The 56123-nt window shown below is 72.8% G+C and carries 47 protein-coding genes and 1 other RNA gene (1 of these 48 only partly in view); 24 read left to right on the top strand and 24 right to left on the bottom strand.

What is annotated here, in order from left to right; genetic code table 11:
- From ACSBPG_RS07005 to ACSBPG_RS06960, 10 genes are all read right to left on the bottom strand, one after another.
- Positions 1–1204, bottom strand: the 5' portion of a protein-coding gene (locus ACSBPG_RS07005; protein ID WP_435536413.1) for a UDP-N-acetylmuramoyl-L-alanyl-D-glutamate--2,6-diaminopimelate ligase. Its footprint begins 248 nt before the window's first position; 1204 of the gene's 1452 nt are visible here — the first part of the coding sequence; it begins with the start codon at positions 1202–1204; the stop codon falls past the left edge of the window.
- Positions 1170–2963 carry a peptidoglycan D,D-transpeptidase FtsI family protein gene (locus ACSBPG_RS07000; RefSeq protein WP_435536412.1) on the bottom strand — a complete coding sequence of 598 codons (1794 nt, stop codon included), beginning with the start codon at positions 2961–2963 and terminating at the stop codon, positions 1170–1172. The genes ACSBPG_RS07005 and ACSBPG_RS07000 overlap by 35 nt, the downstream gene beginning before the upstream one ends.
- Positions 2960–3610 carry a cell division protein FtsL gene (ftsL, locus tag ACSBPG_RS06995; RefSeq protein WP_435536411.1) on the bottom strand — a complete coding sequence of 217 codons (651 nt, stop codon included), beginning with the start codon at positions 3608–3610 and terminating at the stop codon, positions 2960–2962. Before ftsL ends, ACSBPG_RS07000 begins: the two co-directional genes overlap by 4 nt.
- Positions 3607–4581, bottom strand: a complete 975-nt coding sequence (gene rsmH / locus ACSBPG_RS06990; RefSeq protein ID WP_435536410.1) for a 16S rRNA (cytosine(1402)-N(4))-methyltransferase RsmH — start codon at positions 4579–4581, stop codon at positions 3607–3609. Before rsmH ends, ftsL begins: the two co-directional genes overlap by 4 nt.
- Positions 4578–5075 carry a division/cell wall cluster transcriptional repressor MraZ gene (locus ACSBPG_RS06985; RefSeq protein ID WP_435536409.1) on the bottom strand — a complete coding sequence of 166 codons (498 nt, stop codon included), beginning with the start codon at positions 5073–5075 and terminating at the stop codon, positions 4578–4580. The genes rsmH and ACSBPG_RS06985 overlap by 4 nt, the downstream gene beginning before the upstream one ends.
- Before the next feature lie 466 nt (positions 5076–5541).
- Positions 5542–5959, bottom strand: an RNA gene (rnpB, locus tag ACSBPG_RS06980) — RNase P RNA component class A.
- Positions 5960–6086: 127 nt separating this feature from the next.
- The gene (locus ACSBPG_RS06975; protein WP_435536408.1) at positions 6087–6779 is read right to left on the bottom strand and encodes an N-acetylmuramoyl-L-alanine amidase; all 693 of its coding nucleotides are present in this window, start codon (positions 6777–6779) and stop codon (positions 6087–6089) included.
- Entirely contained in the window at positions 6776–7654 is an 879-nt protein-coding gene (locus ACSBPG_RS06970) for a DMT family transporter (RefSeq protein ID WP_435536407.1), read from the bottom strand. Before ACSBPG_RS06970 ends, ACSBPG_RS06975 begins: the two co-directional genes overlap by 4 nt.
- A complete protein-coding gene (locus tag ACSBPG_RS06965) occupies positions 7651–9486 on the bottom strand; it encodes an ATP-binding cassette domain-containing protein (protein ID WP_435536406.1) in 1836 nt (611 codons plus the stop codon). Before ACSBPG_RS06965 ends, ACSBPG_RS06970 begins: the two co-directional genes overlap by 4 nt.
- 96 nt (positions 9487–9582) lie before the next feature.
- Positions 9583–10311, bottom strand: a complete 729-nt coding sequence (locus tag ACSBPG_RS06960; protein WP_435536405.1) for a TerB family tellurite resistance protein — start codon at positions 10309–10311, stop codon at positions 9583–9585.
- Between the two features lie 225 nt (positions 10312–10536).
- Between ACSBPG_RS06960 and ACSBPG_RS06955 the strand changes: the two genes are divergently transcribed.
- From ACSBPG_RS06955 to ACSBPG_RS06940, 4 genes are all read left to right on the top strand, one after another.
- On the top strand, positions 10537–11094 hold the full coding sequence (locus tag ACSBPG_RS06955; protein ID WP_435536404.1) for a GNAT family N-acetyltransferase: 558 nt from the start codon (positions 10537–10539) through the stop codon (positions 11092–11094).
- A 191-nt stretch (positions 11095–11285) separates the two neighbouring features.
- On the top strand, positions 11286–14939 hold the full coding sequence (locus ACSBPG_RS06950) for a hydantoinase B/oxoprolinase family protein (protein WP_435536403.1): 3654 nt from the start codon (positions 11286–11288) through the stop codon (positions 14937–14939).
- A gap of 61 nt (positions 14940–15000) precedes the next feature.
- A complete protein-coding gene (locus ACSBPG_RS06945; RefSeq protein ID WP_435536402.1) occupies positions 15001–15231 on the top strand; it encodes a hypothetical protein in 231 nt (76 codons plus the stop codon).
- A 139-nt stretch (positions 15232–15370) separates the two neighbouring features.
- A complete protein-coding gene (locus tag ACSBPG_RS06940) occupies positions 15371–16768 on the top strand; it encodes an FAD-binding oxidoreductase (protein ID WP_435536401.1) in 1398 nt (465 codons plus the stop codon).
- On the opposite strand, the gene ACSBPG_RS06935 is transcribed toward ACSBPG_RS06940, so the two are convergent.
- The gene (locus tag ACSBPG_RS06935; protein WP_435536400.1) at positions 16740–17552 is read right to left on the bottom strand and encodes a helix-turn-helix transcriptional regulator; all 813 of its coding nucleotides are present in this window, start codon (positions 17550–17552) and stop codon (positions 16740–16742) included. The genes ACSBPG_RS06940 and ACSBPG_RS06935 overlap by 29 nt on opposite strands.
- A gap of 119 nt (positions 17553–17671) precedes the next feature.
- On the opposite strand from ACSBPG_RS06935, the gene ACSBPG_RS06930 reads away from it, so the two are divergent.
- Positions 17672–18454 carry a class I SAM-dependent methyltransferase gene (locus ACSBPG_RS06930; RefSeq protein ID WP_435536399.1) on the top strand — a complete coding sequence of 261 codons (783 nt, stop codon included), beginning with the start codon at positions 17672–17674 and terminating at the stop codon, positions 18452–18454.
- 143 nt (positions 18455–18597) lie between these two features.
- Positions 18598–21657: an ATP-binding protein gene (locus ACSBPG_RS06925; RefSeq protein ID WP_435536398.1), complete on the top strand. Its 3060-nt coding sequence runs from the start codon at positions 18598–18600 to the stop codon at positions 21655–21657.
- Positions 21658–21685: 28 nt separating this feature from the next.
- On the opposite strand, the gene ACSBPG_RS06920 is transcribed toward ACSBPG_RS06925, so the two are convergent.
- Positions 21686–22564, bottom strand: coding sequence for an NAD(P)-dependent oxidoreductase (locus ACSBPG_RS06920; RefSeq protein WP_435536397.1), 879 nt, complete (start codon positions 22562–22564; stop codon positions 21686–21688).
- 244 nt (positions 22565–22808) lie between these two features.
- Between ACSBPG_RS06920 and ACSBPG_RS06915 the strand changes: the two genes are divergently transcribed.
- The 4 genes from ACSBPG_RS06915 (at position 22809) to ACSBPG_RS06900 (ending at position 27306) form a co-directional block, all read left to right on the top strand.
- Positions 22809–23039: an SMc00767 family acetate metabolism repressor gene (locus ACSBPG_RS06915; RefSeq protein WP_435536396.1), complete on the top strand. Its 231-nt coding sequence runs from the start codon at positions 22809–22811 to the stop codon at positions 23037–23039.
- A 223-nt stretch (positions 23040–23262) separates the two neighbouring features.
- Positions 23263–23805, top strand: a complete 543-nt coding sequence (locus ACSBPG_RS06910) for a cytochrome c3 family protein (RefSeq protein ID WP_435536395.1) — start codon at positions 23263–23265, stop codon at positions 23803–23805.
- A 1-nt stretch (position 23806) separates the two neighbouring features.
- The gene (locus tag ACSBPG_RS06905) at positions 23807–26662 is read left to right on the top strand and encodes a 4Fe-4S dicluster domain-containing protein (RefSeq protein ID WP_435536394.1); all 2856 of its coding nucleotides are present in this window, start codon (positions 23807–23809) and stop codon (positions 26660–26662) included.
- Positions 26662–27306, top strand: a complete 645-nt coding sequence (locus ACSBPG_RS06900; RefSeq protein ID WP_435536393.1) for a c-type cytochrome — start codon at positions 26662–26664, stop codon at positions 27304–27306. Before ACSBPG_RS06905 ends, ACSBPG_RS06900 begins: the two co-directional genes overlap by 1 nt.
- Here ACSBPG_RS06900 and ACSBPG_RS06895 read toward each other — a convergent pair.
- Positions 27275–27655, bottom strand: coding sequence for a cereblon family protein (locus ACSBPG_RS06895; protein ID WP_435536392.1), 381 nt, complete (start codon positions 27653–27655; stop codon positions 27275–27277). The genes ACSBPG_RS06900 and ACSBPG_RS06895 overlap by 32 nt on opposite strands.
- A gap of 68 nt (positions 27656–27723) precedes the next feature.
- On the opposite strand from ACSBPG_RS06895, the gene ACSBPG_RS06890 reads away from it, so the two are divergent.
- The gene (locus ACSBPG_RS06890; protein WP_435536391.1) at positions 27724–28158 is read left to right on the top strand and encodes a DUF29 domain-containing protein; all 435 of its coding nucleotides are present in this window, start codon (positions 27724–27726) and stop codon (positions 28156–28158) included.
- A gap of 22 nt (positions 28159–28180) precedes the next feature.
- On the opposite strand, the gene ACSBPG_RS06885 is transcribed toward ACSBPG_RS06890, so the two are convergent.
- Genes ACSBPG_RS06885 through ACSBPG_RS06870 form a run of 4 tightly spaced genes read right to left on the bottom strand, consistent with a single transcriptional unit; the run spans position 28181 to position 32650 of the window.
- Positions 28181–29812: an NAD(P)-binding protein gene (locus ACSBPG_RS06885; protein ID WP_435536390.1), complete on the bottom strand. Its 1632-nt coding sequence runs from the start codon at positions 29810–29812 to the stop codon at positions 28181–28183.
- Positions 29812–30816: a thiamine pyrophosphate-dependent enzyme gene (locus ACSBPG_RS06880; RefSeq protein ID WP_435536389.1), complete on the bottom strand. Its 1005-nt coding sequence runs from the start codon at positions 30814–30816 to the stop codon at positions 29812–29814. Before ACSBPG_RS06880 ends, ACSBPG_RS06885 begins: the two co-directional genes overlap by 1 nt.
- 15 nt (positions 30817–30831) lie before the next feature.
- A complete protein-coding gene (locus tag ACSBPG_RS06875) occupies positions 30832–32079 on the bottom strand; it encodes a hypothetical protein (protein ID WP_435536388.1) in 1248 nt (415 codons plus the stop codon).
- 13 nt (positions 32080–32092) lie between these two features.
- Complete coding sequence (locus ACSBPG_RS06870; RefSeq protein WP_435536387.1) at positions 32093–32650, bottom strand: 2-oxoacid:acceptor oxidoreductase family protein; 558 nt, start codon at positions 32648–32650, stop codon at positions 32093–32095.
- A gap of 209 nt (positions 32651–32859) precedes the next feature.
- On the opposite strand from ACSBPG_RS06870, the gene ACSBPG_RS06865 reads away from it, so the two are divergent.
- Entirely contained in the window at positions 32860–33189 is a 330-nt protein-coding gene (locus ACSBPG_RS06865; RefSeq protein ID WP_435536386.1) for a hypothetical protein, read from the top strand.
- Positions 33190–33222: 33 nt separating this feature from the next.
- On the opposite strand, the gene ACSBPG_RS06860 is transcribed toward ACSBPG_RS06865, so the two are convergent.
- From ACSBPG_RS06860 to glgC, 3 genes are all read right to left on the bottom strand, one after another.
- Positions 33223–33600: a response regulator gene (locus ACSBPG_RS06860; protein ID WP_435536385.1), complete on the bottom strand. Its 378-nt coding sequence runs from the start codon at positions 33598–33600 to the stop codon at positions 33223–33225.
- Positions 33597–37688, bottom strand: a complete 4092-nt coding sequence (locus tag ACSBPG_RS06855; RefSeq protein ID WP_435536384.1) for a PAS domain S-box protein — start codon at positions 37686–37688, stop codon at positions 33597–33599. The genes ACSBPG_RS06860 and ACSBPG_RS06855 overlap by 4 nt, the downstream gene beginning before the upstream one ends.
- A gap of 189 nt (positions 37689–37877) precedes the next feature.
- Positions 37878–39131, bottom strand: coding sequence for a glucose-1-phosphate adenylyltransferase (gene glgC, locus ACSBPG_RS06850; RefSeq protein WP_435536383.1), 1254 nt, complete (start codon positions 39129–39131; stop codon positions 37878–37880).
- A gap of 192 nt (positions 39132–39323) precedes the next feature.
- On the opposite strand from glgC, the gene ACSBPG_RS06845 reads away from it, so the two are divergent.
- The gene (locus ACSBPG_RS06845) at positions 39324–40538 is read left to right on the top strand and encodes an ABC transporter substrate-binding protein (protein WP_435536382.1); all 1215 of its coding nucleotides are present in this window, start codon (positions 39324–39326) and stop codon (positions 40536–40538) included.
- 18 nt (positions 40539–40556) lie between these two features.
- Here ACSBPG_RS06845 and ACSBPG_RS06840 read toward each other — a convergent pair whose 3' ends face one another.
- Positions 40557–40988, bottom strand: coding sequence for an SH3 domain-containing protein (locus ACSBPG_RS06840; RefSeq protein WP_435536381.1), 432 nt, complete (start codon positions 40986–40988; stop codon positions 40557–40559).
- Between the two features lie 191 nt (positions 40989–41179).
- Between ACSBPG_RS06840 and tpiA the strand changes: the two genes are divergently transcribed.
- The 3 genes from tpiA (at position 41180) to ACSBPG_RS06825 (ending at position 44176) form a co-directional block, all read left to right on the top strand.
- Positions 41180–41935 (top strand): triose-phosphate isomerase, encoded by a 756-nt coding sequence (gene tpiA / locus ACSBPG_RS06835; RefSeq protein ID WP_435536380.1) that lies wholly within the window; start codon positions 41180–41182, stop codon positions 41933–41935.
- Positions 41936–42063: 128 nt separating this feature from the next.
- Positions 42064–42399 carry a preprotein translocase subunit SecG gene (secG, locus tag ACSBPG_RS06830; protein ID WP_435536379.1) on the top strand — a complete coding sequence of 112 codons (336 nt, stop codon included), beginning with the start codon at positions 42064–42066 and terminating at the stop codon, positions 42397–42399.
- A 148-nt stretch (positions 42400–42547) separates the two neighbouring features.
- Positions 42548–44176, top strand: a complete 1629-nt coding sequence (locus ACSBPG_RS06825) for a CTP synthase (protein WP_435536378.1) — start codon at positions 42548–42550, stop codon at positions 44174–44176.
- A 49-nt stretch (positions 44177–44225) separates the two neighbouring features.
- On the opposite strand, the gene ACSBPG_RS06820 is transcribed toward ACSBPG_RS06825, so the two are convergent.
- On the bottom strand, positions 44226–44963 hold the full coding sequence (locus ACSBPG_RS06820; protein WP_435536377.1) for an outer membrane protein: 738 nt from the start codon (positions 44961–44963) through the stop codon (positions 44226–44228).
- A gap of 83 nt (positions 44964–45046) precedes the next feature.
- Positions 45047–45850 (bottom strand): helix-turn-helix domain-containing protein, encoded by an 804-nt coding sequence (locus ACSBPG_RS06815; RefSeq protein ID WP_435536376.1) that lies wholly within the window; start codon positions 45848–45850, stop codon positions 45047–45049.
- Positions 45851–45914: 64 nt separating this feature from the next.
- On the opposite strand from ACSBPG_RS06815, the gene ACSBPG_RS06810 reads away from it, so the two are divergent.
- From ACSBPG_RS06810 to ACSBPG_RS06780, 7 genes are all read left to right on the top strand, one after another.
- On the top strand, positions 45915–47174 hold the full coding sequence (locus ACSBPG_RS06810; RefSeq protein ID WP_435536375.1) for an MFS transporter: 1260 nt from the start codon (positions 45915–45917) through the stop codon (positions 47172–47174).
- The gene (gene kdsA / locus ACSBPG_RS06805; RefSeq protein WP_435536374.1) at positions 47171–47998 is read left to right on the top strand and encodes a 3-deoxy-8-phosphooctulonate synthase; all 828 of its coding nucleotides are present in this window, start codon (positions 47171–47173) and stop codon (positions 47996–47998) included. The genes ACSBPG_RS06810 and kdsA overlap by 4 nt, the downstream gene beginning before the upstream one ends.
- A gap of 163 nt (positions 47999–48161) precedes the next feature.
- On the top strand, positions 48162–49529 hold the full coding sequence (locus tag ACSBPG_RS06800; RefSeq protein WP_435536373.1) for a cytochrome ubiquinol oxidase subunit I: 1368 nt from the start codon (positions 48162–48164) through the stop codon (positions 49527–49529).
- A 12-nt stretch (positions 49530–49541) separates the two neighbouring features.
- Entirely contained in the window at positions 49542–50561 is a 1020-nt protein-coding gene (cydB, locus tag ACSBPG_RS06795) for a cytochrome d ubiquinol oxidase subunit II (protein WP_435536372.1), read from the top strand.
- Between the two features lie 108 nt (positions 50562–50669).
- A complete protein-coding gene (locus ACSBPG_RS06790; RefSeq protein ID WP_435536371.1) occupies positions 50670–50963 on the top strand; it encodes a hypothetical protein in 294 nt (97 codons plus the stop codon).
- A 28-nt stretch (positions 50964–50991) separates the two neighbouring features.
- Positions 50992–51822 carry an MBL fold metallo-hydrolase gene (locus tag ACSBPG_RS06785; RefSeq protein WP_435536370.1) on the top strand — a complete coding sequence of 277 codons (831 nt, stop codon included), beginning with the start codon at positions 50992–50994 and terminating at the stop codon, positions 51820–51822.
- A 144-nt stretch (positions 51823–51966) separates the two neighbouring features.
- Entirely contained in the window at positions 51967–53307 is a 1341-nt protein-coding gene (locus tag ACSBPG_RS06780) for a PRC-barrel domain-containing protein (protein ID WP_435536369.1), read from the top strand.
- Between the two features lie 99 nt (positions 53308–53406).
- Here the strand turns inward: ACSBPG_RS06780 and ACSBPG_RS06775 are convergent, their stop codons facing one another.
- Positions 53407–55494, bottom strand: a complete 2088-nt coding sequence (locus ACSBPG_RS06775; RefSeq protein ID WP_435536368.1) for an ATP-binding protein — start codon at positions 55492–55494, stop codon at positions 53407–53409.
- A gap of 200 nt (positions 55495–55694) precedes the next feature.
- On the opposite strand from ACSBPG_RS06775, the gene ACSBPG_RS06770 reads away from it, so the two are divergent.
- Positions 55695–56123 carry a response regulator gene (locus ACSBPG_RS06770; RefSeq protein WP_435536367.1) on the top strand — a complete coding sequence of 143 codons (429 nt, stop codon included), beginning with the start codon at positions 55695–55697 and terminating at the stop codon, positions 56121–56123.

The raw sequence follows: 56123 nt of genomic DNA, 5'->3' as shown, positions 1-56123 counted from the left end.
TGACGATGGCGCGGTCGGCCAGGCGGCCGGCCAGCTCCCCCATCACCGGGCGCTTGCCGCGGTCGCGGTCGCCGCCGCAGCCGAACACCACGACCAGCTTGGCCGCGGCGTGCGGACGCAGGGCGGTCAGCACGGTTTCCAGGGCGTCCGGGGTGTGCGCGTAGTCGACGAACACCGGGGCCCCGCAAGGGTGCGTGGCGACGTGCTGCAGACGGCCCGGCACGCCTTGCAGCGACGCCAGCGCCGGCACCGCACGGTCCGCGCTGCCGCCCGTGCCGAGCACGAGGCCGAGCGCGCACAACGCGTTCCACGCCTGGAAGCGGCCGACGAGCGGGAGGTCGACGGTGACCTCCCTCCCGAGAACCGTGAGGTCGAGCCGCTGCCCGTGCGGCAGGGGTTCCACCGCCCGGACCGTCAGCTCGCGGCCGGCGAACCCATAGCCCAGAACGCGGTGGCCGCGCCTGGAACAAATTGCGTCGAGGCCATCGAATTCCGGAATGTCCGCGTTCAGCACGGCGGTGCCGCCCGGCGCCAGGACGCGCTCGAACAGGGCCGCCTTGGCGGCGAGGTACGCCGCCATGGTGCCGTGGTAGTCGAGATGGTCGCGGGTCAGGTTGGTGAAGCCGGCCGCCGCCAGCCGCACCCCGTCGAGGCGGAACTGGTCGAGCCCGTGGCTCGACGCCTCCATGGCCAGCCGGTCGACGCCGGCGTCCGCCAGCTCGGCCAGCACCCTGTGGAGGGTCACGGGGTCGGGGGTGGTCATGGCGCCGTAGCGCTCCACGCCGGGGGCGACCACGCCGAGCGTGCCGAGGCTGCCCGCGTTGTGGCCGAGCGCCGCCCAGATCTGGCGGGCGAAGGTCACGGTCGAGGTCTTGCCGTTGGTCCCCGTCACCGCCGCCACCGCGTCGGGTTGGCGGCCGTGGAAGGCGGCCGCGGCCCGGGCGAAGGCGCGCCGCGGCTCGGCGTCGGTCACCAGCACCGCGTCGCTGCCCGCCGGCAGCACCGTCCCCTCCGGCGCCAGCACCGCCGCGGCGCCCCGGGCGAGGGCGTCGGCGACGAAGGCGCGGCCGTCGGCCCTGCTGCCGGGCAGGGCGGCGAACAGGCAGCCCGGAGCGACCGCGCGGCTGTCGGCGGTCAGTCCGGTCACCTCGATGTCGCGGCCCCGGCCGTCAGCGGCGGGCGGGAGTATCTGGGACAGACGCAACGGTGTTGTCCTTGGGCAGGGGGAGCGTGGTGGTGCCGTTGAGGTTGATGTGCACGGCCTGGGCGATCTGCGGCGCCGTCTCGTCGACGGGCTGGACGCCCAGCAGGGGACCGATCTGCCGGATGATGCGGCCGCCCGTCGGCGCGGCGACCCAGCCGCCGGTGGCGTAGCCGAAGGTGCGCGCCGTGGGCTTGGGCTCGTCGACCATGACGTACACGACGTAGCGCGGGTCGTTCATCGGGAAGGCGCCGAGGAACGAGGAGATGCGGGCGTTGCTGGCGTAGCTGCGGCCCTTCTGCTTGTCCGCGGTGCCGGTCTTGCCGCCGACCACGTAGCCGGGGACGTTGGCCGACTTGCCGGTGCCCTGGGTCACCACCAGACGCATCAGCCGGCGCAGGGCTTCGGAGGTCGCCGGCGACACCACGCGCTCGCCACCGCCATCGGCGCCGGGGGCGCGCTTGAGCAGCGTCGGCGGATGCATGACGCCGCCGTTGATGATGCCGGCGACGGCGGCCACGGTGTGCATCGGGCTGACGGACAGGCCATGGCCGAAGCTGATGGTCATGGCGTTGACCTCGCGCCACGGATTCGGGATCAGCGGCCAGCCCAGCTCCGGCAGCTCCAGCGGCACCGGGCGGAAGAACCCGACCTTCTGCATGAAGGCCTGCTGGGTCGGCACGCCCGCCGTCAGGGCCATGCGCACCGAGCCGATGTTGGAGGAGTGCTGCATGATCTCCGGCACCGTCAGCCAGCGGTGCTCGGCGTGGTAGTCGCTGATGGTGAAGCGGCCGACCTGGATGCCGCGCGTCGCGTCGAAGCTGTCGGTCAGGCGCACCTTGCCGCTGTCGAGCGCCATGGCCGAGTTGATGATCTTGAAGGTGGAGCCCATCTCGTAGACGCCGAGCGTGCTCCGGTTGAACAACGTGTCGGCGTCCAACCCGTCCGGGTTGTGGGGGTCGAAGTCCGGCAGGGACACCATCGCCAGCACTTCGCCGTTGCGCACGTCGTAGATCAGACCGGCGGCGCCGATGGCGCGGAACTCCTCCACCGCCGCCGCGACCTCCTTCTTCAGGATGTGCTGCAGGCGCAGGTCGAGCGAGAGCTGCAGCGGCTGCGAGTCGTTGCGCAGGCGCTTGTCGAAATGCCGCTCGATCCCGGCCAGGCCGGTGTTGTCGACGCCGGTGAAGCCGACGACGTGCGAGGTGAGGCTGCCGGCGGGATAGAAGCGGCGTTCCTCGCGCTCGAAATAGACGCCGGGGACGCCCTGGCGGTGCACCAGATACTGCTGGCGCGGCGGCAGGTTGCGGCGGATCCAGACGAAGCGCTTGTCGCTCGACAGCTTCTGCACGAGGTCCGCGTAGTCGAGGTCGGGCAGGACGGCGATCAGCTTCTTGGCCGCCTCGCGCGGGTCGATCACCAGCTTGGGATCGGCGTAGAGCGAGGCGGTGGCGAGCGAGGTCGCCAGCAGGTTGCCGTTGCGGTCGACGATGTCGGCGCGGCCGACCGGCAGGGTTCCCGCCTCGGCCGCCTTGGTCTGGCGGGGCTCCGCCCCTTCGCGCAGCAGGGTGGCGTCGACCAGGCGCAGGCTGATGGTGGTGAAGGCCAGGGCGATCACCGCCGCCGTCACCATCATCCGGTTGCGCGCCTGCTCCAGGGCCACCGAAAGCGCCGTACGCGGGCGGCTGGCCGGCGGCCCCTGGTAGGTCCGGGCCAGCGGCTCGTAGCCGTGCAGCGGGCTGTCGAAGGGGGCGTCGGTCATTGGGTGCCCCCGAGGCGGGCGATCATCACGCCGATCGAATCGTGGGCGGCGGGCGCCGCCGGACGGGGGGCCGGCTTGGCGACGGCGGCCGTCGGCTTGGCCGGCGGGCGGCGCACCGGGGCCGGCTTGACGACGGCCGGCTCGGCCCGCACCGGCGGCTCCGCGGCCGGCGCCGGCGCCGCGGCCACCATCGGCCCGCTCGGACGGGCGGCCGCCGGGACGACGGTCGCCGCGGCGGGCATCACCATGACGGCCGGAGCCGCGGCCTGCACCGTCGGCCGGTAGCCCGGAGGAACGTAGTTGGCCGGCATCACGTTCAGCCCGGCCATCGGCGGGAGGGCCGGCGCCGTGTCGGGGGCGGCGGGCTGGCTGCGGAACGGCAGCGCCTCGATCGAGGCGACGAACTGCCGGGCGTCGGTGGGGCCCAGGTTGAGATGGGCGCGGGCCAGCGACTCCAGGCGCGAAGGATCGTTGAGGAAGCTCCACTCCGCCTTCAGCACCTGGATCGCCTCCTGCTCCTGGACGATCTTGCGGTTCAAGGAGGCCAGCTGCTCTTCCAGCTCCTGCACGTCGTAGCTGGTCTCGAACAGGACCCCGCCCGCGACGGCGGCAAGCCCGAGCCAGAACAGCGCGGTCTTGTACTTCATGCGGCCTCCTTGCCGGTCGCCGGGAACGCCGGCGCCGAGGTGCGTTCGGCCGCGCGCAGCCGGGCGGAGCGCGCGCGGGGGTTGGACGAGAGTTCCGCGGCAGCCGGAGAGACGGGCTTCCGGTGCAACAGACGGAACGACGGCTGGTAACGGGTCGCCTGCGCGGCGGGGGCGTGGCGGGACGGCGCCGGCGGCGGCGAGGAGCGCTCCTTGAGGAAGGTCTTCACCGCGCGGTCCTCCAGCGAATGGAACGAGACGACGGCGAGTCGGCCGCCCGGCCTCAGCATCCGTTCCGCGGCGGCGAGGCCGCGGCGGATCTCGCCGAGCTCGTCGTTCACGTGGATGCGCAGGCCCTGGAAGGTCCGGGTCGCCGGATCGATGCCGTCGCGCCCCTTGGGCACGACCGCGCGGACGATGTCGGCGAGCTGGCCGGTGCGCTGGATGGGCGCAACGGCGCGGGCGGCGACGATGGCGCGGGCGACGCGGCGCGCCAGCCGCTCCTCGCCGTAGCGGTGGACGATGTCGGCCAGCTCCTGCTCCGACGCGGTGTTGACCACGTCGGCGGCGGTCGGCCCATGGCGTCCCATGCGCATGTCGAGGGGGCCGTCGAGGCGGAAGGAGAATCCGCGCTCGGCCTCGTCGAGCTGCGGCGAGGAGACGCCGAGGTCGAGGGCCACGCCGTCCACCGCCGCGACCCCGTGGGCCGACAGCAGCGCGTCCATGTCCCCGAAGCAGCCCTCGACGACGGTGAGGCGGCCGGCCAGCGACGGTTCCAGCGCACGGGCGCGGGCGATGGCCGCGGGGTCGCGGTCGATCCCCCAGACGCGGCAGTCGGCGGTGGCGAGAAGGGCCCGGCTGTAGCCGCCGGCGCCGAAGGTGCCGTCGACGTAGACGCCGCCGGCCCGCGGCGCCAGCGCGGCGACCACCTCGGCCAGCAGGACCGGGACGTGCGGCGCGGCGGAGGTGCTCATGCCCCTCCCTCCTTGCGCGCCGCCGAGCCGCGCTGGGCCTTGGCGACGATCTGGCTGAGCGAGATGTCCTTGCGCACGACCTGGTCGCGCAGCGCGTCCTCGTGCGCCTTCAGCGCGCCCGGCTCCCAGATCTGGAACGTCTTGCGGCGGCCGATGAAGGACGCCTCCTCGGTGATGCCGGCGAACTCCGCCAGCTCCTTGGGAAGGACGATGCGCCCCTCGTTGTCGATCTGCAGCGGCATCAGCTTCCCGAAGATGAAGGTCTCGATCATCTCCCGCTCGTCGGCGTCGAGGTCGGGCGATTCGAGGCTCTCGCTGAGGACGTCGAGATAATCCTGGTCGGCTCCCTCCAGTGCCCGATGGTTCAGCGAGGGCCAGAGATAGATCGTGCCGGGGGCCGACGTCTTGGCAAGCGACGCCCGGAACTGCGCCGGAACCGAGCAGCGGCCTTTCCTGTCAACTTTGTTGACGTATGTGGACAGGAAAACGGCCATTCGGCTCTTACGACCCTCCGTCTATCACCTAAGGCTGCATCGTGCTGCCGCCTTCTCTCCCCGACGAAACCGGGCCCGGATGGGGTGCGGCTGGGTCAGCCACCCTCAATTTGGGCTGAGATGGGATAGCATGGGACAGGGTGGGCGTCAACGGGGCCCGCAGTATTCGCAATTTGCTGTCAAGACTTTTCGAAAGCACTGTTGCGCAACTGCAAGCAGGGGCAACGAATCTGGCAATTTCCACAAGTTTTGCCCATTACTAACAGGGTGTGGATAAGTTTTAGGCAGAAAGTTCGTTGAACGTTCCGATTCGATGCCGCTCTGAAACAGTCAAGCAAAATTGTTGGGCGACGAATCAGCACTCGCGAACGGGTCAGTCCGCAGGGGTTGGATTCATGGGAGAATCATGGGCTGGCATGGGATTGCGCGCCACAGATATCCACAGCGGTGGATGAAACTGGGGAAAAGCGCCAGACGGCCTGTAAGCCGGGTTCTGTCCCCGCGGCCTAGGCCTTCGGGTGATGGTCATTCATCTGGGACGCCCGTTGCCGGACGCCTCTCGCGACCAACCCGGGCGGCGGCGCGGAAACGCGCTTGGTCCCATACCGTCCCATGGGCAGGCCATGGGATGGCGGACCGTGCCGCCCCTATTCGGTCTTGCTCCCGGTGGGGTTTACCGTGCCGCTCCCGTCACCGGGAGCGCGGTGCGCTCTTACCGCACCCTTTCACCCTTGCCGCGGCCCGGATGGACGGCGGCGGTTTGCTTTCTGTGGCACTTTCCCTGGGGTCGCCCCCGCCGGCCGTTAACCGGCACCGTGTCTCCGTGGAGCCCGGACTTTCCTCCCCCGACGCGCTGCGTCGGAGGCGACCATCCGGCCGTCTGGCAGGCGCCTATGTAAGGGGTCGGCGCGGCGAGCGCAACGCTCCATTCACCGGCGGGCCGTGGCGGACGCCCCGGGGGGCGCGGCCAAGCGCAAGCGGTGCCATATATATAAGGTGTGGACCGTCGGCCTAACGCCCCATCGCCCGGGCCAGCGCCCTCAGGAGGGCGACGGTGTCGCGGTCCGGCGTGCCGGTCAGCGCCTGCGGCCGGTAGCGGCGCTGGAAGGCGAGCAGGGCCTGGGCGCAGGTGGGATCGTAGCCGATGCGGGCCAGCAGGTCGGCGACCTCGGCGGCGCCGAAGGGGGCCCGGTCGGCCTGGGACGGCATGGGCCAGAGGCCGATTCCCGCCCGCGCCAAGCGCGGCCAGTCGAACAGCTCGCCGGGATCCCGCTTGCGGTCGGGGGCGATGTCGCTGTGGGCGACGACGTCGGCGGGTGCGATCCCATGGCGGCCCATGACCGCCGCGCACAACGCCTCGACCGCGTCCATCTGTGCGGCGGGAAAGGGACGGTAGCCGAACTCGTGGCCGGGATTGACGATCTCGATGCCGATCGACCGGCTGTTGACGTCGCCGATGCCCCGCCAGGCGCTCACCCCGGCGTGCCAGGCGCGCCGGTCCTCCGGGACGTGGACGTGGACGGTGCCGTCCTCGTCCACCGTGTAGTGGGCGCTGACCTGCGAGGCGGGATCGCACAGCCGGCCGAGGGCGGCCGCGGCGGTCGGCATGCCGGTGTAGTGGAGGACCAGCAGCTCGACCCGGGCGCCCTCGGGGCGCGGCCCATGGTTGGGAGAGGGGCAGGGGACGGCGGCGGGGAGGCTCATGTGGTGCTGGCCGTCTTCTCGTTCACCGTGCGCGGCCGCCGGACGATGATGACGGCCACGCCGAGGATCACCAGCAGGCCGCCCCCCAGCAGGTAGGGCGTCACCGGCTCGCCCAGGACGACGACGCCGGACAGGACGCCGAACACCGGCACCAGCATGAGGAACGGCGTCGTCTGGTTGACCGGATAGATGCGGGCCAGCCGGTACCACAGCCCGTAGGCGGCCAGGGTCGAGCCGAGAATGATGAAGGCCAGCGACGCCCAGGCCAGCGGCGGCGCCTCCATCACCGAACGGGCCTGGCCGGTCTCCAGCAGCAGCGACAGCACCAGCAGCTGGGGTGTGGCGAACAGCGCCATCCAGCCGTTGAGGGTGAAGCCGTCCAGGGTGCCGATGCGCTTGACCTGCACGTTGGACAGGGCGAAGGCGAAGCTGGCCGCGACGATCAGCAGGATCTCCAGCAGGTTTCCCTGCAGCCGCGGCGCTCCGGCGATGACGGCGATGCCGCCGAACGCCACCACCATGCCGAGGAAGCGGCGCCAGCCGAGCACGTCCTTGTAGATCACCGCCGCCAGCAGCGACGAGAAAGGCACCTGCAACTGCACGACCAGGGCCGCCGTGGCGGCGTCGACGCCCCGCACGCCGGTGAACATCAGCGGGAAATGCAGGCCGCCCAGCAGGACCGACAGGATGGCGATGTCCAGGAGCTTGCCGCGCGGGACCGCCACGAAGGGCACGACGAGGGCGGCCACCACGGCGAAGCGCAGGAGCAACAGGAAGAACGGATCGAAGTGCAGCAGCGCCGACTTGGCGGCGACGAAGTTGAACCCCCAGCACGCCATGACCAGCAGCGCCAGCAGCGAATCGCGCAGGGTCATCCGCGGCCGCCTTCCAGATCCTCGCGCAGGCTCTCCAGCTCCAGCCAGCGCTCCTCGGCGGCCGCCAGCTCGGCCTGGCGGACGTGCAGGTCGTCGCCGGCCTTGCGGAACGCCCCGGGATCGCGGCCGAACAGGTCGGGATCGGCCAGCATCCCTTCCAGCCGCTTCACCTCGGCCGTCAGCCGGTCGAGCCGGGCCGGCAGTTCGTCCAGCTCGCGCTGGTCCTTGTAGGAGAGCTTGCCCCGCGGCTTGGCCGGGCCGGCGGCCGGCGCGGGTGCCGCGGCGGGCTTGGCCTTGGCGGGCGCGGCGGCGGCCTCGCGCGGCGGCCGCTGCACCAGATAGTCGGAGTAGCCGCCGGCGTACTCGGTGGCGCCGCCGTCGCCTTCCAGGGCGATGGTCGAGGTGACGAGCCGGTCGAGGAAGTCGCGGTCGTGGCTGACCAGCAGCAGCGTGCCCTGGTAGTCGCCGAGCACCTCCTCCAGGAGGTCCAGCGTGTCCATGTCGAGGTCGTTGGTCGGCTCGTCCAGGATCATCAGGTTCGAGGGCCGGGCGAACAGGCGGGCCAGCAGCAGCCGGTTGCGCTCGCCGCCCGACAGCGCCTTGACCGGGCTGTCGAGCTGGCGGGTGTCGAACAGGAAGTCCTTGAGATAGCCGGCGACGTGGCGCGATTCGCCGTTCACCACCACCCGGTCGCCGCCGTAGGGGCAAAGCACGTGGCGCACCGTCTCCTCCGGGTCGAGGCCGGCGCGGCGCTGGTCGAAATAGGCGATCTCCAGGCTGGTGCCGAGGCGCACGCCGCCGCGGTCGGGCTCCAGCTGGCCGGTCAGCATCTTCAGCAGGGTCGACTTGCCGGCGCCGTTGGGGCCGATGATGCCGACGCGGTCGCCGCGCAGGATGCGCGTGGAGAAATCCTTGACGATGGGGCGCGGCCCGTCGGGCGTGTCGAAGCTCTTGGCGATGTGCTCCGCCTCGACCACCAGCCGGCCGCCGCGCTCGGCCTCGGAGATGGCCAGCTTGGCCTGCTGGCCGCCCTTGATGCGTTCGGCGCGGTCGCGGCGCAGCTGCTGCAGCGCCCGCACCCGGCCCATGTTGCGGGTGCGCCGCGCCGAGATGCCCTCGCGCAGCCACTTCATCTCGCCTTCGATCTTGCGCTCGAGCTTGTGGGCGGCCGCCTCGTCGGCGGCGAACACCTCGGCCTGCCACGCCTCGAACTCGGCGAAGGGCTTGTCGCTGTTGCGCAGCGAGCCGCGGTCCAGCCACAGGGTGCGCCGGGCCAGCGTGTTGAGGAAGGCGCGGTCGTGGCTGATCAGCAGCAGGCCGCCGCGGAAGGCCTGCAGCTCCTGCTCCAGCCACTCGATGGTCGGCAGGTCGAGGTGGTTGGTCGGCTCGTCGAGCAGCAGCACGTCCGGGGCGCCGACCAGGGTGCGGGCGAGCGCCGCCCGCCGGGCCTCGCCGCCCGACAGGGTGGAGGGCGCCAGCCCGCCGTCGATCTTGACATGGTCGAGCACCGCGTCGACGCGGTGCGCCTCGTCGCGCTCCGTCTCCGGCAGGCCGGCGGCGACGTAGTCGTGGACGGTGGCGAAGCCGCCGAAGTCCGGCTCCTGGGGCAGGTAGGCGATGCGGCTGCCGGGCTGCACGAAGCGCTCGCCGCCGTCGGCGGCGATGATGCCGGCCAGCACCTTCATCAGGGTCGACTTGCCCGAGCCGTTGCGCCCGACCAGGCAGGCCTTGTCGCCCCGCCCGACGGCGAGGTCGATGCCCTCGAACAGCGGCCGGCCGCCGAAGGTGACGGCCGCCCCTTGCAGGGCGACGATGGGAGCGGGAGGAGCCATGGGGAACGGCGCGGTTGCGGTGCGGGAAGGCGACGTTATAGCGCGCCACGGCCCCGCACCGCGACCCCCAAGAAACGCGGGCCCAGGAATGCCCTGTCAGCGTGCCTTGCGGATGCGGTCGTACGCCTCGTTGATCGCCGCCATGCGTTCGGTCGCCTGGGCGACGAACTCCTCGGGCAGGCCGCGGGCGATCAGGCGGTCGGGATGGTGCTCCTGGACCAGGCGGCGGTAGGTGGCGCGCACGGTGCCCTCGTCGGCGCCGGCCGGCAGTCCGAGCACCGCGTACGGATCGACCTCGCGCCGGCCGCAGGTCATGCAGTGCTCCGAGAGGATGCGCTCGAAGTCGGCGGGGGTGAACCCGAAGATCTGCGCCACCGTACGCAGGTAGTCCAGCTCGGCGTCGTGCACGTCGTCGTCTGCCTCGGCAATGCGCAGCAGGCTTTCCAGCAGTTCCTCCAGCACCGCATGACCGTCCTCGAACAGGCCGGCGATCTGGCGGGCGTACACCTCGAAGCCGGCGGCGTCGCGGCGCGCCAGGTCGAAGACGCGGCCGACGTTCTTCATCTCGTCGGGCGGCACCTGGAACAGGCGCTTGAAGGTCTCCACCTCCACCCGCCTCACCATGCCGTCGGCCTTGGCCATCTTGGCCGACAGGACGATGACGCCGATGGTGAAGGCGATCGACTGGGTGGCGTCGCCGCCCGTGTCCTCCTGCTCGCGCAGGCGGTCCACCGCGTGACCGGCCGCCGTGCCGAGCAGCGCGCCCAGGGGCCCGCCGATGGCGAAGCCCGCCGCCGTGCCGAGGATCTTTCCCCAGATGCTCATGGTGTCCGGCCTGCCGTCTCCTGTTGCAAGAATGCCACGTCCGGCTTTCTTCGCCGGCGCTGCGGGATGGACATAGCGCGGATCCTGTTTATGTTGCAACGCAACATCGCGGGGCGTGGCGACATGTCCGCGCGACGGCGGCGAAGACGGCCGGTTCAACGGCGGCGCTGCGGGGTGGACGCGTCCGGAGGGATATCGTTCCGGAGAGGACACGGGTTCAGGATCATGCCGACGTTTCGCAAGCTTCACCCCGCGGAATGGGACCGCTACGAGCGGCACCTGCTGCGGCTCGACGGCGCCAGCCGCTTCATGCGCTTCGCCGGGACCGTGTCCGACGAGGCGATCGCGCGGCGCTGCCGGGCGCTCGACCACGGCCGCACGCAACTCGTCGGCTGCTTCGAGCAGGGGCACCTGCGCGGTGCCGCCGAGATCGCCACCGACCGCGCGCTGTGGCCGCACGAGGCGGAACTGGCGATCAGCCTGGAAGGCGGATTCCAGGACCGCGGATACGGCACCGCCCTGCTCGGGCGTGCCCTCACCATCGTCCGCAACCGCCGCATCCGCCGGGCCCACATGCTGTGCCTGCGCGAGAACCTGCGCATGCGCCGGCTCGCCACCCGCTTCGGCGGCAGGGTGAGCTTCGACGGCGGCGAGACGACCGTCCTGTTCGAGCTGCCGCCGCCCACCCAGATGTCGCTCGCCGTGGAGGCGATGGAGGACGGGGCCGGGGCGGTCGGCACCTGGCTCGACCCTTTCCTGGCGCCGCTGCCCCGGGCCGCCTGAGGAGCGTGCTGACGGGCAGGTTGACCTGCGGTGCGGGATCGTCACACTCCGTCCCTAGAGCGAGATCGCTTTTGGCCGATCCGGCCAAAAGCGTGAATCTTGCTCCAAACATTCGAATTTGGAGCGGGATTCACACTCCAGGTGATTCCACCTGGAGTGATCCCGCTCCAGGGACATGAGCGGAGCGGGGCATGGTCACCCAGGAGGACACCGGAGGCCAGGGCGGCGGTCAGGGCGCGGGCCAGGGGCGCTGGCAGTTCTGGATCGACCGCGGCGGCACCTTCACCGACGTCGTCGCGCGCCGGCCCGACGGCGCCGTGGTGACCCACAAGCTGCTGTCGGAGAACCCGGAGCGCTACCGCGACGCCGCCATCCAGGGCATCCGCGAGCTGCTCGGCCTCGCCCCCGGCGAGCCGATCCCGGCCGCGCGGGTCGAGGCGGTCAAGATGGGCACGACGGTCGCCACCAACGCGCTGCTCGAGCGCAAGGGCGACCGCACGCTGCTGCTGATCACCGAGGGCTTCGCCGACCAGCTGCGAATCGGCTACCAGGCGCGGCCGAGGATCTTCGCCCGCCACATCGTCCTGCCCGAGCTGCTGTACGAACGGGTCGTCGAGGTGCCGGAGCGCCTGCGCGCCGACGGAACCGTGCTGAAGGCGCTCGACCTGCACGGCGTGCGCGCCGCCCTGGAGGAGGCGCACCGCGACGGCTTCCGCGCCTGCGCGGTGGTGCTGATGCACGGCTACCGCTTCCCCGACCATGAGCGGCAGGTGGCGGCGCTCGCCCGCTCCATCGGCTTCACCCAGGTGTCGCCGAGCCATGAGGCGAGCCCGCTGATGAAGATCGTCGGGCGCGGCGACACCGCGGTGGTCGACGCCTATCTCTCGCCGATCCTGCGCCGCTACGTCGACCAGGTGGCGTCGGAGCTGAACGGCGTGCGGCTGATGTTCATGCAGTCCAACGGCGGCCTCACCGACGCCCGCCTGTTCCAGGGCAGGGACGCCATCCTCTCCGGCCCCGCCGGCGGCGTCGTCGGCGCCGTCCGCACCGCCGCCATGGCCGGGTTCGACCGGGTCATCGGCTTCGACATGGGCGGCACCTCCACCGACGTCTCCCACTGTGCCGGGGAGTACGAGCGCACCTTCGAGACCGTCGTCGCCGGCGTGCGCATGCGCGCGCCGATGATGAACATCCACACCGTGGCGGCTGGCGGCGGCTCCATCTGCAGCTTCGACGGCACCCGCTTCCGGGTCGGGCCGGAGAGCGCCGGCGCCAACCCCGGCCCCGCCTGCTACCGCCGCGGCGGCCCGCTCACGGTGACCGACTGCAACGTCATGGTGGGCAAGCTCAACCCCGGCTTCTTCCCGCACGTCTTCGGTCCCGACGCCGACCAGCCGCTCGACGCCGCGGTGGTGCGCGAGCGGTTCGCGACGCTCGCCGCGGAGGTGAACGCCGCCACCGGCAAGGACCTGACCCCGCAGGCGGTGGCCGAGGGGTTCCTCACCATCGCCGTCGACAACATGGCGAACGCCATCAAGAAGATCTCGGTGCAGCGCGGCTACGACGTGACGCGCTACACGCTGAACTGCTTCGGCGGCGCCGGCGGCCAGCACGCCTGCCTGGTGGCGGACGCGCTGGGCATGCGCACGGTGTTCGTGCATCCCCACGCCGGCGTGCTCTCGGCCTACGGCATCGGCCTCGCCGACACGGTGGCGATCCGCGAGAAGGCGGTGGAGGCGCGCCTCACCGACGAGCTGATGCCGGCGCTGGCCGCGGCGCTCGACCGCCTGGCCGGCGAGGGGCGGGCGGACCTGCTGCGCCAGGGCGTGGAGGAGGGCCGCATCGCCGTGCTGCGCAAGGCGCACCTCAAGGTGGAGGGCTCCGACACGCCGCTGGTCGTCGACTTCGGCGACCGCGCCGCCATGCTGGAGGCGTTCGCGGCGGCGCACCGCCAGCGCTACGGCTTCATGATGGCGGGCAAGGCGCTGGTGGTGGAGGCGGTGTCGGTCGAGGCGGTGGGCCGCACCGAGGCGGCCGACGACCCCGACAGCCCGCACCCCTCCACCGGCGCCCTGCCGCGCCGGCTGGCGACGCTGTCGCTGTGGTCGGGCGGCAAGGTCCACGACGCCCCGGTCTACGACCGCGACGCGCTGGTGCCGGGGAACCGGGTGGTCGGTCCCGCGGTGCTCAAGGAGCGCATCGCCACCACCGTGGTCGAGCCCGGCTGGATGGCCGAGGTCACCCGCAAGAACCATCTGGTGCTGACCCGCATCGAGGCGCTGCCCGGCCGCGTCGCCATCGGCACCCGGGCCGATCCGGTGATGCTGGAGGTCTTCAACAACCTGTTCATGTCGATCGCCGAGCAGATGGGCTTCACCCTGGAGAAGACCGCCTACTCCGTGAACATCAAGGAGCGGCTGGACTTCTCCTGCGCCCTGTTCGACGCCGGCGGCGGGCTGATCGCCAACGCTCCCCACATGCCGGTCCATCTCGGCTCCATGGGCGAGAGCGTGCGCGCCGTCCTGGCGGGGCGCGCCGGCGCCATGAGGCCGGGCGACGTCTACATGCTGAACGACCCCTACCACGGCGGCACCCATCTGCCGGACATCACCGTGGTGACGCCGGTCTTCGACGATGCCGGCGGCGCGGTGCTGTTCTACGTCGCCAGCCGCGGCCACCACGCCGACGTCGGCGGCATCACCCCCGGCTCGATGCCGCCCGGCAGCCGCACCATCGACGACGAGGGCGTGCTGATCGACAACTTCCTGCTGGTGGAGGGCGGCGCCTTCCGCGAGGAGGCGACGGTCGCCCTGTTCGCCTCCGGGCCGCATCCGGCGCGCAACGTCCAGCAGAACCTGGGCGACCTCAAGGCGCAGATCGCCGCCAACGAGAAGGGCGTGCAGGAGCTGCGGCGCATGGTCGCCCAGTTCGGGCTGGACACCGTCCGGGCCTACATGGGCCACGTGCAGGACAACGCCGAGGAGCAGGTGCGCCGGGTCATCGACGTGCTGAAGGACGGCACCTTCGAGCAGGAGCTGGACAACGGCGCGGTGATCCGCGTGGCGATCGCCATCGACCGCGAGACCCGCTCCGCCACCATCGACTTCGCCGGCACCAGCCCGCAGCTCGACAGCAACTTCAACGCGCCGTCGGCGGTGTGCCGGGCCGCCGTGCTCTACGTCTTCCGCACCCTGGTGGACGACGACATCCCGATGAACGAGGGCTGCCTCAAGCCCCTCGACATTCGCATCCCCGAAGGCTCGATGCTGGCGCCGCGCTACCCCGCCGCGGTGGTCGCCGGCAACGTCGAGACCAGCCAGTGCGTCACCGACGCCCTCTACGGCGCGCTCGGCGTGCTGGCGGCGGCGCAGGGGACGATGAACAACCTGACCTTCGGCAACGCGCGCTACCAGTACTACGAGACGATCTGCGGCGGCGCCGGGGCCGGACCGGGCTTCCCCGGCACCGACGCGGTGCACACCCACATGACCAACTCCCGCCTCACCGACCCGGAGGTGCTGGAATGGCGCTTCCCGGTGCTGGTGGAGGCCTTCCGCATCCGCCGCGGCTCGGGCGGGACGGGGCGCTGGCGGGGCGGCGACGGCGTGGTGCGGCGCCTGCGCTTCCTGGAGCCGATGACCGCCGCCATCCTCGCCAACCACCGCCGGGTGCCGCCCTTCGGCGCCGCCGGCGGCGGTGCGGCGGCGGTCGGCCGCACCTGGGTGCGGCGCACCGACGGATGGGTCGAGGAGCTGGGCTCCACCGACCGCACCGCCATGGCAGCCGGCGACGTCCTGGTGGTGGAGACGCCGGGCGGCGGCGGGTACGGGGCGGCGGAGGGGTGACCATCGCCCACGATCGCCCGCGATGGCGCACCGGCCACCGTTTGTGTGCTATCGTGCGAGCATGAAGGCGATCATCGAACGCATCGATCCGGACAAGGTGTCGGAGGAACTGGCCCGGCGCGGCTTCCACAGCGGCCAGGCCGTGCGGGTGACGGTGGAGACGGTGGACGACACCCCCCTCGAGGTCGGCGATCTGCTGCACGCCGTCCGGCGCCTGGGCGGCGAGACCGAGCGCCTGAGCGACGACACGCTCGACGAGATCCTGCGCGACGTCGACGGCGGCGGGAGCTGACGGCGCTCGCAACCCAGCCCCGGGGAACACCCGGCTTGCCAGGGAGGCGGGCAGGCGCTTAGCTTGGCGCGCTCACACCACCGCGCACCAAGAGCGGCGCGCCCAGCCGCCCGCCGCGCGCCGACCAGGAGGGAATGCCATGTCCGTCGTCACCGCCCCCACGCGCGCGCCCGGCGAGGCGGCGCTGGCCGAACTGCGCGCCCTGCTGGGCGAGCGCCTGAGCACGTCGGGCGCGGTGCGCGAGCACCATGGCAAGGACGAGTCCTACCACCCCGTCTGCCCGCCCGACGCCGTCGCCTTCGCCCGCTCGACCGAGGAGGTGAGCGCCATCGTCAAGGTCTGCGCCCGCCACAAGGTGCCGGTCATCCCCTTCGGCACCGGCACCTCGCTGGAGGGCGGGGTGGCGGCGCTGCAGGGCGGCGTCAGCATCGACGTGTCCGGCATGAACGCCATCCTGCGGGTGTCGCCCGAGGACCTCGACGTCACCGTGCAGGCCGGCGTGACCCGCAAGCGGCTCAACGAGCACCTGCGCGACACCGGCCTGTTCTTCCCCATCGACCCCGGGGCCGACGCCTCGCTGGGCGGCATGGCGGCGACCCGGGCGAGCGGCACCAACGCGGTGCGCTACGGCACCATGCGCGAGAACGTGCTGGGCCTCACCGTGGTGCTGGCCGACGGGCGGGTCATCAGGACCGGCGGGCGGGCCCGCAAGTCGGCCGCCGGCTACGACCTGACCCGTCTGTTCGTCGGCTCGGAAGGGACGCTCGGCATCATCACCGAGGTCACCCTGCGCCTCTACGGCATCCCCGAGGCGATGTCGGCGGCGGTCTGCCCCTTCAAGGACTTCAAGGGGGCGGTCGACACGGTGATCCAAACCATCCAGTCCGGCATCCCGGTGGCCCGGGTGGAGTTCCTGGACGAGGTCCAGATGGACGCCATCAACCGCTATTCGAAGATGAACATGGCGGTGGCGCCGACCCTGTTCTTCGAGTTCCACGGCACCGAGCGCGGCGTCCAGGAGCAGGCGGAGATGGTGGCCGCACTCGCCCGGGAGAACGGCGGCACCGAGTTCGAGTGGGCGACCCGGCCGGAGGACCGCTCCAAGCTGTGGACGGCCCGCCACGACGCCTACTACGCCGCCATCGCCCTGCGGCCCGGCGCCAAGGGCTGGCCGACCGACGTCTGCGTGCCGATCTCCCGCCTCGCCGAGGCGATCCTGGAGACCCAGGCGGACATCGCCGCGTCCAATGTGCTGACGCCCATCGTCGGCCATGTCGGCGACGGCAACTTCCACCTGCTGTTCATCATCGACCCCGACAAGCCGGAGGAGCTTGAGGAGGCCAAGCGCCTCAACGACCGGCTGGTCGAGCGGGCGCTGCGCCTGGGCGGCACCTGCACCGGCGAGCACGGCGTCGGCTACGGCAAGATGGACTTCCTGGAGCAGGAGGCGGGCGACGCCGTGCTCACCATGGCCGCCATCAAGAGGGCGCTGGACCCGGACAACATCTTCAATCCGGGGAAGGTGATCCGGGTGTGACCGGACCCAGCAGCATCGCCATGGTGTGCCCGCCGTGCCCGACGGGCAGCAGCGTGACCTGCTCGTAGACGAGCGGGCCGTCGGCCGGGTGGCGGAAGGCGCGGCGGCCGCCCTCGCGGTCGAGCACGCCGTGGTCGTTCCAGAAGCGGGTGAAGGCGTCGCTGGCCTCGCCCAGGCCGTTCACCAGGTCCCGCACCGCGGCGTCCTCGGTGCGGCGCGCGGTGGCGGCGCGGAACTCGGCGACCAGCCGGCGGGCGCGGTCGGGCCAGTCGCAGATGAAGTCCCGGGCGCCGGGGTCGAGGAACACGTAGCGCAGCAGGTTGCGCTCCGGGCCGCCGAGCCAGCCGGAGAACAGCCGCTCCGCCGGGGCGTTCCAGGCGCAGGCGTGCCACAGTCCGTCGAGGAGATAGGCCGGAGCGGTGACCGCCCGCAGCGCCGCCTCCAGGGCCGGCGGCGGCGCCCCGGCACCCTCGCCCGGCCGGCCGTCGGGGTCGCGCTTGCGGGCCAGCTCGAACAGGTAGGCGCGCTCCGCCGGCGACAGCCGCAGCGCCACCGCCACCCGCGCCAGCGCCTCGGGCGACATCGAGACCTCGCGCCCCTGCTCGAGCCAGGTGTACCAGGTGGCGCTCAGGCCGCACAGGAACGCCACCTCCTCGCGGCGCAGGCCGGGCGTGCGGCGGCGCACGGAGCCGCCGCTCAGGCCGGCGTCGGCGGGGGAGAGGCGCTCGCGGTGGGAGCGCAGGAAGGCGCCGAGGAGGCGCCGCTGCTCGGGGCCGGGAAGCATGGTGGCAGAGTTTATACCAGGATAAGTGCCTGCCTTGTACCGGGTTGGGCGCCGTCCGATGGTGACGCTCCGCCGGCCGGCGCGACACCGGCCGGCGCGACCCACAGAAGGAGGATGTCATGAGCGAATCCCACCATCGTTACGTCGCCGACCGCTACGGATCGCGGGCCGGCGCCTACGTCGCCAGTGCGGTGCACGCCGCCGGCGAGGATCTCGACCGCATCGAGGACGTCGTCCGCGGCGCGTCCACGGCGCGGGTGCTCGACCTCGGCTGCGGCGGCGGCCACGTCAGCTACCGGGTGGCGCCGCACGTCGCCGAGGTGGTGGCGGTCGACGTCACCGCGGCGATGCTGGACGCGGTGCGGGCGACGGCGGCCGAACGGGGCCTGGGCAACGTCCAGGTCCGCCAGGGGGCGGCCGAGTCCCTGCCGTTCGAGGCGGGCCGCTTCGACGTCGTGGTGAGCCGCTACAGCGCCCATCACTGGCGCGACGTCGACGCCGGCCTGCGCGAGACGCGGCGCGTCCTGGCGCCGGGCGGCCGGGCCGTCCTCGTCGACGTCGTGGCGCCGGACGCGCCTCTGCTCGACACCCATTTCCAGGCGATCGAACTGCTGCGCGATCCGTCGCACGTCCGCAACTACAGCCCGGCCGAGTGGATGGGCGCGCTGGCCCGCGCCGGCTTCACCGTCACCGCCGTCGCCCGCCGGCGGTTGCGGATGGAGTTCGCCTCGTGGGTCGCCCGCACCGCCACGCCCGAGGTGCACGCCGCCGCCATCCGTTCCCTCCAGGACGGGGCGCCGGCCGAGGTGCGCCGCCACTTCGCGATCGAGGACGACGGCAGCTTCCTGCTCGACGCGGTGACGTGGGAGGCCGAGGCCAGCGGAGGCGGCGAAGAAGCCTGAGGCACGGCGGCGGCGAGTGTGGTAGTGATCGGGAAGACGATTGCATCCCACTCTCCGCCGGCTCGGTGTGGTGGACCAGCGACGGGAAGGGACGGCGTACCGCGTTCTGTTGCGCAGCGGCGGCGACTACGTGCAATTGCAGTGTGTTCTTCCCGCGTTGGGAGGCGGCCATTTCACCGTTCCGCAGCATTGCAGCCCGGTTCGCCCTCGCCGCGGTGACCGTCACCGTGATCGTCGGCGTGATGGGCTTCATCTTCGTGACGGCGGCCAACCGGCTGACCGACGTGTCGGCCTCGATCCATGTCCGGGAACTGCCGCTGCTCAACGCGGCGCACCGCGTCGTCGTGGCGGCGCGCGACGTCTCGCAGGTGGCGTCGGCGATCGCCCGGGCGCGGACGCCGTCGGAGCTGCGCACCGCCGCCGAGCGCCTGGACGATTCGAGCCGCGCCCTCGTCGAGCGGCTCGACGCGCTCGCCGCCCTTCCCGACAGCCACTGGCAGGCGGCGGACCTGCGCCGCGAGCACCGCACGCTGGTCGAGGCCGCGGAGGCCCTGGTCCGCCTGACCGGGCTGCGCCTGGAGCGGGAGACGCAACTCGCGCGCTCGCTGGCCGAGCTGCGCCGCCGCCGGGAGGCGCCGGACGGGAGCGCCGCCGCCCAGGCGGTGATCGCGGCCGCGGCGCTCGGCGCCACCGCACCCAGCGCGCTCGCCGTTGCCCAGGCCCGGACGGCCGTCACCGGCCTGCTGCCGGACCTGCCGGCGGCGACCCGGGACTGGGCGGACTCGCTGGTGCTCGGCGCCGAGGGGTTGCTGGCGCTGCGCACCGCCGTCCTCGATCTCGACGCGCGCACCGACAACCTCGTGCGCCGGCTGGCGGAGGGCGGCGTGCGCTTCGACTCCCTGGCCGCCGCGCTCGCCGTCGACGCCGAACGGGCGGCCGACCGCCACCGGGCCAGCACCGAGGCCGAGGCCGGCCGGATGCGGGTGGTGTTCGCGACGGCGCTGGGCATCGCCGTCGGCGCGGTGCTGCTCCTCTCCCTGCTGATGCAGCGCGACGTCGTGCGGCCGCTGCAGCGGCTGCGCCGGCAGATGCAGGCCGGCCTCGCCGGCGGACCGGTGACGCTGGACACCGCCGGCCCGGTCGAGCTGACCGACATGGCGGCGGCGGCCCGCGACTACATCGGGATGATCGAACAGCGGACGGCGGACCTCGACCGCAGCCAGCGCCGGCTGGCCGAGCAGACGGCCGCCCTGGAGACGGTCAACGCGATCTCCGCCGACGCCATGGTCGGGGCCGGCACCGACGGCGTCATCCGCTGGGCCAACCGGGCGGCGGCCGACCTCGTGGGGCATCCCGAGGGCTCGCTGCCGGGGCGGCCGCTGCGCGACCTGCTGCCGGCCTGGGTGGTCGACCGCCACGGCGGGCTGGCGGAGGCTTTCCTCGCCGGGCCGGACGCCTCGCTGTCGCTCACCGACTGGCGCAGCCTGGCGGTGCGCCACCGCGACGGCCGCGACATACCGGTGATGGCGACGGTGTCGGTGACCACCGTCGGCGGCGACCGCCAGGTCACGGTGACCGCCCGCGACATGACCGAGACGCGGCGCATCGAGGCCGACCTCGAAAACGCCCGCCGCGCCGCCGAGCAGGCCAACGCCGCCAAGTCGGTCTTCCTCGCCAACATGAGCCACGAGCTGCGCACGCCGCTGACCGGGGTCATCGGCATGGCCGACCTGATCGCCGACACCGCGCTCGACGCCCAGCAGCGGGACTGCATCGACACGCTGCGCACGTCGGCCCGGACCTTGCTCGCGGTGCTCAACGACCTGCTGGACCTGTCGAAGATCGATGCCGGCCGCCTCGACCTGGAGACGGTGGACCTCGACCTCGCCGACGTCGTCCGCTCCGTGGCCCGCCTCTTCCGGCCGATGGCCGAGGGGCGCGGGGTCGCCCTGAGCCTCGACCTGCCGGCCGGCGACGCGGCGGGGACCGTGGTGAAGGGCGATCCCACCCGCCTGCAGCAGGTCCTGTTCAACCTGGTGAGCAACGCCGTCAAGTTCACCGAGGCCGGCGAGGTCCGCCTGGAGCTGGAGGTGACGCCGGGCGCCGGCGCCGGTCCGTCGGTCCGGCTCGCCGTGGCGGACACCGGGATCGGCATGACCGACGAGCAGATCGCCCGCCTGTTCGTTCCCTTCGCCCAAGGCGATTCCTCCATGACCCGGCGCTACGGCGGCACCGGGCTGGGGCTGTCGATCGCGCACCGGCTGGTCGCGCTGATGGGCGGGCGCATCGAGGTGGAGAGCCGTCTCGGCCAGGGCTCGCGGTTCACGGTGCGGCTGAGCCTGCCGGCGGGCGATGCCGCCGGCATCGATCGCGCCCGCGCCGGATGGAGCGCCGGGGGGGCGGGGCGCCGGCTGCGCGTCCTCGTCGCCGACGACAACGAGGTCAACCGCAGCGTCCTGCGCCAGTATCTCGAGCGTCACGGCCACACGGTCCTGCAGTGCGCCGACGGACGGGAGGCGGTGGAACGCCTGCGCACCGCCGCGGAGCCGCCCGATCTCGTGCTGATGGACGTGCACATGCCGGAAATGGACGGCCCCACCGCCACCCGCGCCATCCGCGCCCTCCCCGGAGCGGCGGGCCGGCTGCCGGTGATCGCCCTGACCGCCGACGCGCTGCCGGCCCACGCCGCCGCCTTTCGCGAGGCCGGCATGGACGACGTCCTCGTCAAGCCGGTGGACTGGGGCCGGCTGCAGGCGGTGCTGGACGCCTGCGCCGCCGGCGCGCCGCCGCCCTCCGCGGCCGCTCCGCAGCCGCCACCGCCACCGGCACCGCCACCGCCGGCGGCGCCGCTGCTCGACGCCGCGCGGCTGGGAGAGCTGGAGGAGATCATGGGGGGCGCCGCGCTCGACGACCTGGTGCGGCGCTTCGTGCGCGAGTGCGACGTCCAGCTGGCCTCCCTGCGCACGGCCCTGGCGGCGGCCGACGGCGAGCGGGCGCGCACCTGCGCGCACACGCTGAAGGGCTTCGCCCTCAACATGGGCGCCGTGCGGCTGGGGCAGACGGCGGCGGCCGTCGAGGCGGCGTTGCGCGGCGGCGACGGGCACGTCGCCCTGGACCGGCTGGAGGCGACCGCGGCGGAGACCGGCGCGGCGTTCGAGGCCCGCGGCGCCGCGCCGGCCGCCGCCGGGACGATGGCGGTGTGACGGAGGCCCGCCGCGGCGCCCGCCCGGTTCAGCGCGGCAGGCGGCGGATCAGGCTCGACGTGTCCCAGCGGCCGCCGCCCATGGCCTGCACGTCCGCGTAGAACTGGTCGATGAGGGCGGTGACGGGCAGGGCGGCGCCGTTGCCGCGCGCCTCCGCCAGGCAGATCGCCAGGTCCTTGCGCATCCAGTCCACCGCGAATCCATAGTCGAAATGGTCGGCCAGCATGGTGGAGGCGCGGTTGTCCATCTGCCAGGACTGGGCCGCCCCCTTGGCGATGACCTCCACCGCCCGGGCGGCGTCGAGGCCGGCGCGCTGGGCGAAGGCGAGCGCCTCCGACAGCCCCTGGACGATCCCGGCGACGCAGATCTGGTTGACCATCTTGGTGAGCTGCCCGGCCCCCGTCGGCCCCATCAGCGTCACCGCGCGGCCGTAGGCCTCCATGACCGGCTTGGCCCGCGCGAAGGGCTCCTCGTCGCCGCCGACCATGACGGTGAGCACGCCCTTCTCCGCGCCCGCCTGGCCGCCGGAGACCGGCGCGTCGAGGACGTGGACGCCGCGCTCCCGGCCGGCCGCCGCGATCTCGCGGGCCACCGTGGCCGAGGCTGTGGTGTGGTCCGCCAGGATGGCGCCGGCCGCCATGGCCGGCAGGGCGGCCCCGGCGACCGCCCGCACGTCGTCGTCGTTGCCGACGCACATGAAGACCATGTCCGCCCCGGCGGCGGCCTCGGCGGCGCTGGCCGCGGCGCGGCCGGGATGCCGGGCGGCCCACGCCTCGGCCTTGGCGGCGGTGCGGTTCCACACGGTCACGGCGTGGCCGCGGGCGGCGAGGTGGCCGGCCATGGGAAAGCCCATGACGCCGAGTCCCAGGAAGGCGACGGTGTGCGTGGCGGCGGCGGGTTCGGTCATGGCGGGTCTTCCCTGTGGCGGCGGTATCGCGGCACCCAGGGTACGGCGGCCCGGCCGGGCGATCAAATGCCCGGAGGTGGCGCAGGAGGACGCGGGCCGGGGTTGGGGGCTTGTCCCCGACACCGGTTGTGCTAAAGACTGAGTGCGTGCCGCACTGCGGCGCGGCAACAATGGATCGCGCCGGGGCCCGGGCACCGGCATCCGCCGCCAAACGACGCCGAGAGCTAGGGAAGGATACTAAAGAATGAGCAATAAGAAGGGCTTCCAGGACGCGCCGCCGGACGAGGGGTCGACCATGAGCGCGGAGCAGGAGAGCGCCATCCGCATGATGGCCAACAACCTGCACCGGCTGAACGAGGCGGTCGTGAAGTGTGTGGAGGCCGGCATCACCGTCGAGCTGATGCGCACCGCCCGCTACCACAACGAGGCGGGCAACTGGGGCGACCAGCTCACCCCCGTGATTCGCACGAAGTGACCGGCGTGCGCCGGTCCCGCTCCACATTCTAACGTTTTGAGCAAGATCGCTTTTGGCCGGATCGGCCAAAAGCGATCTTGCTCTGGGCGCCCGTACGCCCGCAGCGGCCCGCCGGCCCGTACCGGCGGGCCGTTTGCGTTTCCGCCCGCCGGGGAACCCCGGCCGTCCCGCCGCGTTGCACCTTCGCGAGACGCGCGACGTCGGACGGGGAGGCGACCCAGGCATGGCACAAGTGTTCTCGCGCCGCGCCGACGTCGTCGCCCGTGTGGCGATCGGCGTCCTGGTGCTGGCCGTCGTCGTCGTGGCACTGCGCCTCGTCGGCGTCATCCCGCCGGGCATCGCCGCCGGCACGCCGGCCGCCCCACCGCAGCCGCGCCCCTTCAGCCATTTCCACCACGTCGGCGAGATCGGCATCGCCTGCGCCTACTGCCACACCACGGCCGAGCGCGGGCCAATGGCGGGCTTCCCCTCGGTGGAGACCTGCGCGGGCTGCCATCTCGCCACCGGCACCCGGCCCGACCTGCCGCCGCCGCTCTCCTGGAACCGCGTGGCCGCCCTGCCGGACCACGCCTTCTTCGACCACCGGGCCCACGTGACCGAGGGCGTGGCGTGCGCCACCTGCCACGGCGACGTGGCGGCGATGCACCGCACCCGTCAGGCGGTGCCGCTGACCATGGACTTCTGCCTCGACTGCCACCGGCGCGAGGCGGCGAGCCGCGGCCGGCCCGCCCTCGAACTCACCAACTGCAACCTGTGCCACCGCTGACATGACCCGCACCCCACCCCCGCCCCCCTGGCGCAGCCTCGAGGAGCACGCCGGATCGCCGGACCGGCCGGCGCCGCTGCTGCCGGAGACCGGCCGGCGCGACCTGCTGCGGGTCATGGCGGCGTCCCTGGCGCTGGCCGGCACCGCCGGCTGCGACGGCGGCACGCCGGAGCAGGCGATCCCCTACGTCCACCCGCCAGAGGAGCAGGTGCCCGGGGAGCCGCGCTTCTACGCCACGGCGGTGACGCTCGCCGGCTTCGCCCAGCCGGTGGTGGCGGAGACCCACATGGGCCGGCCGACCCGGCTGGACGGCAACCCGCGCCATCCCCTGGTGGAGGGGCGGATCGACGTGTTCGCCCAGGCGGCCGTGCTCGGCCTCTACGACCCCGAACGGTCCCGCACCCCGTGGCGCGCCGGCGCTCCGGCGGACTGGGCCGCCTTCGACGCGGCCCTGCCGGACCTGCGGGCGTCCTGGGAGGCCGTCGGCGGGGAGGGCGTCCGGCTGCTGACGGGCGCGCTGACGTCGCCGACCCTGCTGCGCCAGGTGGCGGCGTTCCTGGAGGCGTTCCCGCGGGCGCGCTGGCACGCCCACGAGCCGGCGGGCCCCTACGGCCGTCAGGCGGCGGTGGGACTCGCCGCCGGCCGGCCGCTGGACCGCCGCCTGCGGCTGGAGCGTGCGGCGGCCGTGGTGGCGGTGGGGGACGACCCGCTCGGCCCGGGGCCGGCGCAGGTGGCCAACGCCCGCGGCTGGACCCGCCGGCGCGCCGCCGTCCGCGAGGGCGACGCCGCCGCCTTCCGGCTGCTGGTCGCCGAGGCGACCCCGACCCTCACCGGGGCGGTGGCGGATCGCCGCTGTGCCGCCGACGCCGGGCGGCTGTCCGTCCTGCTGGCGGCGCTCGCCCAGGAGCTCGGCATCGCCGGTGCGCCGGCCGGAGCGGTGGCGCTGTCGCTGGCCGAACGCGCCTGGGTGGCGGAGGCCGCAACGGCCTTGCGCGCCAACGCCGGCCGCGGGCTGCTCCTGGCCGGGCCGGGGCTGCCGGCCGAGGCGCAGGCGCTGGCCCTGGCGATCGACGCCGGCCTCGGCAACCTCGGCACGACGTCGGACCTGGTGGAGCCGGTCGCCCCGCCGCCACCGGACGGGGCGGACTCCCTGGCGGTGCTGGCGGCCGACATGGCCGCCGGGCGGGTCGGCACGCTGATCGTGCTCGACGCCAACCCGGCGTACGCGTCCCCCGGCGACCTCGGCTTCGCCGCGGCGCTGGCGAAGGTCGACGTGACGATCCACGCCGGGCTCCACCGGGACGAGACGGCCGAGCTGTGCGACTGGCACCTGCCGCTGGCGCACGAGCTGGAAAGCTGGGGCGACGCGCGGGCGGTGGACGGCACCGCGACGATCCTGCAGCCGATGCTGCGCCCGCTCTACGGCGGGCGGCCGCTGCCGGCGCTGCTGGCGGCGATCCTCGGCACGGCGGAGTCCGACGAGGCCGCCGTCCGTGCCACCTGGCGCGCGGCGTGGGGCGAGGCGTCCGGCGCGCGCTGGGAGGAGGCGCTGCGCCTCGGCCACGTTCCCGGCAGCGCGCCGCCGCCGGTGGCGGTCGAGCGCCTCGCCGTGCCGCCCCTGCCGCCGGGCGACGGCGAGGCCGGCCTCGACCTGCTGTTCCAGCCCGACCCGACGGTGTGGGACGGCCGGTTCGCCGCCAACGCCTGGCTGCAGGAGCTGCCGAAGCCGCTGACCAAGCTGTCGTGGGACACCGCCGTGCTGGTCGCTCCGGCGCTCGCCGAGCGGTTCGGGCTGGAGACGGGCAGCCGGGTCGCCGTGGCGGCCGGGGGTGCCACGGTCGAGGCGGCGGTCTGGGTGATGCCGGGGCAGGCGCCGCGGACGCTGACCCTGACCCTCGGGCACGGCCGCCGCGCCGGCGCCGGGGTGGGCATGGGGCTCGGCTACGACGCCTACGCGCTGCGCCGCGCCGCCTCTCCCTGGCGGCTCGGCGGGGCGGTCCTGCGGCGCCTGGAGGGCGGGGCCGAGCTGGTGTCCACCCAGACCCACAGCCGCATGGAGGGGCGCGACATCGTCCGGGTCGTGGCGCCGGACGCGCTGCGGGCGGAGCCCGCCGCCGCGGACGCCGAACCGCCCTCCCTCTATCCCGACCGGGATTACGGCTCGCCCGCCTGGGGCATGGTCATCGACCTCGACGCCTGCATCGGCTGCAACGCCTGCGTGATCGCCTGCCAGGCGGAGAACAACGTTCCCGTGGTCGGCCGCGGCGAGGTCGCGCGGGGGCGCGAGATGCACTGGCTGCGCATCGACCGCTACTACGCCGGCGACGCGGCGAACCCGCGCGTCCTGTTCCAGCCGGTGCCCTGCATGCATTGCGAGAAGGCGCCGTGCGAGATGGGCTGTCCGGTCAACGCCACGGTGCACGGGCCCGACGGGCTGAACCAGATGGTCTACAACCGCTGCATCGGCACCCGGACCTGCGCCGCCTACTGCCCCTACGAGGTGCGGCGGTTCAACTTCTTCGACTACGCCGGTCGCGAGTCGCCGGGCGTGCGGCCGCTGCGCAACCCCGACGTGACGGTGCGCGCCCGCGGCGTGATGGAGAAGTGCACCTATTGCGTCCAGCGCATCAACGCCGCCCGGCGCGACGGCCAGCCGCCCGGCGCGGTGCGCACCGCCTGCCAGAGCGCCTGCCCGACCGACGCCATCGTCTTCGGCGACCTCGCCGACGCCGACGGCGCCGTCGCCCGGACCCGCCGCAGCCCGCGCCACTACGTCCTGCTGGGCGAGCTCGGCACGCGGCCGCGCACCACCTATCTCGCCCGCGTCGCCGACCGGCCGGCGGGGGAGGGGGCGTGATGCGGGCGCTGCCGCTGGTCCTCGCGCTGGGCGTCCTGGCGGCCTGCGACGACATGGCCCAGCAGCCGCGCTACGACCCCTACGAGCGGGCGGCGCTGTTCCCCGACGGCAGCGTCGCGCAGCCGCCGGTTCCCGGCACCGTCCCCTTCGACCCGGCCGAGCCCGGCACGGCGCCGCCGCCCGTGACGGCGGCGCTGCTGGAGCGGGGTCAGCGCGGCTACGCCGCCTTCTGCGCCCCCTGCCATGGGCCGGCCGGCGACGGCGACGGCATGGCGGCCGGGCGCTACGTCCCGCATCCGCCGGGCTTCGACGACCCGCGGCTGCGCGCCCTGCCGGCGGACGCCATCGTGCGCGTCATCGAGACGGGCGTCGGCCGCATGGCCTCCCACGCCCATCAGGTGGAGCCCGGCGCCCGCTGGGCCGTCGCCTGGTACGTCAAGGCGCTGCAGCGGTTCGCGGCGGAGCCGCCGGCGCGGCCGGCGGAGCCGGTCGACGCGCCGGCACCTCCCGGCGGTGGCATGACGCCGCTGCTGCGCGAGCGTCTGGACCGGGAGGCGGCGGCCCGCACCCGCATCCCCTCGGCCGAGGCGCTGGCGGAGCTGGCGGCCGGCCTCAGCGCCAAGACACCGTCAGGGCCGCCCTGATCAGCGCGAAGAACAGGGGCGGTGGCCCTTCGCCGACGAAGCGCCAGCCCAGGTGGGCGCCGCAGGACCGGCACAGGGCGACGCTCCAGGCGTAGCCGGCGAACCACGAGAAGTCCGCGGTCGGCGCCCCCACCGCGCCGGCGCCGGGGGCTTCGCCGAAACAGAGGATGCGGAAGACGATGCCGGCCGGGTTGAAGACCGTCCGTTGGTGGTCGCCGCCGACGGCGATCTCCCAGCGCCCCCGCGTCACCTCCGCCCCGCAGCGGGCACAGCGGTAGATCCGTTCCGCTTCGGCGGCGGCGGCATCGCTGCGCGTCTCGGCGTCGCTGCGCGGGGCGTCTCGGGGCATGGGCGGTCACCTCCGGTGGCCCGTGCATGTTAAAGTGATCGGCGCGCCGCACAACCGGAGTGATCGAGATGGGCAACACCTCCCACGAAGGCGATTTCTACGCCTGGACCAACGAGCAGGCCGCTCTGCTGCGCGCCGGCAAGCTCGCGGACGCCGACATCGCCAACATCGCCGAGGAGATCGAGAGCATGGGGCGCAGCGAGCAGCAGCAGTTGGAGAACCGGCTGACCGTCCTGTTGCTGCGCCTGCTGAAATGGCAGCATCAGCCGGTGCTGCGCGGGAACTCCTGGCGCCTGACGATCAAGGAGCAGCGTCAGCGCATCGCCCGCCTGCTGCGCAAGAACCCCAGCCTGAAGGCGGTTCTCGACGAAACCGTCGCCGACGCGTACGCCGATGCCCTGATCGGGGCGCAACGGGAAACCGGTTCCGCCGAGGATCGCTTTCCCGCCGCCTGTCCCTGGACGTTCGACCGGATGATGGCAGACGACTTCTTGCCGGAATGACCTTCGCCCCGGCGTTCGTCGTTCAGATCTCCTCGTCGACCATGTCGATGGCGCCGCAGGGGCATTCCGCGGCGCACAGGCCGCAGCCCTTGCAGAAGTCGTAGTCGATGCGGAAGCGCTTGCCCGGCCCCAGCTTGACGACGGCGTTGTCGGGGCACACGCCGAAGCAGTTGTCGCACTCGAAGCAGTTGCCGCAGGACAGGCAACGCCGCGCCTCGAACAGGGCGGTGCCTTCGTCGAGCCCGCCCTTGACCTCCTCGAAAGTGGTGCGGCGGCGCAGGGCGTCGAGGACCGGCTGCACCGTCTGCGGCGCGTCGGTGTAGTACCAGGTGTTGAGGCGCTCGTAGGTCGCCGCGGCGGGCTTGTCCGCCGGCGCGAGGGTGCAGCCGCGCAGATAGGCGTCGATGTGGCGGGCCGCCTTCTTGCCGTGGCCGACCGCCACCGTCACCGTGCGCTCGGCCGGCACCATGTCGCCGCCGCAGAACAGCCCGGGATAGCCGGTCTGCAGGTCGGCGCCGACGGCGATGGTGTGGTCCTGGTTGACGGTGACGCCCGGCACCGCCTCGATCACCGAGGTGTCGACGTCCTGCCCCAGCGCCAGGATCAGGGTGTCGCCGGCGATGGTGTCGAACGCGCCGGTCGGCTTGGGCCAGCCGTCCTCGTCCAGTTCCATCCGCTCCACCACCAGCGCGCCCTCGTCCATGCGCCTGATGGTGGAGAGCCAGCGCATGACGACGCCTTCCTCCAGCGCCTCCTCGACCTCGAAATCGTGGGCCGGCATCATCTCCCGGGTGCGACGGTAGACGATCAGCGCCTCCTCGGCTCCCAGCCGCTTGGCGGTGCGGGCGACGTCGATGGCGGTGTTGCCGCCGCCGTAGACCACCACGCGCCGGCCCAGCCGGGGCGGCTCGCCGCCCGTCTCCATGCTGCGCAGCACGGACGCGGCGTCGAGGATGCGGCCGGCCGCCACCGCCGGGATCTCCACCCGCCGGGCGAGGTGGGCGCCGATGGCGGCGAAGCAGGCGTCGTGGCCGCCGGCCGCCATGGCCGCGGGGATGTCGTCGATCCTGGTGTCCAGCCGCAGCTCCACGCCCATGGCGAGGATGCGCCGCACCTCGGCGTCGAGGATTTCGCGCGGCAGGCGGTACTTGGGGATGCCGAAGCGCAGCATGCCGCCGGCCTTGGGGCCGGCGTCGGCGACGGTCACCGCGTGCCCAAGGCGGGCGAGGTGGTAGGCGGCCGACAGGCCCGACGGGCCGGCGCCGATCACCAGCACCCGCCTGCCCGTGGGGGCGCCGGGTTCGACCCGCCAGCCCTCGCGGATGGCGAGGTCGCCGAGGAAGCGCTCCACCGCGTGGATGCTGACGGGCTGGTCGAGCCTGGCACGGTTGCAGGCGTCCTCGCAGGTGTGGTAGCAGGCGCGCCCCATGATTGCGGGCAGCGGGTTGTCCCGCATCAGCACCTCCCACGCCGTGCGGTAGTCGCCGCTCTCGGCGTGGAACAGCCAGCCCTGGATGTCCTCGCCGGCCGGGCAGCGGCCGTTGCAGGGCGGCAGGTGGTCGGCGTAGACCGGCCGGCGCGTGCGCCACGAGCCGGTGCGGTTGGCGAGCGAGCTGCCGACGTCGAGGGTGATGGCGAAGGGATGGTCGGACATCACGCGGCCTCCTCGGGGCGGAGCAGGTTGAAGCGGCAGATGTTGGCGTCCGCCATGGCCTGCAGGCGGGCGAGCGCCGCCGCGGCGTGGGCGTCGCCGGGTGCGAACAGGTGGGCGAAGCGCTTCTGCGGCTTGAGGTACTCCGCCACGGGCACCCGGCGGCGGATGGCGCGCGACGCGGTGACCTCGCCGTGCTCGGCCTCGAACAGGGGGAACAGGCCGCTCTCCACGGCCAGCCGCGCCAGGCGGATGGTGTCGTGGCTGGCGGCACCCCAGCCGAGCGGGCAGGGCACCAGGATGTGGACGTAGCGGGCGCCGCGGATGCCCATCGCCCTGGTCACCTTGGCCTCCAGGTCGTGCAGGTCGGCGACCGAGGCGGTGGCGACGTAGGGGATGGCGTGGGCCATGGCGATCAGCGGCAGGTTCTTGCCCGTGCCGAAGACGTTGCCCGGCGCCGCGCCGACCGCCGGGGTGGTGGCGGTGCGCGCGGCGGGCGGCGTGGCGCTGGAGCGCTGCACGCCGGTGTTCATGTAGGCCTCGTTGTCGTAGCAGATGTAGAGCACGTCGTCGTTGCGCTCGAACATGCCGGACAGGCAGCCGAAACCGATGTCGGTGGTGCCGCCGTCGCCGCCCTGGGCGACGACGCGGGTCCTGCGGCCCTTCACCCGCATCGCCGCGGCCACCCCCGAGGCCACCGCCGCGGCGTTGCCGAACAGCGAGTGCAGCCAGGCGACCTGCCACGACGTCTCGGGATAGGGGGTGGTGAACACCTCCAGGCAGCCGGTCGCGTTGACGCAGACGAGGTCGCGGCCGGCGGCGCGCATGGCGGCGTCGATGGCGTAGCGCGCGCCCAGCGCCTCGCCGCAGCCCTGGCAGGCGCGGTGGCCGCAGGTCAGTGCGTTGGCGCGGTCCTGGGAGGACTGGACGGTGCGGGTCTCCGGGTCGAGCAGCCGGTTGCCGACGGTCAGCGTGCCGGTCTGGTAGAACTTGACGGTCTGGGCCATGGCATCGCTCCCCCGTTACAGGACGCCGCCGGCGCCCATGCGGCGCAGGACGTTCTCGGCCGTGGGGCCGGAGCGGCGGGTCGCCTGCATGCGGGCGATCTCCGCCTCGACCACGTCGGCCTTGAGGTCGAGGAAATGCACGTCGTAGTGGGGCTCGCGCTCCACCTTGCACAGGAACTCGGCCAGCGAGGCCTGGAAGATCGGCCGGCCGCCCAGGCCGGCGATCAGGGTGTAGACGCGGCTGCCGAAGCCGCGCAGGGCCATGCGGACGTGGCTGGCGAGGATGCCGCCCATGCCCACCGCCAGCGCCTTCTCCAGCACGACGACGCGGCGTGCGTCGAGCAGGGCGTCGCGCACGTCGTCGAGAGGGAAGGGGCGGAACGCGCACAGCGACAGCGCGCCCACGGCGTGGCCGGCGTCGCGCAGGGCGTCCACCGTGTCCTTCACCGTGCCCATCACCGAGCCCATGGCGACGACGACGGTCTCGGCGCCGTCGATCCGGTAGGGCCGCACCAACCCGCCGGATTCGCGCCCGAACAGGGACTTGAACTCCACCGCCAGCTCCGGGATGCGCTCCAGGGCCCGCATCTGCGTGTGATGGGCGAGATAGCGCACCTCCATGAAGGCGTCGGGGCCGACCATGGCGCCCATCGACACGGGCTCGGCGGGATCGAGCACCTGCACCGGCTCGAAGGGCGGCAGGAAGGCGTCCACCTGCTCCTGGGAGGGCAGGTCGATGCGCTCGACCGCGTGGGTGAGGATGAAGCCGTCGACGTTGACCATCACCGGGCAGGACAGCTCCTCGGCCAGGCGGAAGGCCTGGACGTGCAGGTCGACCGCCTCCTGGTTGGTCTCGGCGAACAGCATGATCCAGCCGGCGTCGCGCACCGACATGGCGTCGGAATGGTCGTTCCAGATGTTGATGGGGGCGCCGATGGCGCGGTTGCCCAAGGTCATGACGATGGGCAGGCCGAGGCCGGCGGCGTTGTAGACCGCCTCCATCATGAACAGCAGGCCCTGGCTGGCGGTGGCGGTGTAGGCCCGCGCCCCGGCCGCCGAGGCGCCGATGGCGACCGACAGCGCCGCGAACTCCGACTCGACGTTGATGAACTCGCAGCCCCGGAGCCGGCCGCCGCGCACCAGCGCGCCGAGCCCCTCGACGATGTGGGTCTGCGGCGTGATGGGATAGGCGCAGATGACCTCGGGGCGGCAGAGGGCGATGGCTTCCGCCATCGCGTGGCTGCCTTCGATCTGCTTCAGCATGGGCGCATCCCCTTCAGGAGAGGCAGTGGTCGTAGGCGGCCATGGCCGCCTTGGCGTTGGCCTCCCCGACGGCGCCGGGGAAGGTCTCGCGGATCGCCGCCAGCACGGAGTCGATGCCGACCTGGCCGGTGACCGCGGCGAAGCCGCCGAGCAGGGCGGCGTTGGGGACCGGGCGGCCGACGTGGAGGCGGGCCATCTCGGTGGCCGGCACGCAGCGGGCGTGGCCCGGCGGGAGGCGGGCCACGCGGTCGGCGAGGTGCAGGGCCTCAAAGCCCTGGGCCGAGTTGACCAGCAGGCAACCGGCGTCGGTTAGCCCCTGGAAGACGTCCACCGCCTGGAACAGGGTGGGATCGAGGACGATCAGCGCGTCGGGCGCCTGGACCGGCTCGCGCGTGCGGATCTCCCGGTCGGCGATGCGGCAGAAGGCGACGACGGGGGCCCCCGTCCGTTCCGACCCGAAGCTGGGGAAGGCCTGGGCGTGCCGGCCTTCCTTGAAGGCCGCGACCGCGAGCATCTCGGCCGCCGTGACGGCCCCCTGTCCGCCGCGCCCATGAATGCGTACCTGGAACATGCTGTCCTCCCAGGTGCCCTCTTTTTGGTCGGCGGATTGTAGGGAGGGGGATGATGTGGCGACATTGATCCAGCGCAAAACCGCTTCCGAGGGGGGCACGGCACCAACCGCTGTGCCGGCTGTTCTCCAGGAAAGCCCGGCCCGTCCGGGTCCCGGATCCACCGTTGACGGAGCGGCCTCCCCCGGGGGCGCTCCCGGAGAGCGAAAGGATGAGCTGGTCGACCGAAGGAGCCTCCCTGGCCGACGTGCTGGAGCCCGTGCTCGGCGTCGCCGAAGAGGAGGAAGGCGAGTTGGTGCAGGCGGTGAACGACGTGGCCGAGGCGCTGGCGGCGCTCGGCGTCCTGATCGTCGACCGTGCCGGCCAGCCGGTGCACGGGGTGACCGACGAACGCGCGGTGATCGGCGCCCTCGCCGCCTATGCCAAAGGGTTGGCGCGTGGCGGCCGGCTCGACGACGCGGTGGCGGTGGGCGAGCTCATCGACCGGATCGAGCAGTTGCGCTACCGGCCGCGGCGGCCGCGGCGGCCGGTGGTGCGCTGACGCCGCCTCGCCCGCCCGGCGCCCGAAGAACCGTCAGGAGCGCCGCCGCACGGCGTCGGCCAGGGCGTCGTACAGGCTGGGGGGGCTGAAGGGCTTCTGCAGGGCGGGGGCGTCGGCGAACCGCACGTCGATGTCCGCGGCGCCGTAGCCGGTGGTGAAGACGAAGGGCACCCCCCGTTCCGCCAGCCGCTCGGCGACGGGATAGATGGGCTCGCCGCCGACGTTGACGTCGAGGATGGCGGCGTCCAGCGCGGCGCCGGTGGCGAGTTCGAGGGCCTGGGCGACGCTGGCGGCCGGACCCACGACCTCGCAGCCGAGATCGCCCAGCATGTCCTCCAGCATCATCGCGACCATCGCCTCGTCCTCCACGAGCAGGAGGCGCAGTCCGGACAGTTGTTCCTCGGCGGTCATGGCAACATCACCTTGTTGGAGATCGGCAGCCGCATGCGGCACGACAGGCCGCTGGGGGCGAAATCGAGCTGGACGACGGCGTTCAGTTCCCGGGCGACACCCTGTTCGATCAGACGGGAACCGAACCCCCGCCGCGGCGGGGGCGCGACCGGCGGACCGCCGCTCTCCGTCCAGCATACGTCAACGGTGGCGCCCCCGGTATCCCTGTGGATCGACCAGGTGACGTCGATCCGTCCCTGGGCGTGCGACAGGGCGCCGTACTTTATGGCGTTGGTCGTCAGTTCGTGGAAGGCCATGCTGAGGGTCACCGCCGCGTTCGGGCCGAGGCGCAGGTCCGGCCCACCGATGGTGGCCCGGTGCCTCTCCCTGGCGATGTAGGGAGCCAGGGTGCGCTGGACAACGTGGCCGAGCGAGGCGCCGTGCCACGCCTCGCGGGTGAGCAGGTCGTGCGTCTGGCTCAGCGCCAGCAGGCGGCCGGTGAACGTCTCGATGAAGACCTGCGGCGATGGGGCGCTGCGCAATGTCTGCTGCGCCACCGATTGCACCGTGGCGAGGGTGTTCTTGACCCGGTGGTTGAGCTCGGCCAGCAGCAGCTTCTGGCGCTCCTCGGCCAGCTTGCGCTCGCTGATGTCGATCGAGGCGCCGACCGCGCCCACCACCCGCCCGGCGTCGTCGCGCAGCGGCATGGCGTTGGCCAGGACGACCATGCTGGCGCCGTCGGCGAAACGGACCTCCAGCTCCTGTCCGCGCACTTCGGTCCCGGCGAGGGCCTGCTGGACGGGCAGCGATCCCGGCGGCACGGGGACACCGTCGCGGCAGATCGTCACGTCGGTCGGCTGCCCGTCCGCCGCGCCGGGTGGCGGACCGAACAGACGGATGGCGTGGTGGTTGCCCTGGATGCGCCGCCCCTCGGGGTCGCGGGTGAACCAGACGGCGGCGGGCACCGTGGCCAGCACCGTCTCCAGCTCGCCCTGGCGGGCGCGCAGCGCCTCCTCGGCACGGCGGCGGTCGGTGACGTCGAGAAGGGTGCCGACGGCCCGCACCGCACGGCCGTCCCCGTCGCGGTGGACGCGGCCGCGGACGTGCACCCATCGCTCCTCGCCGTCGTCCGCCCGCCGGATTCGGAACTCGTCCTCATGACCGCCGCGTTGGCCGGGGCCGAAGGCGGCGCGGTAGTTCCCGACCACGCGGTCCCGATCCTCGGGGTGGATCAGCCGTTCGAACAGCTCGTAGTCCGCCGCCATCTCGGGAGGCAGGCCGAGGATGCGCTTGAACTCGGCCGACCAGCGGCGCCGACCGGTCGGCGGATCGACGTCCCAGGTGCCGAGTCCCGTGGCGTCGAGGGCGAGGCGCAGGCGCTCCTCGCTCTCCCGCAGGGCCGCCTCGGCGCGCTTGCGGTCGGTCACGTCGACCGTGACGGCGAGCAGCCGGTCGACCCGGCCGTCGCGGTCGCGCAGCGGTGCCACGGCGTTCTCGCCGCAGACGACCCGGCCGTCCGGCCGGAGGAAGCGCGTCTCGGCCGTGAACGGCACGCCCGTCTCGACGGCGCGGGCGATGAGGGACAGCGTCCGCCCGAGATCGTCGGGATGGACGACGTCGTGCACGCGGACGCCGGCCAACCGGTTCTCGGCGCGGCCGACCAGACGGCAGAAGAACTCGTTGGCGGCGGTGAAGCGGCCCTCGGTGTCGATCTGGCTGAGGCCGGCGGTGGCCTGCTCGACCACGGCGGCGAAGCGGGCGTCGCTGGCGCGGACCGCTTCGGCCGCGATGCGCCGCTGGCGGGCCAGCTCGAGGTTGACGCGGACGCGGGCGACCAGCTCGCGTGCCGCGAACGGCTTGGTCAGGTAGTCGTCGGCGCCGGCGCTCAGGCCTTCGACCCGCGCCTCCTCGCCGGCGCGGGCGGACAGCAGGATCACCGGCACGTCGCGGGTGGTCGGCTCGGCGCGCAGGGCCCGCAGCAGCGCGAACCCGTCGAGGCCCGGCATCATCACGTCCGTCACCACCAGGTCCGGCCGCTCCCTCCGCGCCGCCGCGAGCGCCGCCGTGCCGTCGGCCACCGCCTCCACCGCATAGTGGCTCTGCAGCAGGCGGCGCAGGTAGTTCCGCATGTCGGCGTTGTCATCGGCCAGCAGCACCCGGCCGCCCTCGCCGGGCACGCCGCCGGCATCCGCCGGCGGCTCCGGCCTGGGCGGCCCGTCGGCCGGTGCCGCCGCGGGATCGGGCAGCCAGTGCACCGCCTCCTCGACGAAGGCGTCGGCGTTCAGCCCGAAGCGGGCGGCGGGAGAGCTCTCCTGTCCGACGCGGGGACGGTGCGGCAGATGGCCGGTGCCGAAGGGCAGGGTGACCGTGAAGGTGCTGCCCCGGTCCGGCGCGCTGTCGACGGTGATGGCACCGCCATGCAGCGTCACCAGTTCCTGCACCAGGGCGAGACCGATGCCGGTGCCCTCGACGCTGCGGCCGCGTGCGCCTTCGATGCGGTGGAAGCGTTCGAACAGCCGCGGCAGCTCGGCCGGCGGTATGCCGATCCCGGTGTCGCGCACGCTGATCTCGGCCGCCGCGCCGCGGGCCCGCACCGTCACCGCGATGCCGCCCCGCAGGGTGAACTTGAAGGCGTTGGACAGCAGGTTCAGGAGGATCTTCTCCCACATGTCGCCGTCGACGTACACCGGCTGCGGCAGCGGCGGGGCGTCGACCGTCAGCGTCAGCCCGGCGTGCTGGCAGGCCGAGCGGAAGTTGCCGGCGAGATCGGCGGTCAGGGCGGCGAGATCGACCGGCTCGAACGCCGCCTCGGTCCGCCCCGCCTCGATGCGGGCGAAGTCGAGCAGGGCGTTGACCAGCCGGAGCAGCCGCAGGCCGTTGCGGTGCGCCACCGCCAGATGCTCCTGGGCGGCCGCCGCCGGCGTGTCGCCGGGCAGCGCCAAGGCCTCCTCGAGCGGCCCCAGCAGGAGGGTGAGCGGCGTGCGGAACTCGTGGCTCACGTTGGAGAAGAAGGCGGTCTTGGCACGATCGATCTCGGCCAGTGCCTCGGCGCGGCGGCGCTCCTCCGCGTAGGCCCGGGCGGTCGCGACGGCGGCCGCGATCTGACCGGCCACCAGGCCGGCGAAGCCGCGGATCTCCTCGTCCAGCGGGCGCATCGGGTTGAGCCCGAGCACCACCGCTCCCGCCGGCCGGTCATGGCCGGACGCCGACAACGGCAGGACGATGGCGCGCTCCGGGGGACGCTCCCAGGCACCCGTGGGAAGATCGTGGAAGCGGGTGGACAGACCCTCGATGACGCGTGCCTCGCCGGTGGCGAGGACGTCGGAGAAGGACCAGGGCGAATCCGAAGCGGCCGGGACCGTCGCCGGGCAGGCGGGATGCTCGGCGGGAAACCCGGCGAGGCCGCTCAGACGCAGCATCCCGTCGCCGTCGGCGAGATAGAGGGCGGCGAAGGGCAGGTCGAAGCGGTCGCGGGCGAGCGCGGCGGCCGCGGCGGTGCAGGCGTCGCGCTCCGAGCGGCACTCGGCGGTGTCCGCCGCCAGCTCGCGCAGCAGGGCGAGGCGGCGCTGGCCGACGACCTTCTGCGTCTCCTCCGTGCAGGCGCAGAAGACGCCGCCGACCGCCCCGGAATCGTCCGGCAGGGGGCTGTAGGAGAAGGTGAAGTAGGTCTCTTCGGGAGCGCCGTAGCGCTCCATCATCAGCAGCAGATCGCGGTCGAGGGTGGCTTCGCCCTTGTTGAGGACGCTGGCCGCGCGCGGGCCGACCACCGGCCAGATCTCGGCCCAGATCTCCGGGGCGGGGCGGCCGAGCGCGGCGGGATGGCGGGCGCCCAGCACCGGAATGTACGCGTCGTTGTAGAGGTTGATGAGGTCCGGCCCCCACCAGGCGAACATCGGGTAGCGGGACATCAGGATGATGCGTACGGCCGTGCGAAGGCTGAGCGGCCAGCGGTCGGGTGGGCCGAGCGGCGTCGCCGACCAGTCCGTCGCGGCCATCCGCCGGCCCATGAGTCCGCCCCCGGCGAACAGGTCGTTCGCTCCGTTGGCAGCGGAGTTCCCTCCACCGAAGGCTGCGGCGGCCATGGCTTCGACCGGTCGGCTGGTGGTCACATGTCCTCTCGCGGCGGACGGGACGACGCCCACCCGTCGGCGACGGGACGGCCAGATCCCCGGGCTTATGGGGGCAGGCTACGGACTGACGATCTCCGGTGGAAGCGCACTAATCGTCATACCGCCCTTCCGGCGGGAAGAGCGCGCTCTACGGCCAATCGCCTATCCCTTCGGAGCGGGCGGTCGGCGTCACACGTTCATCACCGTCAGGCTGACCGGCGAGCGGGGGCCGGCGATGACGACGATGCCCGTTTCGGAGACGTGATAGCGCCTGCGGTCCTCGGCCTCGTCGTAGCCGATGGTGGTGTCGGGGGGGATGTGCACGTTCTTCTCGATGATGGCGCGGCGGATCCGGCAATTGCGGCCGATCTCGACGTTGTCGAAGATCACGCAGTCCTCGACCGTGGCGAAGGAGTGCACCCGCACATAGCGCCCGAGCACCGAGCGCCGCACGCAGCCGCCGGAGATGATGGTGCCGCCGGACAGGATCGAGTCGACGGCCAGGCCGCGCCGTCCCTCGTCGTCGAAGGCGAACTTGGCGGGCGGGTCGGAGTAGCCGGCGGTGCGCAGCGGCCAGGCGCGGTTGTAGATGTCGATGGGCGGGTCGATGGCCCGCATGTCCATGTTGGCCTCGTAGTACGCGTCGAGCGTGCCGACGTCGCGCCAGTACGCGGGCTGGCTCGGCACCTGGCCGGGGATGCGGTTGGTCGCGAAGTCGTAGGCGTACATGTCCGAGGCGCCCACCAGCCGGGGCAGGATGTCCTTGCCGAAGTCGTGGCTGCTGTCCTGCCGGTCGGCATCCTCGTAAACCATCTTCAGCAGGCAGTCGCGCGAGAAGATGTAATTGCCCATCGAAGCCAGAACCTGATCGGGGCGGCCGGGAATGGTCGGGGCGTCGGCCCGCTTCTCGATGAAGCCGGTGATGCGCCCGTCGGCCTCCACCTGCAGGACGCCGAAGTCCTTGGCGAACTTCTTGTCGACCGGCAGGGCGGAGATCGTCACCTGGGCTCGCCGATCGAGGTGGAATTCGATCATCGAACGCACATTCATGCGGTAGACGTGGTCGGCCCCGAACAGCAGCACGAGGTCCGGTTCCGACTGCTCGATCAGGTTGGCGTTCTGGTACACCGCGTCGGCGGTGCCGCGGTACCATTCCTCGCCGGCCGTCCGCATCTGCGCCGGCACGGGAACGATGAACTGGTTGTTCAGCATGCCGCCGAACTGCCAGCCGTCGCGCAGATGCTGGATCAGCGACTGGCTCTTGAACTGGGTCATGACGTAGATCGAGTAGACGCCGGAGTTGACCAGGTTCGACAGGACGAAGTCGACGATCCGGTACTTTCCGCCGAACGGAACGGCCGGCTTGGCCCGTTCCGCCGTCAGGGGGTGGAGGCGGGTTCCCTTGCCGCCGGCCAGCACCAGTGCCAGGATCTTGATCTGCATCGCGCTTTCCTCCCCCATAGGGCGCCGGTCCGGCGGGTTCGCCGTCGCGCGGACGTGCGGTGCCGCGGCCCCGGGCAGTGTCGGCGATGGCGGACGGTCAGTCTACCATGCCAGGTGACCTATGGTCATCGGGAGGGGGTGGCCGATCCGGCGGGCCGGGGCGCGGCACGAACCGTTTGGGGAGTCCGGGAGATGCTGAAGACCGTCGTGACCGCCGCCGTGACCGCCGCCGCCGTGGTGGCGCTCGGCACCGCGGCGGCGCGGGCGGAGATGAGCGACAGGGCCATCCGCGTCGGGGTGCTGGGCGACGGCACCGGGCCGCTGGCCGGACTTGCCGCGGACGGCTCGGCCGTGGCGGCGCGCCTGGCGGCGGCCGAGCTCGGCGGGCGGATCGCCGGCCGGCCGATCGAGATCCTGGTGGCCGACCATCGCAACCGGGCGGAGGTCGCCGCCGCCACCGCCCGCGACTGGATCGACCGCAAGGGGGTGGACGCCATCGCCGACGTGCCGAACTCCGCCGCGGCGCTGGCGGTGCAGGAGGTCGCCAGGGCGAAGGGCCGGGTCGTGCTGGCGTCGGCGCCGGCGACCGGGCGGCTGACCGGCGACTTCTGTTCGCCGACCGGGTTCCACTGGACCTACGACGCCCGCGCGCTGGCGGTCGGCACCGCCACGGCGCTGACCCGGGAGGGCGGGCGGACGTGGTTCTTCGTCACCGCCGACTACGCCTTCGGCCATGCGCTCGAGGATGCCGCGGCTCACGCCGTGGCGGCGGCCGGGGGACGGGTGCTGGGCAGCGTGCGGCATCCGTTGGATGGGGCCGACCTCACGCCGTTCCTGAAGCAGGCGCAGGCGTCGGGGGCCGACGTGATCGCCCTGGCCAGCGCCGGTGGCGACGCGGTGCGCGCCGTCCGGCAGGCCGCCGGGCTCGGCATCGCCCGGAGCGGCCGACGCCTGGCCGCCCTCCTGCTGTTCCTGCCCGACGTCGAGGCCCTCGGTCTGGAGACCGCGCAGGGGCTGTGGCTGACCACCGCGTTCTATTGGGACCGCGACGCCTCCGCCCGCGCCTGGTCGGCGGCCTTCGCGGCGAAGGCGGGACGTCCGCCCACCATGGTGGAGGCCGGCGTCTACTCCGCGGTGCGGCATTATCTCAAGGCCGTGGCGGCGACCGGGACCGACGACGGTCCGACGGTGGCGGCGGCCATGAGGGCGGCACCCGTCGAGGACCCGTTCACCCCGCACGGCCGCATCGCCGCCAACGGCCGCATGTTCCACGACCTGTCGCTGGTCCGGGTCAAGGCGCCGGCCGAATCGGCGGGCCCGTGGGACGACTACGCCGTCGTCGCCACCGTCCCCGCCGATGAGGCGTTCGTCGCGCCCGCCCGCAGCGGCTGCCCGCTGGCGCGGTGAGCCGGCGGCGGCCGGCGCTCAGGACGCCGGCAGGGGCTCCGCCTCGATCTTGCGGCGCGGCGCCGCCTTCACCGCCGGGCCGGCGTTGTCGGCGGGCTTGGGCATGATGACCGGGCCGGCGGCGCGCGGCTCGCCGCGCAGGCGCAGCAGGTGGAGGCGCACGTACCCCGTGCCGCCGCCGGTCGCGACGGCGATCCAGTCGGTGCCGCGGGCGCGGCCCTTCACCGTCACCGGCTGTCCCGGCCCGAGGCGGGCCACCACCGCCGATCCGGTGGTCGGCTGGGCGTACAGCGCCAGCGCCCGGTCCGCCGCCCATTCCCCGGCCACCGGATCGAGCCCCGGCGCGGCGCGGGCCGGCGGTTCGGGTGGCGGCAGGGAGGCGACCCGCTCCTTCGACTGGCAGGCGGCCAGCAGCAGCGCGAGACCCAGAAGCATCGGACGATGGCGCATGGCTCCGCAATCCTGTGGAAACGACCGGCGCGACCCTAGCACGGAGGGTGTGGCCTCGGCAGTGCGGAATCCGTGGGACCGCCGCCGGCCCCGGGTAGGGGGATTCAACCCGGTCGGGCAGTGGAAAACGCCGCGGCCACCTGATAGACAGCGTCGATGCCAACGACAAGAGCCCCGGAGGACACCACGCCATGGCCGAACGTCGCACGCTGATTGCCGGGAACTGGAAGATGAACGGGCTGAAGGCCGACGGGCTGGCGCTCGCCTCCGACCTCGCCGGGCGGCTGAAGGGGGCTGGGAGAGTCGCCTTCGACATGCTGGTGTGCCCGCCGTTCCCGCTGCTGTTCCCGGTCGGCGAGGCGATCGCCGACAGCCCGCTGGCGCTCGGCGGCCAGGACTGCGCGCCCCAGCAGAAGGGCGCCCACACCGGCGACGTCGCGGCGGCGATGCTGGTCGACGCCGGCTGCCGCTACGTCATCGTCGGCCATTCCGAACGGCGCCAGGACCACGGCGAAGGCGACGCCATGATCGCCGCCAAGGCCGCCGCCGCCCATTCCCGGGGGCTGGTCGCCATCGTCTGCGTCGGCGAGACGGAGGCCGAGCGCGACGCCGGAGCGGCCAGGGAGGTGGTCGGCCGCCAGGTCGCCGGGTCCCTGCCGGAGGGCGCCACCGCGGCCAACACGGTGGTCGCCTACGAGCCGGTGTGGGCGATCGGCACGGGCAAGACGGCGACGCCGCAGGACGTCGCCGACATGCACGGCTTCATCCGCGAGACGCTGCGCGCCCGCCTGCCCGACGCCGACGGGGTGCGCATCCTGTACGGCGGTTCGGTGAAGCCGGCCAACGCGGCGGAACTGCTGGCGGTGGCCGACGTCGACGGGGCGCTGGTCGGCGGCGCCTCGCTGCAGGCGGACGATTTCTGGGCGATCGCCGCGAGTTGCCGCTAGCGTCCTCGGACGGACCGCGTTAAAACGGCGTGGCACGCGCGCCCCGGGCCCCCACACGGCCCGCGGCGCGCTCTCGGTTTGGGCACAGGGGTCGGTCCTCGCGGCCAGGTCTGGAAGGAAGCGGGTTCATGGAGTCGGTGGTTCTGGTCATTCATCTGCTGATCGCCGTGGCGCTGGTCGGCGTCATCCTGATCCAGCGGTCGGAAGGCGGCGGGCTCGGTATCGGCGGCGGCACCATGGGCGGCATGATGACGGCGCGCGGCACCGCCAACCTGCTGACCCGCACGACGGCGATCCTCGCCGCCTGCTTCATGGCGACCAGCGTCGTGCTGGCGATCCTGGGCGGCGCGCACCGCGCGCCGACCTCGATCATCGACAACCTGCCGGCCGCCCCGGCCGAGCAGCCGGCGGCTCCCGCCGCCCCTGCCACTCCCGCCGTTCCGGCGCCGCCGGTCGCCCAGTGATGGGCCCGGCGCCGCGAGTCGGCGTCATCCCGTCCGCCCCGGCGGACGACGGCACGAGAGGCGGCGCCCCCGAAGCCGCCTCTTTCGTTTGGGGAACCTGGATTCCCGGTTCGGGGACGGATTCCGGCGCGAAGGTCTTGGGACGATCATGACGCGGTACATCTTCATCACGGGCGGTGTCGTTTCCTCGCTGGGCAAGGGCCTGGCGTCGGCGGCGCTGGGGGCGCTCCTGCAGGCGCGCGGCTACAAGGTCCGCCTGCGCAAGCTGGACCCCTACCTCAACGTCGATCCCGGCACCATGAGCCCCTACCAGCACGGCGAGGTGTTCGTCACCGACGACGGGGCCGAGACCGACCTCGACCTCGGCCACTACGAGCGCTTCACCGGCGTGGCGGCGCGGCGCGGCGACAACGTCACGACGGGGCGCATCTACAAGACGGTCATCGAGAAGGAGCGCCGCGGCGACTATCTCGGCGGCACCGTCCAGGTGATCCCCCACGTCACCGACCAGATCAAGGAGTTCATCCGCGCCGACGTCGGCGACGAGGACTTCATCCTCTGCGAGATCGGCGGCACCGTCGGCGACATCGAGTCGCTGCCCTTCCTGGAGGCCATCCGCCAGTTCGGCAACGAGGTCGGGCCGGAGCGCGCGCTGTTCGTCCATCTGACCCTGCTGCCCTACATCCCCACCGCCGGCGAGCTGAAGACGAAGCCGACCCAGCATTCGGTGAAGGAGCTGCTGTCGGTCGGCATCCAGGCCAACATCCTGCTGTGCCGCGCCGACCGGCCGATTCCCGACGGCGAGCGCCGCAAGATCGCGCTGTTCTGCAACATCCGCCCGGAGCGGGTGATCGCCGCCCTCGACGTCGACACCATCTACCAGGTGCCGATCAGCTACCACGAGGAGGGCTTCGACACCCAGGTGCTGGAGTATTTCGGCCTGCCGACCGCCGGCGAGCCGGACCTCAGCCGCTGGACCGACATCGTCGAGCGGGTGCGCCGCCCCAACGGCGAGGTCACCATCGCCGTGGTCGGCAAGTACACGAGCCTGCTCGACAGCTACAAGTCGCTGGGCGAGGCGCTGACCCACGGCGGCATCGCCAACAACGTCAAGGTCCGGCTGGACTGGATCGACTCGGAGATCTTCGAGACCGACGGCGCCGTCCAGCGGCTGGAAGGGGTGCACGGCATCCTGGTGCCCGGCGGCTTCGGCTCGCGCGGCACCGAGGGGAAGATCCGCGCCGCCCAGTTCGCGCGCGAGCGCAAGGTGCCCTATTTCGGCATCTGCTTCGGCATGCAGATGGCGGTGATCGAGGCGGCCCGCAACCTCGCCGGCATCGTCGACGCCGGCTCCACCGAGCTGGGCCGGCCCGGCAACCCGGTGGTCGGCCTGATGACCGAGTGGATGCGCGGCAACGCCCTGGAGAAGCGCGCCGAGGCCGGCGACCTCGGCGGCACCATGCGGCTCGGCGCCTATCCGGCGACGCTGCTGCCGGACTCCAAGGTGGCCGACATCTACGGCGCCAGGGAGATCTCCGAACGGCACCGCCACCGCTACGAGGTCAACGTCTACTACAAGGACCGGCTGGAGAAGGTCGGGATGCTGTTCTCCGGCCTGTCGCCCGACGGCGAGCTGCCGGAGATCGTCGAGATCCCCGACCACCCCTGGTTCATCGGCGTGCAGTTCCATCCCGAGCTGAAGTCCAAGCCGTTCGACCCGCACCCGCTGTTCACCTCCTTCATCAAGGCGGCGATCGCCCAAAGCCGGCTGGTGTGAGCCGGGGCCCCGGGGGCGGCGGCGCCCCCGGGCCGGCATGGGAGCCCCGTCAGAACTGGTAGCGCAGCGCCACCCGCACCTCGCTGGCCCGGAGGTGGCCTTCGAGGCCGTTGCTGGCGTAGCCGAAGGCCGGCGTCGTCTCGTCCTGGTAGGTGCTGGTGCCGCGGTCCGTCTCCAGCCGGCCGAGATCGACGTAGCGGTAGCCGACGTCGAGGACGATGCCCTCCGCCAGGGTGGCGCTGGCGCCGGCGCCCAGCGACCAGACGAAGGCCGTCGCTCCGCCGCCGGGGTCGTCCTGGGTGCCGGGCGGGACGAAAGGATCGTCCGACCAGGACTGGTGGATCGAGGACGTCCGGTTGCGGGCGACGCCGATGCCCGCCGTCAGGTAGGGGCGCACGCCGAACGCCTCCACCGGCAGGTCCACGTAGCCGTTCAGCATCAGCGCCAGGGAACGGACGTCGGCGTCGTAGTCGACGCCGGCCGAATCCCGGTCGTCCAGGCCGTAGCCGCCGCGGTAGGACAGGATGACGTCCGCGCGCAGCAGGTCCGACACGCGGTAGCCGACGCCGAGTCCGACGAACGGGCTGTCGCCGAGCTCGTCCAGGCTGCCCGGCACGCAGATTTGGCAGGTCGCGGCGGTGTAGCCGTCGCGGTCGTCCAGGCCGGCGTTCGACGCCCAGGACCAGCCGGTTTCGGCGGTGACGTAAATCTGCGCGGCGGCCGGAACGGCGCCGAGCGTCGCGGTGCCGGCCAGCAGGCCGGCGGCGATGGCTGTGCTGACCCTCATCGCATTCCCCGTCGGTTGTACCCCTTGAGAGCATTCAGCGCAGGTCATCGTCGAAGAGCAAGGGGAACCTTGCCGCGCGCCGCTCACCGCCCCTCCGCGCCGACCGAGCGCTCAAGGAAGGCGCGCGGCGTCGTCCCCATGACCTGACGGAACGCGTGGCCGAAGGCGGCGACGCTGGAGAAGCCGAGGCGGACCGCGAGCTGCTTGATGGGCACCCGCCGGCTGCCCAGCGTCTCGACGGCGGACAGGATGCGGGCGCGCTGGCGCCACTGCCGGAAGGCCAGGTCGGTCTCGGCGGCGAACAGCCGCGTGATGGTGCGCGACGAGGCGCCGGCGGCGCGGGCCAGGGAGTCGAGGTCCTGCGCGCCCCCCGGGTCGGCGAGCACCAGCTCGGCGACGCGCCGCGCCCGCGGATCGCTGGGCAGCGGTATGAAGGTCGCCGCGTCCTCCGCCTCGGCCAGCTCGAAGAGCGTAAGGCGCGCGAGCAGGTCGTGCCGCTGGCCGGCGTGCCGGCCTTCGCCGCCGCCGAACAGCGCCAGGACCAGCTCGCGCAGCAGCGGCCCGACGGCGACGACGAACTCCCGGCCGAGCCGCGGGGCCTCGGGATGGGCCGCCAGCCACTCCCGCTCCACGTAGAGCGAACGCATGTCGATGTCGGCCAGCATGTCGACCGCGTGCGCCAGGTCCGGCGGCAACCAGACGGCCCGCTGCGGCGGCACCAGCCAACGTCCTTTCGGCGTGGTCACCTGCATGACGCCGCGGGGCGCGAACAGGAGCTGCGCCTCCTCCTCGTGGCTGTGCGGGTCCAGGCGCGTGCCGCGCGGGTAGAAGCGGGCCATCGCCCGCACCCGCGGCGGTGGAGCGGCTGGCGTGTCGGCGATGATCATTGGCCTCTCGTCGGATTCTCGCCAGCCTATCCTGCGCGCAGCCCGTCAGGAAAGGAGGATGCGCATGGACCGCCCGGGGAACCGTCCGGCGACGGTGATCGGCTTCGTGAACGCCGCCCACTTCATCGACCACTACGCGATGCTGGTCTTCGCGGCCGCGGTCGTCGTCATGGCGCCGGCGTTCGGCATGGCGTACGCCGACCTGCTGCCCTACGCGACGCCGGGCTTCGTCGCCTTCGGGGCCGGCTCGCTGCCGGCCGGCTGGCTCGGCGACCGCTGGAGCCGGCGGCACATGATGGCCGTCTTCTTCCTCGGCATCGGCGCGGCCATGATCGCGGTCGGGCTGGTGCGGACGCCGCTGCAGCTCGGCGCGGCCCTGCTGGCGGTCGGCCTGTTCGCCGCCATCTACCACCCCGTCGGCACCGCCATGCTCGTGTCCTACGCCGACCGGCTGGGGCGCGAGGTCGGGGTGAACGGCGTCTGGGGCAACGTCGGCGTCGCCTCGTCCGCCCTCGTCACCGGCCTCGTCTGCCAGTCCATCGGCTGGCGCTGGGCCTTCATCCTGCCCGGCCTCGTCGCCCTCGCCGCCGGCTTCGCCTTCCTGCGGACGGTCCGTCACGAGGTCCGCGCCGGACGCCCGGCGGCACGCCCCGCCGTGCGGGTGTCGAAGCGGGCGATGGGGCGTGTCCTGGCGGCGCTGGTGCTCGCCGTGGTCGCCAGCTCGACGACGTTCAACGCCGTCACCGTGGCGCTGCCGAAGCTGTTCGCCGAGCGCCTGACCGACCTCGCGGCGAGCCCGGCGCAACTCGGGGCGATCGCCGCTGGCGTCTATCTGTTCGGCGCGGTGGCCCAGTTGACGATCGGCCGGCTGATCGACCGCCATTCGCTGAAGGCCGTCTTCCTGCCGCTGTCGCTGCTGCTGGCGCCGCTGCTCGTGCTCGGTGCCGGCCTGTCCGGCCTGCCTCTCGTCCTCGTCATGATCGGCGTCGTCGTCGGCATGTTCGGGCAGGTGACGGTCAACGACGCCATGGTCGGCCGCTACACGAGCGAGGAATGGCGCGCGCGCGCCTTCGCCGCGCGCTACTTCCTCGGCTACACCGCCGCGGGCGCGTCGGTCGGCCTGGTGGCCTGGCTGCACGAGCAGGGCGGCTTCGCCCTGATGATGCAGGTCTTCGGCGGTCTGTGCGTCCTCATCATCCTCGGCGCGGCCGCCTTCCCGTCGGAGGGCCGCGGCGCGGCGGGCCCTGTAACGGTTGACCGCGGGCCACCATTTCTGAGATGCAAGGCCGCCCGGCCCGCCGGCCCTTCCAGGAGCGCCCCATGACCACCGTCCGCACCGTCCGCATCGGCTCCCTGTCCGTCGCCAACGACCGGCCCTTCGTGCTGATCGCCGGCCCCTGCCAGATGGAGAGCCGCGAGCACGCGCTGGAGATGGCCGGGACGCTGGCCGAGATCTGCGGCAGGCTCGGCATCGGCCTGATCTACAAGTCGTCCTTCGACAAGGCCAACCGCACCTCGATCAACGCCGCCCGCGGGCTGGGCCTCGAAGGGGCGCTGCCGATCTTCGCCGAGATCAAGGAGCGGTTCGGCTGCCCGGTGCTCACCGACGTGCACGAGACGCAGCAGTGCGCCCCCGTCGCCGAGGTGGTGGACGTCCTGCAGATCCCGGCCTTCCTGTGCCGGCAGACCGACCTTCTGGTGGCGGCGGCGCGGACCGGGCGGGCGGTCAACGTCAAGAAGGGCCAGTTCCTGGCCCCCTGGGACATGAGGAACGTCGCCGCCAAGCTGGCGGCGGCCGGCAACGAGAACGTGCTGCTGTGCGAGCGCGGCGTCAGCTTCGGCTACAACACCCTGGTGTCCGACCTCCGCGCCCTGCCGATCATGGCCGAGACCGGCTTCCCCGTGGTGTTCGACGCCACCCATTCCGTCCAGCAGCCGGGCGGGCAGGGCACCTCGTCGGGCGGCCAGCGGGAGTTCGTCCCCGTGCTCGCCCGTGCCGCCGTCGCCGTCGGCGTCGCCGCGCTCTTCGTCGAGACCCACCAGGACCCCGACCGGGCGCCCAGCGACGGCCCCAACATGGTCCCGCTCGCCGAGATGCCGGCGCTGCTGGCCCGCCTGCAGGCGTTCGACCGGCTGGCCAAGGGGTAGCCGGCCCGAGCCGCGCCGGCGGGCCGGCCTGCGCCGTCCTGCCTAGGACCAGCGGCTTACACCCTCTCCCATATTGGATCGCGGCGGCGACCGGCCCATTTGCCCTCCAGCCCCCGGGAATCCTCCGGCGGGTCCTGCCCCCACGCGCGCCAGGGAGAGAGGCATGGACCTCGACGTGCTGTTCCTGAGCCGTCTCCAGTTCGCCTTCACCATCGGTTTCCACATCCTGTTCCCGACGCTCACCATCGGCCTCGGCCTGTTCCTGGTGGTTCTCGAAGGGGACTGGCTGCGGCGCGGCGACCCCGGGGCCTACCGTCTGCTGCGATTCTGGAACGCGGTGTTCGCCCTGGCGTTCGGCGTCGGCGTGGTGTCGGGGCTGGTGCTGAGCTATCAGCTCGGCACCAACTGGGGCCGCTTCTCCGCCTTCACCGGCAACCTCCTGGGACCGATCATCAGCTACGAGGTGCTGACCGCCTTCTTCCTGGAGGCCGGGTTCCTCGGCATCATGCTGTTCGGCTGGCAGCGGGTCGGCGCCCGTGTCCATTATTTCGCCACCTGCATGGTGGCGCTCGGCACCATCATCTCCGCCTTCTGGATCCTCTCCGGCAACTCCTGGATGCAGACGCCGGCCGGCTTCGACATCGTCGACGGCCGGGTCGTCGCGACCGACTGGTGGGCGGCGGTGTTCAACCCCTCCTTTCCCTACCGCTTCGCGCACATGGTGACGGCGTCGCTGCTGGCGACCGCCTTCCTGGTGGCCGGCGTGTCGGCCTGGTACCTGATCGAAGGCCTGCACGAGGCGTTCGCCCGCCGCGCCTTCTCGCTGGCGCTGTGGATGGCGCTGGTCGCCGCCCCGGCGCAGCTCGTGATCGGCGACCTGCACGGCCTGAACACGCTGGAGCACCAGCCGATGAAGATCGCCGCCATGGAGGCGATCTGGGAAACCGGTCCCGGCGTTCCCTTCCTTCTGTTCGCTTGGCCCGACGAGGCCGCGGCGCGCAACGCCTTCGAGATCGGCATCCCACGCGTCGGCAGCCTGATCCTCACCCATTCGCTGGACGGCGTCCTCCACGGCCTGAAGGACGTGCCGCCCGAGGACCGGCCGCCCGTGACGGTCGTCTTCTGGTCGTTCCGGCTGATGGTGGGGATCGGCCTGCTGTTCATCGCCATGGCGTTGGCCGGCCTCTATCTGCGCTGGACAGGGCGGCTCTACGACAGCCGCTGGTTCCAGCGCCTGGCGATCGCGACCTCGCCCCTGGGCTTCGTCGCGGTGTTGGCGGGCTGGGTGACCACCGAGGTGGGGCGCCAGCCCTGGGTGGTCTACGGGCTGCAGCGGACCGCCGAGGGCGTGTCGGAGCTGCCCGTCGCCTCGGTGGCCTGGACGTTCGCGCTCTTCATCCTCGCCTACACCGTCCTGTTCGTCGCCTTCCTGGTGTTCTTCCTGCGCATGGTGCGCAGCGGGCCCGACTACGGCACGAACCCGCCGCACTTCCAGGAGAAGGTGCGGGCCATCGTCAACAGCGCCGGCTGAGGAGGCGTCGCCATGTCCGTCGACCTGTCCCTGGTGTGGAGCGCCATCATCGCGCTCGGCGTCTTCATGTACGTGCTGCTGGACGGTTTCGACCTGGGGGTCGGCATCCTCTTCCCCTTCACCCGGGACAAGGCGGAGCGCGACACCATGATGAACAGCGTGGCCCCGGTGTGGGATGGCAACGAGACCTGGCTGATCCTCGGCGGGGCCTCCCTTCTCGGCGCCTTCCCGCTGGCCTACGCGACGATCCTGCCGGCCTTCTACCTGCCGGTGATGGTCATGCTGTTCGGCCTGATCTTCCGCGGGGTCGCCTTCGAATTCCGCTTCAAGACCCGCCTGCAACGCCCGTGGTGGGACGCCTCCTTCTTCTTCGGCTCACTGGTCGCGACGTCCGCCCAGGGGATGCTGCTCGGCGCCTACATCGACGGGATCGCGCTCGAGCCGCTGGCCGGCGGCGGCTGGCGCTACGTCGGCGGGCCGTTCGACTGGCTGAGCCCGTTCAGCGTGATGACGGCCGTCGGGCTGGTGTGCGGCTACGCCCTGCTGGGAGCGACCTGGCTGGTGATGCGCACCGCCGGAGCGCTGCAGGACCGCGCCTTCGCCGCCGCCCGCGTCCTGACGGTGCTGGTGGCCGTGTTCGTCGTCGTGGTCAGCGTGTGGACGCCGCTGACCCATCCGCAGATCGCCGAGCGCTGGTTCGCCATGCCCAACCTCCTCTACCTGGCACCGGTCCCGGTGGTGACCGCGCTGACGGTCGCCGGCCTGTTCGCCGCGCTCGCGCGGCGGCGGGAGACGGCGCCCTTCGTCCTGGTGATGGTGCTGTTCCTGCTGTCCTTCCTCGGCCTTGCGATCAGCCTCTGGCCCTACATCGTGCCGCGGGTGCTGACCATCTGGGATGCCGCCTCGCCCGCCGATTCGCAGCTGTTCCTGCTCGTCGGCGTGGTCGTGCTGCTGCCGATCATCCTCGCCTACACCGTATTCTCCTACCGCGTGTTCCGCGGCAAGGTGGCTGACGCCGAAGGCTATCACTGAGCGCCGGGCGCCGCCCGGAAGGGCATGATTGTTTCACCCGCTTACAACCGCGCAATCCTGGCGAAACAAACCGCTGCGCACACTCCTCGGGACGGGAGGGCGACCCAGATGCGGATTGATCTGCGGCCGGCGGCCGACGACATTCTCCAGGAGGCGTTCGTGTGCGTCGTCGGCTCCGACGTGGTGACGCGCGCGTCGAAGCGGACCATGCTGGCGGCACTCGCCGCGCTGAAGGCGGCTCGCGGCTGCCCGCCGGCGGCCTGCGCCGGCTGCGCGCTGCGCCGCGACTGCGAGGCGCGCGTCGTCGACATCATCGGCGCCGCCGAGGCGCCGTTCGACCACATCGGCGCCGGCGCGGCGCCGTTCGGCGACGATCGCCACGGCGACCGCGAACTGTGCTAGAGTTCCCGCCGTGGGTGGCGAGGTGGGCATGAACTTCAGCGTGACCTTCTGGGGCGTCCGCGGGACGATACCGTGTCCCGCCCGATCGCACATGGCGTTCGGCGGCAACACCGCGTGCGTCGAGGTCCAGGCCGCCGGCCAGACCATCATCCTCGACGCGGGAACGGGCATCCGCCTGCTCGGCCGCCGCCTGCTCAAGGACGGCGTCGGCGCCGCCACCCTGCTGCTCAGCCACACCCACCTCGACCACATCAGCGGCTTTCCCTTCTTCGCCCCGGCCTACACCCGCGGCTTCGCGCTGCGCATCGTCAGCGCCCACGTCACCGGCAACCCCGGCATCGAGGCGGTGCTGGCGCGGCAGATGGAACGGCCGCTGTTCCCGGTGCCCTTGCGGACCATGGGCGGCGACCTCGAGTACGTCGAGCTGCAGGCGGGCGACACCGTCGACCTCGGCGGCGGCGTGCGGGCGCGCACCGCGGCCCTCAACCACCCCGACGGCGCCACCGGCTACCGGCTGGAATGCGCCGGCAAGGCGCTGGCCTACGTCACCGACACCGAGCACGTGCCGGGGCAGCCCGACCGCAACGTGCTCGATCTCATCGCCGGGGCGGACCTGGTCCTCTACGATGCGACCTACACCGATGCGGAATTCGCGCAGAGGGTGGGGTGGGGCCACTCGACCTGGACCGAGGGGGTGCGGCTGTGCCGGCAGGCCGGCGTGAAGCGGCTGGCCCTGTTCCACCACGACCCCGACCACGACGACGCCGCCATGGCGGCCATCGAGGCGCAGGCGCAGGCCCAATGGCCGCCGGTCTTCGCGGCCCGCGAGGGCAGCACGGTCGATCTCCTGGCAAGCTGACGCCGCCCCGCCGGGGCGCGATGTCACGAATCCGCAGCGGAACCATCCGGCGCCCCTTCGGTTCGCAGGGCGTGGACGTCAGGGGGAGCCTCGGTTCCTTCCTCGGCGCCGCCAACGAACGCCATGAAACCGTCGGAGACTACCATGCGAACGCCGCTTCTCATGACCACCGCGGTTGTCCTGTCGCTGGCCCTGCCGGGGCTTGCCTCCGCTCAGCAGGGGCAACAGGGGCAGTCCACCCAGAACCAGCCGACGCCGTCGTCGCAGCAGGGCGGCCAGACCGCGTCGGCCGAGATCGAAAGCGCCAAGGACACCATCCGTCAGGCGAAGCAGACGCTTCAGCAGGCCCGCCAGGACATCGCGAAGTCCGACGACGCGGGGCAGCACGCCCGCACCCAGGTGCGCCAAGCGCTCCAGGACCTGAAGGACGCCGCCGCCGACCTCAAGGCCGATGTCCAGTACCGCCAGGTCGGCACCCGCCTCGAGACGAGCTCCCAGTCGGCGATGTCGGCGGTCGGCAGTCAGGGCAACGTCGGTCCGGACGCCATGCGGGCGATCGACGACGTCGAGGCGGTGATCGTCGCCGTCGAGGAGACCGGCGGGCGCCAGCAGCGTTCCGACGCCGAGGGCGCGCAGATCAACGTCGATCCCGCCAATCCGCAGATCGCCGTCGAGGCCGCGCCGCCTCAGGTGCAGGTCGAGTCGCGCCCGCCGCAGGTCGCCGTCCAGACCGAGCAGCCGCAGGTTCAGGTGCAGACCCGACCGCCGGAAGTGACGGTCCAGCAGCCCCGGCCCGAGGTGACGGTGCAGCAGCCGCGTCCCGAGGTGACCGTGCAGCAGGCGCGTCCTGAGGTGACGGTGCAGCAGGCCCGCCCCGAGGTGACGGTCGAGCAGGCGCGTCCCGAGGTGAGCGTCGAGCAGTCCCGCCCGCAAGTGACGGTGGAGCAGGCCCGTCCCGAGGTGACGGTGGAGCGTCAAGGCGAGCCGCAGGTGACGGTGGAGCAGCAGGGCGAGCCGCAGGTCGACGTCGAGCGGCAGCAGCAGGCGGACGTCGGCGCCGATGCCCGGCCGGGCGCTGCCGGGGCCGAGCGCAGCGACAGCGATCTGGCAGTGACCGACCCGAATGCCGGGAATGCCGACATGGCCGCCGCCGGCCAGCAGGACTACGGCATCCAGGGCTGGCCCGCCGGCATGCGGGTCGAGGAGCTGCTGGGCCGCGACGTCTATTCCCGCACCGGCGACGACATCGGCGAGGTGGAGGACGTGATCCTCGACCGTGACAGCGGTCGCATCCAGCAGGTGGTGGTCGCCGTCGGCGGCTTCCTCGGCATCGGCGAGCACGACGTGGCGCTGGACTACGACCGGCTCTCGTTCGACGCCCAGCGCGACGGGCTGTCGGTCGACACCACCCGCGACCAGCTCCAGGCGATGGAGTCGTTCGAGTACAACGACACCATGACCTCGCTGCGCGAGCGCGCGCAGTAATCCCCGTCGCAAGGGCCGGTCCTCAGGGCTGGCCCATGGCGACGGGCACGCGGGGGTGCCGGGCTCGGCCCGGCGCCCCCTCCGCGTGTGCCGAGGGGGTCAGCCCTTCGCCGTCGCGTCGTCGTACGCGCCGAGGGCGCGGTCGGTGTCGGCGGCGGCGGCCTCCAGCAGCGGCAGCAGAGCCGACACGCGACCGGCGTGGGCGTGGCCGTCCTCCACCGCACGGGCGACGGCGGTCAGGCGCGGAGCGCCGAAGTTGGCGGCCAGCCCGACCAGGGTGTGGGCCGCCGCCTTGATGGCGCCGGGCCGGTCGTCGTGCAGGGCCAGGCGGATCGCCCGGATCTCGCGTTCGGCCGTCTGCGGCATCAGGCGCAGCATGCCGGCGAGACCCGCACCGCCGAGCGCCACCCGCAGCTCGGCAAGCTTGACGCGGTCGACGAGGGGAATCGCGGCGAATCCGCCGTCGGCCGGTTCGGCGGAACCGCCGGGCGCCGCCGGCCCGGTCATCCGCCGCGGCCGCGAGGTCAGCTCACGGATGACGGCGTCCAGCCGCTTCCAGTCGACGGGCTTGGTGAGGTAGGCGTCGAGGCCGTTCGCCATGTGACGGTCGCGGTGCTCGGGCAGGGCGTCGGCGGACAGGCCGACGATGGGCAGGCGGGACAGCGGGTCCGGCGAACCGCGGATGGCCCGGGCGGTGGCGCCGCCGTCCAGCACCGGCATTTCCATGTCGAGGAGAAGGAGGTCGTAGGCCGCGTCCTGCAGCGCCTGCAGCGCGGCTTGGCCGTCGGGGACGGCATCGATCGGGTATCCCATGCCGGTGAGCATGGTCGTCACCAGCATGCGGTTGACGTCGTTGTCCTCGGCCAGCAGCAGGCGCGGCCGTGCGGCGGCGTCCGGACGCACCGTCGGCGCCGGTGTGTGTGCGTCGCGGCGCGGCGGTGGGGCGGACACCGGGCGCAGGCGGACGGAGAAGCGGAAGGCGGAGCCTCGGCCGGGAGTGCTGGCGGCGGCGATGCCGCCGCCCATCGTTTCGACCAGGCGCTGGCAGATGGCGAGCCCCAGCCCGGTGCCGCCGTACTTTCGGGTGGTCGAGGCGTCGGCCTGCACGAAGGGATGGAACAGGCGCGCCTGCTGGTCCGGCGTCATGCCGATGCCGGTGTCGCTCACCTCGAAGCACAGGGTGACCGTCTCGGGCCCGCCGCCGTCCGGGGCGCACCGGACGCGCACCTCCACGTGCCCGTGGTCGGTGAACTTGACGGCGTTCCCGACCAGGTTGAACAGGATCTGCCGCAGGCGGGTCGGGTCGCCGCGCAGGTCGGTCGGCGTGCCGTCGGCGATGGCGGTGGACAGGGTGAGGCCCTTGGCGGCGGCGTGTCCGAGGAACAGCTGGGAAACGTCGTCGAGCAGCCGCGCCAGCGAGAACTCGATCTCCTCCAGCGTCAGCTGCCCGGCCTCGATCTTGGAGAAGTCGAGCACGTCGTTGAGGATGGTCAGGAGGGCGTCGGCCGACCGCTGCAGCGTCGCCACCATCCCCCGCTGCGCGTCGCTGAGGCCGGTCTGCAGCAGCAGGTCGCCCATGCCGATCACCCCCGTCATGGGCGTGCGAAGCTCGTGGCTCATCATGGCCAGGAAGCGGGACTTGGCGCGGCTCGCGTTCTCCGCGGCGAGGCGGGCGGCCTCCGCGTCCTCGCGCGCGCGGTCGAGGTCCTCGGCCAGGGCGAAGGTTTCCGCGGCGAGGCGGGTGAGTTGCTCCTGGGCGTCGCGCAGCGCCTCCTCGGACCGGCGCCGGTCGGTGACGTCGCTGCAGGAGACGATGCAGCGGCGCACCGTGCCGTCGGGCGCGCGCAACGGCCGGAGCGTCACCGCGTTCCAGAACGGCGTGCCGTCCTTGCGGTGGTGGAGGATTTCCGCCGCCGTCGGCCGGCCGGCCAGGGCGGCGGCCTCGAGGTCGCCGGCCGTCGCCGGATCGGTGCCCGGCCCGTGCAGGATGCGCGGGCTTCGGCCGATCAGCTCGCCGTCGTCGTAACCGGTCATCGCGCGGAAGGCGCGGTTGCAGTAGACCAGCGGGTTCCCCGGGCGGGACGGATCGGTGACCGCGATGCCGGCGCCGGCTGCCTCCAGGATCTCGGCCAGCGCCTCGGGTTCCGTCGCGGCGTGGGCGGGGTCGGCGGTCGGCAGTGCGGACATCGGCGGAGGGCTCCGCGGCGCAGGACGGATCGGGCGGCCGCCGTCCGGCGGCCGGTCGGACCATACGGCGTCGCGGCGTCGAATGCCAACCCGAGTTCGGAGCCCTGCGCAGCCGGAGAAGGCTATGGACAAGCGATTGGTGCTTCGCTTCGCTACGGCATAGGAATTTTGTTGCGGCAGCGCGGCAGGAGTGTTGCGCCATGGCGGCGAACGGGGGCGCGGAGCGGACGCGCTCGATCGAGGACCTCGGCGTTCTGCTGGTGGAGGACGACTCCTTCACCCGCAAGCTGGTCGGGCGTCTGCTCCACGACCTGCACGTCAAGCAGCTCTGGGAGGCGGGAGACGGCGTTGCCGCGCTGGACGTGCTGCGCAAGCAGGGCCGCGCCGTCGACGTGGTGATCTGCGACCTGGAAATGCCGCGCATGAGCGGCCTGGACCTGCTGCACGCCCTGCGGACGTCGACCGGCAACCCGCTGGCCGGCCTGCCGGTGGTCGTGCTGACGGCCCACAGCGAGGCGGACACCGTGAGACGGGCGATCTCCTACGGAATCTCGGGCTATCTGGTCAAGCCGGTGTCCAAGACCGACCTCGTCAAGCGTCTGACCTTCGCCATGCAGAAGACCCGCTGA

Source organism: Azospirillum sp. ST 5-10 (genome assembly GCF_051225715.1).
Lineage (GTDB): Bacteria > Pseudomonadota > Alphaproteobacteria > Azospirillales > Azospirillaceae > Azospirillum.
Note: the sequence above shows the minus strand (reverse complement) of the source record. Positions and strands in the feature narration are given on the sequence as shown.

What these genes read in the sequence shown, in the direction of transcription:
- ACSBPG_RS07000 (WP_435536412.1), bottom strand. Translation starts at nt 2,963, where the DNA reads ATGACCGACGCCCCCTTCGACAGCCCGCTGCACGGCTACGAGCCGCTG.
- ftsL (WP_435536411.1), bottom strand. Translation starts at nt 3,610, where the DNA reads ATGAAGTACAAGACCGCGCTGTTCTGGCTCGGGCTTGCCGCCGTCGCG.
- rsmH (WP_435536410.1), bottom strand. Translation starts at nt 4,581, where the DNA reads ATGAGCACCTCCGCCGCGCCGCACGTCCCGGTCCTGCTGGCCGAGGTG.
- ACSBPG_RS06985 (WP_435536409.1), bottom strand. Translation starts at nt 5,075, where the DNA reads ATGGCCGTTTTCCTGTCCACATACGTCAACAAAGTTGACAGGAAAGGC.
- ACSBPG_RS06975 (WP_435536408.1), bottom strand. Translation starts at nt 6,779, where the DNA reads ATGAGCCTCCCCGCCGCCGTCCCCTGCCCCTCTCCCAACCATGGGCCG.
- ACSBPG_RS06970 (WP_435536407.1), bottom strand. Translation starts at nt 7,654, where the DNA reads ATGACCCTGCGCGATTCGCTGCTGGCGCTGCTGGTCATGGCGTGCTGG.
- ACSBPG_RS06965 (WP_435536406.1), bottom strand. Translation starts at nt 9,486, where the DNA reads ATGGCTCCTCCCGCTCCCATCGTCGCCCTGCAAGGGGCGGCCGTCACC.
- ACSBPG_RS06960 (WP_435536405.1), bottom strand. Translation starts at nt 10,311, where the DNA reads ATGAGCATCTGGGGAAAGATCCTCGGCACGGCGGCGGGCTTCGCCATC.
- ACSBPG_RS06955 (WP_435536404.1), top strand. Translation starts at nt 10,537, where the DNA reads ATGCCGACGTTTCGCAAGCTTCACCCCGCGGAATGGGACCGCTACGAG.
- ACSBPG_RS06950 (WP_435536403.1), top strand. Translation starts at nt 11,286, where the DNA reads ATGGTCACCCAGGAGGACACCGGAGGCCAGGGCGGCGGTCAGGGCGCG.
- ACSBPG_RS06945 (WP_435536402.1), top strand. Translation starts at nt 15,001, where the DNA reads ATGAAGGCGATCATCGAACGCATCGATCCGGACAAGGTGTCGGAGGAA.
- ACSBPG_RS06940 (WP_435536401.1), top strand. Translation starts at nt 15,371, where the DNA reads ATGTCCGTCGTCACCGCCCCCACGCGCGCGCCCGGCGAGGCGGCGCTG.
- ACSBPG_RS06935 (WP_435536400.1), bottom strand. Translation starts at nt 17,552, where the DNA reads ATGCTTCCCGGCCCCGAGCAGCGGCGCCTCCTCGGCGCCTTCCTGCGC.
- ACSBPG_RS06930 (WP_435536399.1), top strand. Translation starts at nt 17,672, where the DNA reads ATGAGCGAATCCCACCATCGTTACGTCGCCGACCGCTACGGATCGCGG.
- ACSBPG_RS06920 (WP_435536397.1), bottom strand. Translation starts at nt 22,564, where the DNA reads ATGACCGAACCCGCCGCCGCCACGCACACCGTCGCCTTCCTGGGACTC.
- ACSBPG_RS06915 (WP_435536396.1), top strand. Translation starts at nt 22,809, where the DNA reads ATGAGCAATAAGAAGGGCTTCCAGGACGCGCCGCCGGACGAGGGGTCG.
- ACSBPG_RS06910 (WP_435536395.1), top strand. Translation starts at nt 23,263, where the DNA reads ATGGCACAAGTGTTCTCGCGCCGCGCCGACGTCGTCGCCCGTGTGGCG.
- ACSBPG_RS06905 (WP_435536394.1), top strand. Translation starts at nt 23,807, where the DNA reads ATGACCCGCACCCCACCCCCGCCCCCCTGGCGCAGCCTCGAGGAGCAC.
- ACSBPG_RS06900 (WP_435536393.1), top strand. Translation starts at nt 26,662, where the DNA reads ATGCGGGCGCTGCCGCTGGTCCTCGCGCTGGGCGTCCTGGCGGCCTGC.
- ACSBPG_RS06895 (WP_435536392.1), bottom strand. Translation starts at nt 27,655, where the DNA reads ATGCCCCGAGACGCCCCGCGCAGCGACGCCGAGACGCGCAGCGATGCC.
- ACSBPG_RS06890 (WP_435536391.1), top strand. Translation starts at nt 27,724, where the DNA reads ATGGGCAACACCTCCCACGAAGGCGATTTCTACGCCTGGACCAACGAG.
- ACSBPG_RS06885 (WP_435536390.1), bottom strand. Translation starts at nt 29,812, where the DNA reads ATGTCCGACCATCCCTTCGCCATCACCCTCGACGTCGGCAGCTCGCTC.
- ACSBPG_RS06880 (WP_435536389.1), bottom strand. Translation starts at nt 30,816, where the DNA reads ATGGCCCAGACCGTCAAGTTCTACCAGACCGGCACGCTGACCGTCGGC.
- ACSBPG_RS06875 (WP_435536388.1), bottom strand. Translation starts at nt 32,079, where the DNA reads ATGCTGAAGCAGATCGAAGGCAGCCACGCGATGGCGGAAGCCATCGCC.
- ACSBPG_RS06870 (WP_435536387.1), bottom strand. Translation starts at nt 32,650, where the DNA reads ATGTTCCAGGTACGCATTCATGGGCGCGGCGGACAGGGGGCCGTCACG.
- ACSBPG_RS06865 (WP_435536386.1), top strand. Translation starts at nt 32,860, where the DNA reads ATGAGCTGGTCGACCGAAGGAGCCTCCCTGGCCGACGTGCTGGAGCCC.
- ACSBPG_RS06860 (WP_435536385.1), bottom strand. Translation starts at nt 33,600, where the DNA reads ATGACCGCCGAGGAACAACTGTCCGGACTGCGCCTCCTGCTCGTGGAG.
- glgC (WP_435536383.1), bottom strand. Translation starts at nt 39,131, where the DNA reads ATGCAGATCAAGATCCTGGCACTGGTGCTGGCCGGCGGCAAGGGAACC.
- ACSBPG_RS06845 (WP_435536382.1), top strand. Translation starts at nt 39,324, where the DNA reads ATGCTGAAGACCGTCGTGACCGCCGCCGTGACCGCCGCCGCCGTGGTG.
- ACSBPG_RS06840 (WP_435536381.1), bottom strand. Translation starts at nt 40,988, where the DNA reads ATGCGCCATCGTCCGATGCTTCTGGGTCTCGCGCTGCTGCTGGCCGCC.
- tpiA (WP_435536380.1), top strand. Translation starts at nt 41,180, where the DNA reads ATGGCCGAACGTCGCACGCTGATTGCCGGGAACTGGAAGATGAACGGG.
- secG (WP_435536379.1), top strand. Translation starts at nt 42,064, where the DNA reads ATGGAGTCGGTGGTTCTGGTCATTCATCTGCTGATCGCCGTGGCGCTG.
- ACSBPG_RS06825 (WP_435536378.1), top strand. Translation starts at nt 42,548, where the DNA reads ATGACGCGGTACATCTTCATCACGGGCGGTGTCGTTTCCTCGCTGGGC.
- ACSBPG_RS06820 (WP_435536377.1), bottom strand. Translation starts at nt 44,963, where the DNA reads ATGAGGGTCAGCACAGCCATCGCCGCCGGCCTGCTGGCCGGCACCGCG.
- ACSBPG_RS06815 (WP_435536376.1), bottom strand. Translation starts at nt 45,850, where the DNA reads ATGATCATCGCCGACACGCCAGCCGCTCCACCGCCGCGGGTGCGGGCG.
- ACSBPG_RS06810 (WP_435536375.1), top strand. Translation starts at nt 45,915, where the DNA reads ATGGACCGCCCGGGGAACCGTCCGGCGACGGTGATCGGCTTCGTGAAC.
- kdsA (WP_435536374.1), top strand. Translation starts at nt 47,171, where the DNA reads ATGACCACCGTCCGCACCGTCCGCATCGGCTCCCTGTCCGTCGCCAAC.
- ACSBPG_RS06800 (WP_435536373.1), top strand. Translation starts at nt 48,162, where the DNA reads ATGGACCTCGACGTGCTGTTCCTGAGCCGTCTCCAGTTCGCCTTCACC.
- cydB (WP_435536372.1), top strand. Translation starts at nt 49,542, where the DNA reads ATGTCCGTCGACCTGTCCCTGGTGTGGAGCGCCATCATCGCGCTCGGC.
- ACSBPG_RS06790 (WP_435536371.1), top strand. Translation starts at nt 50,670, where the DNA reads ATGCGGATTGATCTGCGGCCGGCGGCCGACGACATTCTCCAGGAGGCG.
- ACSBPG_RS06785 (WP_435536370.1), top strand. Translation starts at nt 50,992, where the DNA reads ATGAACTTCAGCGTGACCTTCTGGGGCGTCCGCGGGACGATACCGTGT.
- ACSBPG_RS06780 (WP_435536369.1), top strand. Translation starts at nt 51,967, where the DNA reads ATGCGAACGCCGCTTCTCATGACCACCGCGGTTGTCCTGTCGCTGGCC.
- ACSBPG_RS06775 (WP_435536368.1), bottom strand. Translation starts at nt 55,494, where the DNA reads ATGTCCGCACTGCCGACCGCCGACCCCGCCCACGCCGCGACGGAACCC.
- ACSBPG_RS06770 (WP_435536367.1), top strand. Translation starts at nt 55,695, where the DNA reads ATGGCGGCGAACGGGGGCGCGGAGCGGACGCGCTCGATCGAGGACCTC.